The 57,671-nt window shown below is 41.2% G+C and carries 58 protein-coding genes, 1 tRNA gene and 1 other annotated feature (1 of these 60 running past the window's edge); of the genes, 7 read left to right on the forward strand and 52 right to left on the reverse strand.

Annotation, left to right across the window (positions count from 1 at the left end; genetic code table 11):
- Positions 1–276: 276 nt before the first annotated feature.
- The 3 genes from ESZ50_RS08450 to ESZ50_RS08460 all read right to left on the reverse strand — a co-directional run bounded on the left by ESZ50_RS08450 (position 277) and on the right by ESZ50_RS08460 (position 1,719).
- Positions 277–651 carry a hypothetical protein gene (locus ESZ50_RS08450; RefSeq protein WP_148623130.1) on the reverse strand — a complete coding sequence of 125 codons (375 nt, stop codon included), beginning with the start codon at positions 649–651 and terminating at the stop codon, positions 277–279.
- Between the two features lie 18 nt (positions 652–669).
- A complete protein-coding gene (locus ESZ50_RS08455) occupies positions 670–1,062 on the reverse strand; it encodes a CvfD/Ygs/GSP13 family RNA-binding post-transcriptional regulator (protein WP_148623131.1) in 393 nt (130 codons plus the stop codon).
- A 72-nt stretch (positions 1,063–1,134) separates the two neighbouring features.
- Positions 1,135–1,719, reverse strand: a complete 585-nt coding sequence (locus tag ESZ50_RS08460; RefSeq protein ID WP_148623132.1) for a peptidylprolyl isomerase — start codon at positions 1,717–1,719, stop codon at positions 1,135–1,137.
- A 147-nt stretch (positions 1,720–1,866) separates the two neighbouring features.
- Between ESZ50_RS08460 and ESZ50_RS08465 the strand changes: the two genes are divergently transcribed.
- The gene (locus ESZ50_RS08465; RefSeq protein WP_148623133.1) at positions 1,867–2,529 is read left to right on the forward strand and encodes a VTT domain-containing protein; all 663 of its coding nucleotides are present in this window, start codon (positions 1,867–1,869) and stop codon (positions 2,527–2,529) included.
- Between the two features lie 160 nt (positions 2,530–2,689).
- Here ESZ50_RS08465 and rpoZ read toward each other — a convergent pair whose 3' ends face one another.
- The 17 genes from rpoZ to ESZ50_RS08550 form a co-directional block, all read right to left on the reverse strand.
- Positions 2,690–2,905 (reverse strand): DNA-directed RNA polymerase subunit omega, encoded by a 216-nt coding sequence (gene rpoZ / locus ESZ50_RS08470; protein WP_148623134.1) that lies wholly within the window; start codon positions 2,903–2,905, stop codon positions 2,690–2,692.
- Positions 2,902–3,519 (reverse strand): guanylate kinase, encoded by a 618-nt coding sequence (gene gmk / locus ESZ50_RS08475; RefSeq protein WP_148623135.1) that lies wholly within the window; start codon positions 3,517–3,519, stop codon positions 2,902–2,904. The genes rpoZ and gmk overlap by 4 nt, the downstream gene beginning before the upstream one ends.
- A 34-nt stretch (positions 3,520–3,553) precedes the next feature.
- A complete protein-coding gene (locus ESZ50_RS08480) occupies positions 3,554–5,116 on the reverse strand; it encodes a patatin-like phospholipase family protein (RefSeq protein ID WP_148623136.1) in 1,563 nt (520 codons plus the stop codon).
- A 63-nt stretch (positions 5,117–5,179) separates the two neighbouring features.
- A complete protein-coding gene (gene recN, locus ESZ50_RS08485) occupies positions 5,180–6,868 on the reverse strand; it encodes a DNA repair protein RecN (protein WP_148623137.1) in 1,689 nt (562 codons plus the stop codon).
- A gap of 21 nt (positions 6,869–6,889) precedes the next feature.
- Positions 6,890–7,339, reverse strand: coding sequence for an arginine repressor (locus tag ESZ50_RS08490; protein WP_148623138.1), 450 nt, complete (start codon positions 7,337–7,339; stop codon positions 6,890–6,892).
- A complete protein-coding gene (locus ESZ50_RS08495) occupies positions 7,326–8,174 on the reverse strand; it encodes a TlyA family RNA methyltransferase (protein WP_148623139.1) in 849 nt (282 codons plus the stop codon). The genes ESZ50_RS08490 and ESZ50_RS08495 overlap by 14 nt, the downstream gene beginning before the upstream one ends.
- The gene (locus tag ESZ50_RS08500) at positions 8,174–9,031 is read right to left on the reverse strand and encodes a polyprenyl synthetase family protein (protein ID WP_148623140.1); all 858 of its coding nucleotides are present in this window, start codon (positions 9,029–9,031) and stop codon (positions 8,174–8,176) included. The genes ESZ50_RS08495 and ESZ50_RS08500 overlap by 1 nt, the downstream gene beginning before the upstream one ends.
- A gap of 2 nt (positions 9,032–9,033) precedes the next feature.
- The gene (locus ESZ50_RS08505; RefSeq protein WP_148623141.1) at positions 9,034–9,252 is read right to left on the reverse strand and encodes an exodeoxyribonuclease VII small subunit; all 219 of its coding nucleotides are present in this window, start codon (positions 9,250–9,252) and stop codon (positions 9,034–9,036) included.
- Positions 9,252–10,514 (reverse strand): exodeoxyribonuclease VII large subunit, encoded by a 1,263-nt coding sequence (gene xseA / locus ESZ50_RS08510; RefSeq protein WP_148623142.1) that lies wholly within the window; start codon positions 10,512–10,514, stop codon positions 9,252–9,254. The genes ESZ50_RS08505 and xseA overlap by 1 nt, the downstream gene beginning before the upstream one ends.
- Positions 10,499–11,389 (reverse strand): bifunctional 5,10-methylenetetrahydrofolate dehydrogenase/5,10-methenyltetrahydrofolate cyclohydrolase, encoded by an 891-nt coding sequence (locus ESZ50_RS08515; RefSeq protein ID WP_148623143.1) that lies wholly within the window; start codon positions 11,387–11,389, stop codon positions 10,499–10,501. The genes xseA and ESZ50_RS08515 overlap by 16 nt, the downstream gene beginning before the upstream one ends.
- A gap of 167 nt (positions 11,390–11,556) precedes the next feature.
- Positions 11,557–12,087, reverse strand: a complete 531-nt coding sequence (locus tag ESZ50_RS08520; RefSeq protein WP_148623144.1) for an ECF-type riboflavin transporter substrate-binding protein — start codon at positions 12,085–12,087, stop codon at positions 11,557–11,559.
- A 21-nt stretch (positions 12,088–12,108) separates the two neighbouring features.
- On the reverse strand, positions 12,109–12,582 hold the full coding sequence (locus ESZ50_RS08525; protein WP_148623145.1) for a hypothetical protein: 474 nt from the start codon (positions 12,580–12,582) through the stop codon (positions 12,109–12,111).
- A 106-nt stretch (positions 12,583–12,688) separates the two neighbouring features.
- The gene (locus tag ESZ50_RS08530) at positions 12,689–13,666 is read right to left on the reverse strand and encodes an ROK family glucokinase (protein ID WP_148623146.1); all 978 of its coding nucleotides are present in this window, start codon (positions 13,664–13,666) and stop codon (positions 12,689–12,691) included.
- 111 nt (positions 13,667–13,777) lie between these two features.
- Complete coding sequence (locus ESZ50_RS08535) at positions 13,778–13,987, reverse strand: YqgQ family protein (RefSeq protein WP_148623231.1); 210 nt, start codon at positions 13,985–13,987, stop codon at positions 13,778–13,780.
- Entirely contained in the window at positions 13,971–14,684 is a 714-nt protein-coding gene (locus ESZ50_RS08540) for a rhomboid family intramembrane serine protease (RefSeq protein ID WP_148623147.1), read from the reverse strand. The genes ESZ50_RS08535 and ESZ50_RS08540 overlap by 17 nt, the downstream gene beginning before the upstream one ends.
- A gap of 4 nt (positions 14,685–14,688) precedes the next feature.
- The gene (locus tag ESZ50_RS08545) at positions 14,689–15,240 is read right to left on the reverse strand and encodes a 5-formyltetrahydrofolate cyclo-ligase (protein ID WP_148623148.1); all 552 of its coding nucleotides are present in this window, start codon (positions 15,238–15,240) and stop codon (positions 14,689–14,691) included.
- Between the two features lie 145 nt (positions 15,241–15,385).
- Positions 15,386–17,446: a peptidoglycan D,D-transpeptidase FtsI family protein gene (locus ESZ50_RS08550; protein ID WP_148623149.1), complete on the reverse strand. Its 2,061-nt coding sequence runs from the start codon at positions 17,444–17,446 to the stop codon at positions 15,386–15,388.
- A gap of 107 nt (positions 17,447–17,553) precedes the next feature.
- On the opposite strand from ESZ50_RS08550, the gene ESZ50_RS08555 reads away from it, so the two are divergent.
- On the forward strand, positions 17,554–20,199 hold the full coding sequence (locus tag ESZ50_RS08555; protein ID WP_148623150.1) for a YfhO family protein: 2,646 nt from the start codon (positions 17,554–17,556) through the stop codon (positions 20,197–20,199).
- 121 nt (positions 20,200–20,320) lie between these two features.
- Positions 20,321–20,806: a transcription elongation factor GreA gene (greA, locus tag ESZ50_RS08560; RefSeq protein WP_148623151.1), complete on the forward strand. Its 486-nt coding sequence runs from the start codon at positions 20,321–20,323 to the stop codon at positions 20,804–20,806.
- Between the two features lie 122 nt (positions 20,807–20,928).
- On the opposite strand, the gene mltG is transcribed toward greA, so the two are convergent.
- The 25 genes from mltG to ESZ50_RS08685 all read right to left on the reverse strand — a co-directional run bounded on the left by mltG (position 20,929) and on the right by ESZ50_RS08685 (position 48,960).
- Positions 20,929–22,101 (reverse strand): endolytic transglycosylase MltG, encoded by a 1,173-nt coding sequence (gene mltG / locus ESZ50_RS08565; RefSeq protein ID WP_246111535.1) that lies wholly within the window; start codon positions 22,099–22,101, stop codon positions 20,929–20,931.
- Between the two features lie 109 nt (positions 22,102–22,210).
- Complete coding sequence (gene pheT, locus ESZ50_RS08570; RefSeq protein WP_148623152.1) at positions 22,211–24,631, reverse strand: phenylalanine--tRNA ligase subunit beta; 2,421 nt, start codon at positions 24,629–24,631, stop codon at positions 22,211–22,213.
- A gap of 8 nt (positions 24,632–24,639) precedes the next feature.
- Positions 24,640–25,680 carry a phenylalanine--tRNA ligase subunit alpha gene (pheS, locus tag ESZ50_RS08575; RefSeq protein ID WP_148623153.1) on the reverse strand — a complete coding sequence of 347 codons (1,041 nt, stop codon included), beginning with the start codon at positions 25,678–25,680 and terminating at the stop codon, positions 24,640–24,642.
- Positions 25,681–25,729: 49 nt separating this feature from the next.
- Positions 25,730–25,939 (reverse strand) — a binding site (T-box leader).
- A 38-nt stretch (positions 25,940–25,977) separates the two neighbouring features.
- Positions 25,978–26,337: a DUF1304 domain-containing protein gene (locus ESZ50_RS08580; RefSeq protein ID WP_148623154.1), complete on the reverse strand. Its 360-nt coding sequence runs from the start codon at positions 26,335–26,337 to the stop codon at positions 25,978–25,980.
- A gap of 122 nt (positions 26,338–26,459) precedes the next feature.
- Positions 26,460–26,804 carry a winged helix-turn-helix transcriptional regulator gene (locus tag ESZ50_RS08585; RefSeq protein ID WP_425473116.1) on the reverse strand — a complete coding sequence of 115 codons (345 nt, stop codon included), beginning with the start codon at positions 26,802–26,804 and terminating at the stop codon, positions 26,460–26,462.
- A gap of 119 nt (positions 26,805–26,923) precedes the next feature.
- Entirely contained in the window at positions 26,924–27,409 is a 486-nt protein-coding gene (locus ESZ50_RS08590) for an HD domain-containing protein (RefSeq protein WP_148623156.1), read from the reverse strand.
- A gap of 38 nt (positions 27,410–27,447) precedes the next feature.
- On the reverse strand, positions 27,448–28,218 hold the full coding sequence (locus ESZ50_RS08595; RefSeq protein WP_148623157.1) for a TrmH family RNA methyltransferase: 771 nt from the start codon (positions 28,216–28,218) through the stop codon (positions 27,448–27,450).
- A gap of 90 nt (positions 28,219–28,308) precedes the next feature.
- Positions 28,309–28,398: transfer RNA gene (locus ESZ50_RS08600), tRNA-Ser, on the reverse strand.
- Positions 28,399–28,514: 116 nt separating this feature from the next.
- The gene (gene femX, locus ESZ50_RS08605; protein WP_148623158.1) at positions 28,515–29,534 is read right to left on the reverse strand and encodes a UDP-N-acetylmuramoylpentapeptide-lysine N(6)-alanyltransferase; all 1,020 of its coding nucleotides are present in this window, start codon (positions 29,532–29,534) and stop codon (positions 28,515–28,517) included.
- Between the two features lie 216 nt (positions 29,535–29,750).
- Positions 29,751–30,713, reverse strand: a complete 963-nt coding sequence (locus ESZ50_RS08610; protein WP_148623159.1) for a GRP family sugar transporter — start codon at positions 30,711–30,713, stop codon at positions 29,751–29,753.
- Positions 30,714–30,993: 280 nt separating this feature from the next.
- Positions 30,994–32,109: a peptide chain release factor 2 gene (gene prfB / locus ESZ50_RS08615; protein ID WP_148623160.1), complete on the reverse strand. Its 1,116-nt coding sequence runs from the start codon at positions 32,107–32,109 to the stop codon at positions 30,994–30,996.
- A 155-nt stretch (positions 32,110–32,264) separates the two neighbouring features.
- Positions 32,265–34,628, reverse strand: coding sequence for a preprotein translocase subunit SecA (gene secA / locus ESZ50_RS08620; RefSeq protein ID WP_148623161.1), 2,364 nt, complete (start codon positions 34,626–34,628; stop codon positions 32,265–32,267).
- A gap of 163 nt (positions 34,629–34,791) precedes the next feature.
- On the reverse strand, positions 34,792–36,282 hold the full coding sequence (gene gltX, locus ESZ50_RS08625; protein ID WP_148623162.1) for a glutamate--tRNA ligase: 1,491 nt from the start codon (positions 36,280–36,282) through the stop codon (positions 34,792–34,794).
- An 80-nt stretch (positions 36,283–36,362) separates the two neighbouring features.
- Positions 36,363–37,469 carry a PIN/TRAM domain-containing protein gene (locus tag ESZ50_RS08630; RefSeq protein ID WP_148623163.1) on the reverse strand — a complete coding sequence of 369 codons (1,107 nt, stop codon included), beginning with the start codon at positions 37,467–37,469 and terminating at the stop codon, positions 36,363–36,365.
- Between the two features lie 15 nt (positions 37,470–37,484).
- Positions 37,485–38,852 carry a DNA repair protein RadA gene (gene radA / locus ESZ50_RS08635; protein ID WP_148623164.1) on the reverse strand — a complete coding sequence of 456 codons (1,368 nt, stop codon included), beginning with the start codon at positions 38,850–38,852 and terminating at the stop codon, positions 37,485–37,487.
- Positions 38,853–38,866: 14 nt separating this feature from the next.
- Positions 38,867–39,406 carry a dCTP deaminase/dUTPase family protein gene (locus ESZ50_RS08640; protein ID WP_148623165.1) on the reverse strand — a complete coding sequence of 180 codons (540 nt, stop codon included), beginning with the start codon at positions 39,404–39,406 and terminating at the stop codon, positions 38,867–38,869.
- Positions 39,407–39,612: 206 nt separating this feature from the next.
- Entirely contained in the window at positions 39,613–39,891 is a 279-nt protein-coding gene (locus ESZ50_RS08645) for a GNAT family N-acetyltransferase (RefSeq protein ID WP_148623166.1), read from the reverse strand.
- Between the two features lie 21 nt (positions 39,892–39,912).
- Positions 39,913–40,443 (reverse strand): NlpC/P60 family protein, encoded by a 531-nt coding sequence (locus ESZ50_RS08650; protein WP_148623167.1) that lies wholly within the window; start codon positions 40,441–40,443, stop codon positions 39,913–39,915.
- Positions 40,444–40,503: 60 nt separating this feature from the next.
- Positions 40,504–41,346: a LysM peptidoglycan-binding domain-containing protein gene (locus ESZ50_RS08655; RefSeq protein WP_148623168.1), complete on the reverse strand. Its 843-nt coding sequence runs from the start codon at positions 41,344–41,346 to the stop codon at positions 40,504–40,506.
- A gap of 442 nt (positions 41,347–41,788) precedes the next feature.
- Positions 41,789–43,888, reverse strand: coding sequence for an ATP-dependent Clp protease ATP-binding subunit (locus ESZ50_RS08660; protein WP_148623169.1), 2,100 nt, complete (start codon positions 43,886–43,888; stop codon positions 41,789–41,791).
- Between the two features lie 175 nt (positions 43,889–44,063).
- The gene (locus ESZ50_RS08665; RefSeq protein WP_148623170.1) at positions 44,064–44,960 is read right to left on the reverse strand and encodes a DUF975 family protein; all 897 of its coding nucleotides are present in this window, start codon (positions 44,958–44,960) and stop codon (positions 44,064–44,066) included.
- Positions 44,961–45,023: 63 nt separating this feature from the next.
- Entirely contained in the window at positions 45,024–46,043 is a 1,020-nt protein-coding gene (locus ESZ50_RS08670; RefSeq protein WP_246111536.1) for a zinc-binding alcohol dehydrogenase family protein, read from the reverse strand.
- A 3-nt stretch (positions 46,044–46,046) separates the two neighbouring features.
- Complete coding sequence (gene budA / locus ESZ50_RS08675; protein ID WP_148623171.1) at positions 46,047–46,754, reverse strand: acetolactate decarboxylase; 708 nt, start codon at positions 46,752–46,754, stop codon at positions 46,047–46,049.
- Positions 46,755–46,842: 88 nt separating this feature from the next.
- Positions 46,843–48,528, reverse strand: coding sequence for an acetolactate synthase AlsS (gene alsS / locus ESZ50_RS08680; RefSeq protein ID WP_148623172.1), 1,686 nt, complete (start codon positions 48,526–48,528; stop codon positions 46,843–46,845).
- A 231-nt stretch (positions 48,529–48,759) separates the two neighbouring features.
- Complete coding sequence (locus tag ESZ50_RS08685) at positions 48,760–48,960, reverse strand: cold-shock protein (RefSeq protein WP_027699367.1); 201 nt, start codon at positions 48,958–48,960, stop codon at positions 48,760–48,762.
- Between the two features lie 222 nt (positions 48,961–49,182).
- Here ESZ50_RS08685 and ESZ50_RS08690 point away from each other — a divergent pair, with 222 nt between their 5' ends.
- Together ESZ50_RS08690 and ESZ50_RS08695 are read left to right on the forward strand one after the other, a co-directional pair.
- Positions 49,183–51,258, forward strand: coding sequence for a glycosyltransferase family protein (locus ESZ50_RS08690; protein ID WP_148623173.1), 2,076 nt, complete (start codon positions 49,183–49,185; stop codon positions 51,256–51,258).
- 74 nt (positions 51,259–51,332) lie between these two features.
- On the forward strand, positions 51,333–51,689 hold the full coding sequence (locus ESZ50_RS08695) for a zinc ribbon domain-containing protein (RefSeq protein ID WP_342781908.1): 357 nt from the start codon (positions 51,333–51,335) through the stop codon (positions 51,687–51,689).
- A gap of 45 nt (positions 51,690–51,734) precedes the next feature.
- Here ESZ50_RS08695 and ESZ50_RS08700 read toward each other — a convergent pair whose 3' ends face one another.
- Complete coding sequence (locus tag ESZ50_RS08700; protein ID WP_148623174.1) at positions 51,735–51,965, reverse strand: hypothetical protein; 231 nt, start codon at positions 51,963–51,965, stop codon at positions 51,735–51,737.
- Between the two features lie 163 nt (positions 51,966–52,128).
- Positions 52,129–52,773: a FusB/FusC family EF-G-binding protein gene (locus ESZ50_RS08705; protein WP_148623175.1), complete on the reverse strand. Its 645-nt coding sequence runs from the start codon at positions 52,771–52,773 to the stop codon at positions 52,129–52,131.
- Positions 52,774–53,088: 315 nt separating this feature from the next.
- On the opposite strand from ESZ50_RS08705, the gene ESZ50_RS08710 reads away from it, so the two are divergent.
- Together ESZ50_RS08710 and ESZ50_RS08715 are read left to right on the forward strand one after the other, a co-directional pair.
- Positions 53,089–53,685: a TMEM175 family protein gene (locus tag ESZ50_RS08710; protein WP_148623176.1), complete on the forward strand. Its 597-nt coding sequence runs from the start codon at positions 53,089–53,091 to the stop codon at positions 53,683–53,685.
- 165 nt (positions 53,686–53,850) lie between these two features.
- The gene (locus ESZ50_RS08715; protein WP_148623177.1) at positions 53,851–54,603 is read left to right on the forward strand and encodes a potassium channel family protein; all 753 of its coding nucleotides are present in this window, start codon (positions 53,851–53,853) and stop codon (positions 54,601–54,603) included.
- Positions 54,604–54,645: 42 nt separating this feature from the next.
- Here ESZ50_RS08715 and ESZ50_RS08720 read toward each other — a convergent pair whose 3' ends face one another.
- From ESZ50_RS08720 to ESZ50_RS08740, 5 genes are all read right to left on the reverse strand, one after another.
- A complete protein-coding gene (locus tag ESZ50_RS08720) occupies positions 54,646–55,206 on the reverse strand; it encodes a TMEM175 family protein (protein WP_148623178.1) in 561 nt (186 codons plus the stop codon).
- Between the two features lie 310 nt (positions 55,207–55,516).
- On the reverse strand, positions 55,517–56,293 hold the full coding sequence (locus ESZ50_RS08725; protein ID WP_187387599.1) for a CPBP family glutamic-type intramembrane protease: 777 nt from the start codon (positions 56,291–56,293) through the stop codon (positions 55,517–55,519).
- Positions 56,294–56,569: 276 nt separating this feature from the next.
- Positions 56,570–57,091, reverse strand: coding sequence for a hypothetical protein (locus tag ESZ50_RS08730; RefSeq protein WP_148623180.1), 522 nt, complete (start codon positions 57,089–57,091; stop codon positions 56,570–56,572).
- A 99-nt stretch (positions 57,092–57,190) separates the two neighbouring features.
- Positions 57,191–57,631, reverse strand: coding sequence for a hypothetical protein (locus tag ESZ50_RS08735; protein ID WP_187387600.1), 441 nt, complete (start codon positions 57,629–57,631; stop codon positions 57,191–57,193).
- Positions 57,632–57,649: 18 nt separating this feature from the next.
- Positions 57,650–57,671: the 3' end of a hypothetical protein gene (locus ESZ50_RS08740; RefSeq protein ID WP_148623182.1), read on the reverse strand. 287 nt of this gene lie beyond the right edge of the window; the window shows 22 of its 309 coding nt (coding positions 288–309); the start codon falls outside the window, past its right edge — the gene reads right to left on this strand; its stop codon occupies positions 57,650–57,652.

Raw genomic sequence — 57,671 nt, forward strand, 5'->3', positions numbered from 1 at the left:
ACGTTATTCAGTTTTCAATGACCTACGTTGCTTTAGACAACTTTTATATAATATCTCAATCAAAATACATTGTCAACAACGTATTTAACTTGATAATAAATAACTTTCAAATCGTTGTCAGCGTTTGCAACAACGTTAATTATATTACTTAATTGATCATTAAATGTCAAGCATTAAATTAATCAATTTATCATATAAAGATTTATATTGCCTCGCAAAACAACTTTTATAGATTATAAAAAATTAGGCCTTCCTGCAAGCCCGCTTAACCTTTTCTTAATCTAATCTGACCGCAGCCATCATATCGACGTCCAAAAGTAATTCAGCTGCATCACGTGCGCTAACGAAATGCACACCCACTAAATCCAATCTCGTTAAATCGAAGGCCGTAGAATCGACAGCATCGAGCGTATATAAAGAGATAACCTCGTTACCATCCATCCGCCAACCGGCGATTTCACCCAAACGTAGATTATTAGGATCGATTCCTAAGTCCGTCTTCAATCCCGTTAATAATGATCCCAAAGCTGTATCGCCTTCATGTCGATGCATCTTGACAGTATAAAACTGCTGCTTAGGCAATGTATCTGCAACTAAAAAATAACTTTGATCATCCCGTGTAAAAATAATCGTTCCTGCAACTAAAGACATACCTTCTCCTCCATTCATTTACTTAAGACGCCTAAGCGCCTCATTAACCATTTGCGATTTATTGCCAGCAATCGTCATAAAACCGATTGACATATGTGGGCTCGTCCAATAATGATGATACTTAGATCGGCCAGATTCTTCGGTTGGCTTCACGACATTCCTTGAACCATCGATAACCGCCCGCCGCGATAGTGAGATTTTCTGACTATAGTAATCAATATCTAGAATGACGACCTTCAATTCCTGCCCAACCACGAGCTCATCCCCAACATGCTGAATGAACGCCGAACGACATTCCGAAATATGAATCAATCCTTGTGTTTCACGATCAAGTTGTACAAATGCGCCATATGGTTGGATACCTGTCACACGCCCACGTACAGTTTGCCCAATACGAAAATCTTTTAACATTATAATTAACCTCCTTTCATTATTTTTTCATACTATGTATCCGAAAGTTGTAGTCTTTCGGCCTATTTACTTTTATTCCTCAATTGAAGCCTTGATAATTTTTACATCATCAACTGGCTTATCTGCATAATCAACCTTCACCTTTGAAATTGCGTCAATAACGTCCATTCCTTCGATGATATGACCAAAAACAGTGTGGCGCTGATCCAACCAAGGTGTTCCACCATTTTGGGCATATGATTCAACAACTTCGTTATCATAAGCCCCTTTTAGTTGTCGCAACATATCTTTTGGAACACGTGTGGCTTGAACGATGAAAAACTGTGATCCGTTTGTATTTGGACCTGCATTGGCCATCGAAAGGGCTCCTCGTAGATTAAACAATTCCTTCGAAAACTCATCATCAAACTTCTTACCGAAAATAGATTCTCCACCCATCCCCGTTCCAGTGGGATCTCCACCTTGGATCATAAAGTCTTTAATAACTCGATGAAAGATAATTCCATCATAATAACCTTGATTGATTAATCCCTTGAAATTCTCAACCGTCTTAGGTGCTTGTTCCTCAAACAACTTTATCCGAAGAGTTCCCTTTGTTGTTTCTATTACTGCCACTGGGCCAACTGCCTGTGCTAAATCAAGTTGTGGAAATGTCATTCTTTGCCTCCAAAAGTAACGCTTAATTATTCTGTCCAATATTATAACATAGTCTATTTTCATGAAATAATCAGACTTGACTGTTGGACCTATGCTACACTTAATTGTACATAGTTTGATTTTAAAAGATTTGGAGAATTATTAAACATGGCCTTTGTCATTGATCTATTTTTACATCTCGATGTGCATCTAAACACCTTTGTTAATCAATATGGTGCACTATCTTATGCCCTGCTATTTTTAGTAATTTTCATTGAGACAGGGGCGGTAGTTCTTCCTTTCCTTCCTGGTGATTCTTTGCTATTCGCGGCCGGTGCCATTTCAGCAATCCAAGGAAACGTATTAAATCATTATGTTCTTATGATTATGTTTTGGATTGCTGCTTTTGCTGGTGATAATCTTAATTTCTTCATCGGAAGGACAATTGGTTATCGCTTGGTTCGTCATCCAATCCTAGGACGGTTTATTAAAGAAAAACAACTTGTCGAAGCTAAAGATTTCTATGAACGCCATGGTGCCATGGCCATTATCTTCGCTCGTTTCTTGCCAATCATTCGTACACTAGGACCTTTCACAGCTGCTGTCTCTGGATTCAGTTACAAGCGATTTGTTTCGTTAACAGCCATCGCGGCGACTGCCTGGGTGATTATCGGTGTCGAAGCTGGTTACTATTTCGGCCGAATTGAATTTATTCAACAACACTTCACATTAGTAATTCTTGGCATTTTACTTGTGACCGCTTTGCCAGCGATAATCGCTGCTATTCGTTCACGCATCATTAGTAAAAAGCAACAAAAAATGGCTAAATAACAAGCGAAAGAATTATTATTGAGTGACCAAGTTGACTTTGACTTGGTCGCCTTTTTATAAAAAAAGACTCCTGAAATTCAGAAGTCTTTTTTTATTTTGTACAATAAGTACAATCATCGTATTCTATTTTATTGTAGGCATTTCAAAACACGCCTTGAAACTATGCGTTTTGATCAATATTATCCGGATCAATCACAACATTACCGGCTTCAATCTCTTCAAAGGCTTGTCCGATTGGCTTAACAGAATCAAACTTAGCCAAAGTGGGTAGCGCACCTTGCTCAAGATTGTGTGCACGCTTAGCACCAAGGGCAATCAACTTATACCGAGAATCAACTCGCTCTAGCAACTTATCAACAGATGGATATAAAATCATTCTTCTAGCTCCTCAATCATTTCAACATATTCTGGCAAGACACGGTGAACTCGTAAACGTTCTACGTTAATAATATCTTTAATTCGTCGAACTGCCAACTCTACTTCATCATTAATTACGGCATAGTCATAATTTGCCATCATTCTAATTTCAGAAGCAGCCGTCATGACACGCTTTTCAATCACCGTCATATCCTCAGTACCACGCCCAATTAAGCGATCTTTCAAGGCCTGCAAATCTGGTGGCGTAAGGAAAATATATGCACCTTCTGGCATCTTTTCTTTTACTTGTAGGGCACCTTGAACTTCAATTTCCAGCAAGACATCTCGTCCTGCCGCTAAAGTCTGGTCAATAAAACGCTTGGGTGTACCATAATAGTTTCCCACATACTCCGCATATTCTAGCATACCACCATTAGCGATCTCTGTTTCGAATTCTTCCCGACTAACGAAGAAATAATCTTCGCCGTCAACTTCACCTGCCCTAGGTTGCCGGGTTGTCATTGAAATCGAATATTGAAAGTCAATATCCGGCTCCTCAAATAACGCCTTACGCACGGTACCTTTTCCAACCCCTGATGGTCCGGAAAGTACAATCAATACGCCACGTTTCATGCTTGCTACCCCATTTCATATAAATAGTAATAGTTTAAATTCTACCTTGTTTTGCGCTCTTCGACAACAAATATAATACCCCAGTTAAAACTACTGCCATATTGGCGGCCAAATATGGCCTAGATATGCGTCCCTTAGGCAAGGGTAATTGATTTCTCAAGTAACCATGTTCCACAATTTCATCAATAAAGCTCTGGAGGCTATACACCTTAGTTGGATCAACATCTAACAGCACTCCGAGACGTTCTATTGTTGCTAGTCCGATTGCCTGCCTATCACCTGCAAATTTCCCCACAGACTTCGATTCCAGCCATTGCATCCAGAGTAACCACATAGGTGCATTGTTCAACAAATCTGCAATTGGGGCTGTCACAGGATCCGTACTTAGCCAGCGAATCAACTGTACCCCGCCTAACCATTCAACATTAATTTGTTCATTAAACGCATAATAATACCCGCCGTATTGACCTAGTATCTGACGTGTTCTGAGTTGACCAAGTTGTTGATGTCTATGGCTCGCTTCCGGGATAAAATCCAACAGTGGTCCTAACTCCCATGGCGTTCTAATAAAATGTAAATTGACATCATCTGGAACATTCAGATTCATTAGCTTATTATCCATAATCGAAAAGGCAAAGATTTCCTTGGCTCCGTCTGCAGCTGCAAGATTGGCTGGCACATTATTTGAGTATCCACCATCAATATAACGTTTCCCAGCAATCTCAACCGGCGCGACCAGTGGGTAAAAGGCACTTGATGCCAAAATCCAGTCGGTAAGTTCTGTTACCGTCGTTTGCTCCGTTACACGATAGGCCGTCTCCTTCATCGTTGGAAATTCTGTTGCAATTAATGTGAAATCGGCTAATGCCGGCGTTGCCAACTCATGAGCAACTGCTGGCTCAATAACTCTTCTCAAAGAATCCTTATTATAGTAATGCCTAGTGATAAAGTTCTTAGTCAAGTTCTTAGTGAATTGTAAGCGGCTTAAACTGACTTCATCAACCTCATAAACCATCTCAGTAGTTAATTCCGCCCATGTTGCATTTGCGATCGTCGTGTCGAGATGCATTAATGACATGCCGGTAATTGCACCAACTGAAACACCATATAGCATCGAAGGAATAATTCCATTCTCTGCCAACGCTTCATAAGCCCCGGTCAGAAACGCGCCATGTGCACCACCGCCACCAAAAACAAACGCAACTGGATAAACAAATGTCCGCCTCATGGTATCATTCTCGCTATATTTAAACTCAAACTGCTCAAGCCACTTCTGGTCACTCGTAAACAATACCTGTAGTTCAACTGATTGCATCCGTAATTTACTAAAATATGTAATCAACTCCGCCATTACATTATTACGATTTACTCGACTTGCAATTAATGCTGAATGAATCTTAACCTGTCCATCCGTTTCCTTATACAGGACACCACCGATCACCTCTTCATTCTCTACGACGACCATTTTATGCATGTCCACAATACTCAAAGCATCTACATAAGACTCTCGAGCCGCTTTGGCATCTATAAACTGACCGAATAACTGTTGCAAATTTGTTCTTGCCGCATTATTCAAAACTCCCTCACTGAAAATCAAAAGCCCCCCCTTTATCTATAAAAAAGCTTAACGTCGGATAAAGCATCCACGCTAAGCTTAAATTTATCCCCGTCTACGTTGACTTGCGCGCTCCAGAAGGTCACGTGCATTGTCCTTAGCTGCTTCTGTTAATTCATCCCCTGATAACATCCGTGCTAATTCTTCAATCCTTCCCTGTTCGTCCAAACTAGTTAAGGTTGTTTCAGTGCGCTTACCAATAATTTGCTTCTTGATGTAGAAATGATGATCTGCAACGGCTGCTACTTGCGGTAAATGCGTAATCGTTAACACTTGTGACATTTGGCCAATCATCGCAATCTTCTCAGCAATCGCCTGGGCCACACGTCCCGATACTCCAGTATCTACCTCATCAAATATAATCGAGGTAATTCCTTGCTCACGCGCAAAAATAGTTTTCATTGCTAACATCATTCTAGATAATTCACCACCAGAGGCAACCTTAACTAGTGGTTTCGCACTTTCACCTGGATTTGTTTGAATATAAAACTCTACGTCATCTTGGCCAAATTCATTCAACTGGCTCCGCTTAGAAAACTTCGTTGAAAAAATTGCCTTATCCATATATAAGTCAGCCAATTGTTCATGAATTTTTTTATTCAGCTCCTGAGCAATCTTTACTCGTTCCTTATTCAATTTCTCAGCTAATTCCAGCGTTGCCTTTCGTACTAGAGCAACTTCATCGGCTAATTCAGCTGCGGTTCGTTCCTTACCACCCATCTGTGCCAATTCACGATCGACGCCATCTTGATGGGCTAACACATCCGCAATCGTTGTCCCATATTTCCGCTCTAGTGATCGAATCAAGTTCAAGCGCTCTTCAACTTCTTTTAAACGTTCCTCATCGAACTCCATATTATCACGCGTTGAAAGTAGTTCCGAAGCTGCTTCTTGCAATTCATAATATGCTCCCCGGACGGTTTCAGTTAATTCGCGATATTTTGGCGTTAACTCCTCGACCTCTTCCAACGAATTGACCGCCAAGGAAACTGTCTCTAGACCGTTTCCTTCCCAGTCTCCTTGAAGTGCTTCGTATGCTTTTGATAGTGATGTTAATACATCTTGGAAATTCGTTAGCTCTTGATATTCCGACTCAAGTTGCTCCTCCTCACCTTGCTGTAGATTAGCTTCACTTAATTCGCGACTTTGAAAGGTTAACATATCCAGGCGTTGAGCCCATTCTTGTTCATCATTTTGCCGTTTCTTCAAAGCACCTGCAAGACGCCGATACTCATTGAAGCTTGCTTGATACTGTTCTAGCAACTCACCAATTGACTTGCGACCAAATTCATCAAGCAATTTAATATGCCGATCAACATTCATTAACTCTTGATGTTCATTTTGTCCGTGAATATCAACAAGATGACTGCCAATTTCTTTCAGCCCCGCTGCATTCACTAATATGCCATTAACTCGGATCACATTACGACCATTACGATGTAACTCACGATGAATCAATAGTTGATTATCATCCGCCTCAATCCCGTATTTCTCAAGCATTTGCCAGATTGGCGTACCAGGTTCGATATCAATCAATCCTTGTAAAATTGCTTTATCAGCACCTTCACGGATAAAATCGACTGACCCGCGCCCTCCAGTTAATAAACCAACGGCGTCAATGATAATCGATTTACCTGCACCAGTCTCACCAGTCAATACTGTCATCCCTTGCTGAAAGCTCACGTTCAACTTAGGAATAATCGCAAAATTTTGAATTGATAATTCTTGTAACATTGCGCCACCTACCTTTTTAAGCTAGTGATGTACCATCAACATCTTTGTAAAATCTTGGGCATCGACCTTTTCTTTTAAAATAACCAGCACGCCAGCATCGTCACCAATCAAGCCAAAGACGTCATTTAAATTTGCTTCTTCCAATGCCATTTTCAGTGCTGGTCCCGTCCCCGGCGTAACTTTGATCATTACCATATTCTGTTGAGTTGTCACGGTTGTTGTGTCCTCACGCAAAATTAAGCTCAGTTGATTTAAATAATCAGTATCGGACATAACCGCATATGTGAAGCCACCCTCTTGATTAGGAATCTTCACTAACTGTAATTCAGCGATATCACGTGACACAGTCGCCTGGGTCACTTCCCACCCCTGTCCATTCAAATGCTTGACCAAATCCTCCTGCCTTTGAATGCGTTCGGTAAGAACCAACGTGCGAATCGCTTGCTGTCGTGCTTGCTTACTTCGTCGCATCATCTTCCTCCGTTCGGCGTGCATTTAATTGCGCATGGGCAGCCTTCACAACAGCTTCACGTTCAATATGATCCAAAGTTGTTGCGCCTCCATCAAGTTTCAAATGAGCAATGAACTCGATATTCCCTGAGCCACCCTTAATTGGTGAAAAATCCAAACCTACAATGCTAAAGCCACTGTTTTCTGCATACTCAGCAACTTTATCAATAACCGCCAAATGCGTAGTCGGATCCTTAATAATCCCATGCTTGCCAACAGCTTCACGTCCTGCTTCAAACTGTGGCTTAATCAGTGTAGCAACACTTCCATCTGGAGCAAGAATTTTACTTAGTGGTGGCAAGATTAAGTTCAGTGAAATAAATGATACATCAATGGTCGCCCTTGTTGGCTGACCTTGCGTAAAATGATCAAGCTCAGCATATCGGAAATTTGTATTTTCCATGACCACGACCCGTTCATCAGAACGTAACTTCCAAGCCAATTGGTTAGTCCCCACATCTAAAGCATAGACTAGCTTAGCTCCGTTCTGCAATGAGACATCTGTAAACCCTCCAGTTGATGAACCAATATCCAATACCACTTGGTCTTGCATCACAATGTCAAAGACCTGCAACATCTTCTCTAATTTAAACCCACCCCTGGAAACATACGGCATAGGGGCTCCTTTAAGATGTAGCTCTATCGTGACAGGAATCTTCTCGCCAGCCTTGTCCATCCGTTGCTCATTTTCACCCAATACTTCACCAGCCATAATGGCCCGTTTGGCTTGTTCGCGAGATTGAAATAATCCCTGTTGAACAGCCAAAATATCTACTCGTTCTTTTTCAACTGCCATTACTTCTCCACTTTATCAAAATAGTCTAAGAAACTTACCAATAATTCAATATCTGCTCTAGTTTGTTGCTGAATTTCAATTAACGCTGCGTGAGCCAATGCAACCTGCTCCGCCAACGCTTTTTTTGCACCAGTATATCCTAATATTGCCGGATAACTTTGCTTATCCTCATCACCATCTTGTTCAAGGTCATTCAAATCATCTTGAATCTGAAAGGCCAAGCCGTATGCTAAACCAAACCTTCTCAGTATTTCCACCACTGAAACGTCAACATCCGCTAAAATTCCACCGGCCTCTGCTGAATAAGCAATTAATGCCCCCGTTTTCAAATTATGAATCTTTATCACATCCACCAAGTCGATCTCTACAGCGTTAGTTGCCGCCATATCAAGAACTTGACCAGCCACCATCCCTTGCGGACCAGCCGCTTGTGCCAATTTTTGAACTAGTTGCACTTTTATCTGTGTCGAAACTGTGTCACCAACTGTCAACCATTCAAACGCTAAAGGTTGCAATGCATCACCCGCTAGAATCGCCAAGTCCTCACTATATTTGACGTGAGTCGTCGGTTGACCACGACGAACATCATCATTATCCATCGCAGGCAAATCATCATGGATTAACGAGTATGTGTGTATTAATTCCACCGCACCCGCATTCATCATTACGGTTTGCCTTTTTTGCCCGAAAGTCTCAGCGACTGCTAAGGTCAAAAGCGGTCTAATTCGCTTCCCACCATTGGTAACAGCATAGCGCATTGCGTCAATAAGCGATCCGTCACCCAAATCGTCAAAACTCGTCTGAAACATTTGTTCCAGTTCTGGTCGCACAAGTTCCGCATATCCAGCTAATCGCATGATTAATCCTCTATTTCAAAATCGGATGTACTACCATCTTCGTTTACAATCTTTGCTAGACTTTGTTCAGCATCCTGTAAAGTTTTTTGCAAAGTCTTGGTTAACTTGACTCCCACTTCGAATTGTTCCAATGCCTCTTCTAAGGGTACATCGCCCTTTTCTAGTTGTGAAACAATCTGCTCCAACTTGCCCAAATCGTCTTCAAAAGTTGTCTTTGCCATTATTGCTCTTCTTTCTGTGTGATAGTCGCATTAACATGCCCATCGCTCAATCTTATGTCAATCGTTTCGTTAATTTCTACATCATTTATCGATCGAATTAGTCCATCTTCTTTTGTCACCAAACTATACCCACGCCCAAGAATTGCTAATGGACTGACCAAATCTAATGCCTTAGCTGCTCGAATAAATTGTTGTTGCGCTCGCTCAACATATCGTTGCACCAACGGATCCAACTTTGGTACAACGATCTCATAGCGATGACGTCGTTCCTGAACAGTCTTTTGCATCACCTGATACAATCGCTGCTGAACTTGATCCACGCGTTGTAAATGGCCTTCATAAAGTCGCTCGGGTTGTGTAAGCACATAACTTTGCATCAATCGTGTTAATCGCTGCTCCTGCTGGGTGATTTGAACTTGCATTCGTTGTGTTAATCGAGTTTGCAATTGTTGCAAATTATTCCATAAATCAAGTAATTGAATAGGAGTTGCTAATTCAGCGGCAGCCGTTGGTGTAGCAGCGCGCTGATCGGCTATATAATCTGCAATCGTTGTATCCGTCTCATGCCCAACAGACGAGATGACCGGTATCGGCATTGTTAAAATTTCCTGAGCTAGTGTCTCATCATTAAAAGCCCATAAATCCTCGATTGAGCCTCCGCCACGACCGATGATTAATGTATCAATTCCCGCAACTTCTTTCACAGCCTTTAATTGTTTCAAGAGTGAAGGAACTGCGCCTGCCCCTTGAACAACCGCCGGAAATAAAATTACTTCTGCAATTGGATAACGTCGCTGAACAGTCGTCAAGATGTCTCGAATTACCGCACCGCTCGGTGAAGTAATTACCGCGATTTTCTTTGGAAACTTTTGAATCGGTCGTTGCAAGATACCGAAGGCACCAGCCTGTGACAACTTCGCCTTTAACTGTTCCAGTGCTTGGTAAAGCGCACCCACACCATCAGGCTCAATCTTACTAACAATCAAGCTATATGATCCATTTGGTGCATACAAATCGACGTGGCCAACAACATTGACTTTCATCCCTGCTTCAAGCTTAAAGGCCAATTTATCAAATAACCCCTTAAACATTGTTGCATTAATAACTGCCCCGTCATCTTTTAGCGAGAAATACTGATGTCCCGGGCGTTGCCGATAATTCGATACCTCAGCTGTTAAGTACACCTCTTTTAAATATGGATCTCCTGTAAATTTACGTTTTAGATACTTAGTTAAAGCACTAACTGTTAAATATTCTGCCATGCTTGCTCCAATTCGATCTGATGGTGCTGTGCAGCTAACTCAACCGTTGTTTGTAGCAAGGTCGCAATCGTCATTGGACCAACACCACCGGGTACAGGTGTAATTGCTGCGGCAACTTCCTGAGCGGAGGCAAAATCAACATCACCAGTCAGACTACCATCTGCAAGCCGGTTAATCCCTACGTCAATCACCACCGCACCATCTTTCAAAGATGTTCCCTGTATTAAGCCTGCCTGCCCAACCGCGACGATTACTACATCAGCATCTGCAAGCAAATGCATTAATGTATCGCTCGGTGTATAGCGGTGCGCTAAAGTCACGGTCGCATTTGCTTGTTGTAACAGTGCAAACATTGGTCGACCAACCAATATCGAGCGTCCAACAACCAAAGCATTTTTTCCTGCCAGATCAATCTGCTCATGCGCCAACATTGTCATAATACCTCTAGGAGTATTGGCAACTGGATAATATCCAGAACGGTTAGCATACAACCTTCCAATATTTTCGGGATGGAATCCGTCAACATCCTTACTAGGATCAATGGTCTCTTGAATTAGCTCTTCATTAATATGTGCCGGAACTGGACTTTGTACCAAAATTGCGTCAATTTTCGGATCCAGATTCAACTCCTTAATCTTCATCAATACGGTCACTTCGCTCACATCAGCCGTATATTTGATCGTCTGAGCATTCACTCCGGCCTTCTGAGCCGCACGTTCCTTATTTCGTACATAAATTTCACTGGCTGGATCATCACCAATTAGTATCACTGCCAAGCCAGGAATAATTCCTTTTGTTTCTAAGTTTGCGGCTTGCACAGCAACCGCATCACGTAATCGTTTTGCGATTGCCTTTCCGTCGATTATAACTGCCATGTGCCACCTCAATTTTTATTCATTTCTCTGCATAAATCTTACCATAATTTGCTCAATTCTGCTTCCCACAATTAATTATTAATCGACAATTGACCATCATTATTAGTTCTATACTTATTAAAAAACTTGGCATGATTTTCAAGTCATCCCAAGTTAGCTAAATATAACTATTCAATTTTTGATATTCGCTGATACACCATAATCATCAAAACGCCGATCGTCGCATTTGCGCCAATATTTAAACTCATATTGATCGCTCCTTGCATAAATACGAGCCGAGGAAACGAACCGTACACCCACATATCCCCCAAAGGCGCAATAATCAGCCAAACCAAAATATTGGCAATCACCTGCCATAAATTAAAAATCCAAAAACGTCTATTATTCAACTTGACGCTATCAAAAGCCATTCGATGTACTAATAAGCCTAGTAACAAGCCATAAATTCCATCTGCAATTACCCAAGTCCACCAAATCGTGTGTGATCCAACACCACTTAGAATCTGACCAAAAAATGCTACCAAGCCTGCGGCAATCGGGCCAAGTACTACTGCAATAAATGTTAGCCAGGCACTTGAGATCGATACCCCCATTCGATAGGTCGGCAGTGGCAAACCTAAGTAAGCGGAGAATACATAAAAAATTAGGACACCAATTAAAATACCAGCAAACCAGCTGCCAATGGATCTGTTATTCATTCCCTGCCTCCAATTTGGATGTTATTCTGACTCGGCATCATCTTCTGTGTCTGCTATTGTGGCGGCAGCTTGAATCGCCTGGATTTTTTCCGTAAAGAAATTGGTGATTTTGTGTTCCACCGACTCAACATCATCCAAATAAGCTGCAACCGAAGCCGCCAATTCAATTTTCAACCCTGATTTGCTAACTAAAGGATGTTCCACAATCATATAAAGGTTTACATCTTTACTAGGATCATTAATAACAATTTTGCTAATCGCATTTACATAACGCAACGGTAAATTAATCAGACTACTCTCTACACGCAGCGAAATTGGCTCATCCCCAGAGATTATCATCTCTGAACTAATAATCTGACCATCCTTCAATTCCTTTGTTGCGAAATTGAATAAGTCATCCAAGTTGATCTCCGCGGTATCTGCAGCTGTAAAACTCTTACTCTTGATTTGTTCGTTTTTAAGAATCTCAATAAATTCGTTTCCAGTCAATTCCATGTAAAACTCTTTTCCACAATATATTCGATACTTTCAGTTTAGCATACTAACAAAAAGAAGCCCGCGACACAAGTTCATGTCACCAGCTCCCAATCAAAATATCACTCTATGCCAAAGCGCGCTCTGAATTTTTTGCCAATGATGCAGCTCCATATACACCTGCATCATTTCCCAATTCAGCTAATTTGACTTGTGTAACATCACGGGTTGTCTTGAAAGCAAATTCCTTAAAGTTCTTTTCAACACGTTCCAATAAGAACTTACCGGCGGCTGAGACACCGCCACCAATTACGATTGATGACGGATTTAAGATATTTGCAAGATTTGCTGAAGCCAATCCTAGGTAATAAGCGACCTTATCAACAACTTCATTTGCCAAATAATCATTTTCCTTAGCTAAATCAAAGACAATCTTTGATGTCACTTCTTCACCGTTGTTAATCATCGCCTTCAACTTTGAATTACCAACATAGGCCTCTGCAAAGTCTTGTGCCAAATGGACGACGCCGGTTGCTGAAGCATATTGTTCCAAGCAGCCATAGTTACCACAAGTACATAGGTAGCCATGTGGTTCAACAATCATATGCCCAACTTCACCTGCCGCACCATTAGTACCATGAACCAGCTTACCATCATTGATCAAACCACCACCAACTCCAGTTCCCAAGGTAATAAATGATACTTCGGGGTCATTGTTTCCAGCTCCCCGCCATTGTTCACCAAGTGCAGCAGCATTTGCATCATTGTCTAAAGTCAATGGTAGGCCAGTCGCAGTCTCGATATCTTTGCGAACTGTTTGCAAGTCCTTCCAGTTCAGGTTGAAAGCACCTTGAACGGTTCCGTTTTCGATATCAACGGTTCCCGGTGTTCCCATTCCAATTCCGATAATTCGATCGCGATCCAATTGATAAAGATCAAGATGATGATTAATCGATTCCACAATATCCGGTACGATATGCGCACCCTCTTCTAAGATGTTTGTCCGAATCGACCATTTTTGTTGAATATCGCCATCAGCCGTTAAAATTGCAAATTTAATGGTCGTCCCGCCTAAATCGACACCGATTAATTTATCCTTAACCATTTTTAATTCTCCTTCACTATCAATCAATATTAATTAACACTCTAAGTCACTATAAAATAATACCAGAAATAATTTCTGATTTAAAGCAATTTATGAAAACGATTTCAGAAATTAATTATTTCCGTTACGTCGCTCTTCCAGTTCATGCTCATGGGTCAAGACCAATTTGATTTGTCCGTATTCCTTAATATCTAACAAACCTGCTTTATACATGTTGTCAATTTCTAGTGCTGCCAATTCAATATCCCAAAGTCGTTTTCCAACATGAATGTAAATGTCGTAACGCTTTAGTAAATCTAGCACATCAATAAAAGTTCGCATAACCATGATTAACCCCCAGGATGATCAAGGCGACCACCATTCCAATCGTTACTATAATACTTAGACTACGGACGAGTTCAGGCATTTTAAAACGATTTGCCAAAACACGATGACTTATCAAGATTGGTGTAAAGACAATCCCACCAAGTACACCACCAATGTGTGCCCACAAATCAATATTGCTTGCAAACAAACTTGTCGCCATCGATAGAATTACCAGTACTCCAATCGTTCGAGCCTGATCACCCCAAAATCCCTGCCAACGAGCTAGTACACCAAGTACGATAAACGTTCCAAACAGTCCATAAATCGCTCCACTAGCACCAGCAGAGATTACATTCACGCTACCAAAGGCCATCCCAAACAGATTACCAATTACATCTGTTACTAAAAATAAACCTAAATAACGCCATGAACCGATTGCCTGTTCTAGTAACCGACCAATCCAATACAAAATTACAAGGTTAAAAGTAATGTGCATCCAAGTGATATGCAAGAACCCAGCTGTTATCAAACGCCACCATTCATTATCCAATAAAATTGATGGTGTAAAACTTGCCCCAAATTGGAACAACACATGCGTTGAGATCGTCAATCCACCAGCCACATAAACTTCCGCTAAATAAATAATTACCATCAGAATGATCAAGATTAAGTTTATCGGTTGGACTTTAAATTCAGCTTTTATGTTTTTCATCTAATCATTCCTCTTCATCCAGAATCAAAACTCGATCCATCTTGATATCAGTTGGCTCAATCGGCCATAGCGGTTTATTCCAGTAATTTGCCTCAATTGTTGTGGCAACTTTTATACCCGAAGCTTGCTGCAACCAACGATCATAATACCCGCCACCAAAACCGACTCGATCGCCAGTTTCCGAGTAAGCCAATCCTGGTACTAGTACCACATCAAACTGATCCGCTTGAATTAACTGTGTACCTTTAGGTTCTAACATACCAAATTTATGCCGTGTGTATTCTGTCCGCTCCGATATCTCGACAAACTCCATTTGTCGACGTGGTAAAACTCGTGGCAGTCCAACGTGTTTGTTTTGCAGCAAGGCCGTCTGAATCAATAGCGTGGTTTGCAATTCAAAATCCTGTGCTAATGATAAAGCAACGGTGTCAGCCGCCTCCCATTCAGGCAAACTAGTTATTTGTTGTACGAGCTTTTGCATTAATTGGGTGTGCTCGGCAAGCGTTAGTGCCTTTAAATTCGCACTCGCCACTTGTCGGATCTCATCTTTATTCATTAGATACTTCCTAACTATCTATCTCTGTACAATTCCCTAATTCTACCACAGTCATATGAACTGAACGTTTACTTTTATTAAATACAAAAAAATCTACCAAATTTAGATTAAACATCTAAACCCCGTAGATTTTTATATTTTTGACTTATGAATTCGCGGACGCGTTCAAGGTGTCTTTATCTTCAACATCCTCGAGCACTTTCTCCCAGATTTCATACGTCGAATTAATATTTGGATTACTTTCGTTACCAGACGGTACATCAGGGAAGACAACCGCAACGGCTACATTTGAATTTGGCACAAATGAAATTGCTGTATTAGCAGTCGTCGATACGCCATTTGTAAATGTTTCAGCTGTTCCAGTCTTCATACTTACGTTAACTGGCAAAGTCTTGATCTTTGATCCACCAGTCACGTACGGACTACTTCCGTGCGATACCAGATTCATCCCATTCCAAATCACGTTTCTTTCGGCTTCGGTCCAACCAACGGTTCCTAAAATCCGCGTTGGAATTTGTTCCAACGTAGCCTTGGCCCCATTAACACCTGGTTGTTGAATTGCTTCAACTAAATGCGGTTGAACTCGGTAACCACCATTAGCAATGGTTGCTACATATTGTGCTAGTTGAATTGTTGTAAATGTATCATATTGTCCAAACGATTCATCAAGTGCCAACCCGATATCGCTGGCCGAAGTTGAACCCTTAAGTCCAGAAATCTCTCCCGGTAGGTCAATCCCAGTCTTGACCCCCATTCCAAAACGGGCCAAGCCGTTTCGCATGGTACTAAAGATACTTGTATCCAGACCTGACAAACTCATTCCGGATGAATAGTTCAACCCACCCATCTTCAGCATCAATTGCATAACATATGAATTTGATGAAACTTCCAAAGCTTCTGAAGCAGTTAGCGAAGTGTTGTGACTTCCATCTGTATTAAACCACGACGACTTAGATGCAGTTCCAGCAATTTTGATTGGTTGATCCGTTAACGTGTTATTAGATGGTGTAATAACACCTTGCATTAGCCCCGTCGTAATCATTGCTGGCTTAACAACGGATCCCATAACCTGAGCCTTATTAACGTTTGCAGCATCATTGTCCGTCAAATCACCCGTTGAGTTATCGCGGTCAACTCCAACCATTGCATAAATGCCACCAGTTTTCGGATTAAGCACAACTGCATAACCACCGGTTGCTGACCCGCTCGGAATATTATTCTTGATAATCGTCCGCACATCGTCTTGAAGTTTACTATTCAAACTCAAAATCAAATTTGAACCAGCTTTACCACTGTAAACTGTCTTAGATGTCGTTTCACCCGTCTTTGGATCTGTCGTAATCTGAACACGTTTTTTGGTTCCCTTTAGTTGAGCTTCGTATTGCTTCTCAAGGAAAGAAACACCAACCATGTCATCGCGACTATAGCCCTGACTTAGTAACTGATTGATTGAATCATCAGGCACCTTACCTTCTGTTCCAATCAAACTCTTAATATCATCACCAGCTGGATACGCCCGCGTATAGTACATTCCAACGTTGATACCCGGCATTGTCGATTGTCGCTCACCAATTGCGGCAATCTCTTCGTCTGTGACATCCGCCGTTTTAATCTGAACTGTAGATAACGCATAAGCATTTGTCATCTTTTGGAAGATCATTGCATTATTAACTTGTTTATTTGAAAGCGGGAACTCGCTCTTATGATCAACGACATATTTTTTAGCTTGCTTAACAAAAGTATCCGTCGTTGGTGCATACTGAATACCAGCTTTTTTAGCGACAGCCTTAGCTCGTCCAGCATCTAAAATGTAGTAGCCCGCATAATTACTATCTGATAGCTGTGTGGTCTCAATACTTACGAACTTACCAACATTATTGGCTACCTTATACATTTGTGCATCTGTGACACTCTGTGGCTTAGTATACTGAATTGAGTGGGTACCTGTGTTCGAAACAAGTAACTTTCCAGAGCTATCTACAATCTCACCACGACGAACATTTTCCTCTTGAATACTCGTGGTGTTGCTTGAAACTGCTGCCTTATATGTCGAATAGTTAGCGATCTGCAATGTGTACGCCTTAAATGCCAGCGCCCCTAACATTACAACGACGACGCCCATTAGAATATTTAGTCGCGCAGGAATTCGTGATAATGAGGTCATCCCCCCACGTTTCTTCTGGCGCCGCTTTTCTGGTGATTTCATGGTTTTAACCTTTTTTCTTCCTAATTTTCAACGCTTTTAATTGTATCACAAATCATTTGTGCTTTAATAAGAGTATTAGTTTTCAAATAACGAGGAAAGTCAAACCTATGCATAAACGTTTAAATCCATTTTCATGGCGTCCCAGCACAAGAATTTTGTGGGTCAGCTTCTTACTCCCAACCCTGATTATGTTGGGCTACTTTGCTTATCGCAAAATGGCTCCCTTTGGATCGAGTTCAATCCTAACCGTTGATCTTGGACAACAGTACATCGATTTCTTTGCCAGCTACAAAAATGCTCTCACCGGTAATTTTAGCAGTATTTTCTTTAATTTTGCTAAAGGATTGGGTGGCGAAACTTTTGGTGACTGGGCATATTACTTAATGAGCCCAACAAACCTACTCCTACTGCCATTTTCAAACGCTTTGCTTCCCGTTGGAATCTTATTCCTAACCGTGATCAAATATGGCTTAGCCAGCTGGAGTATGGCTTTTGCACTAAAGCGTATGCGCTGGCAAAATAATTGGTCGCTAGTCTTCTTTGGCCTCATTTATAGCATGTCCGGTTGGTTTGTTGCCAATGAGCTAAATCTATTATGGCTTGATGCCGCTATTTTACTCCCATTTATCGTTGTTGGCTTGGAAAAATACTTGAATGAACAATCAAAGTGGCAGTACATTCTACCCTTAACAGCCATGTTAGTGATTAATTACTACATGGCCTACATGGTTGGGCTCTTCATGATCCTATATTTTATCTGGCACTTATCTTGGTTACCATTTGGTTGGCGTGAACGTTTACGTATGCTACGTAAATTCGTCTTCGGTTCCTTAGTTTCGATCGGACTGTCTGCTGTCATCTGGTTGCCGACTGCATATACGCTGCTCAATTCAAAAGGGCAATATATGCTTGAGAATCTAAATTGGAACTTCGAATATAACCCCGCCGATTTTATTGGTAAATTCTTCTTAGGTACCTTCAACTTTGATCAAATGCCCACAGGACTACCAAATATCTTTGTCGGTTCATTGGTCTTAATCGCAATTTGGTTCTTCTTCACTAGCAACCAAATTCGTTGGCAAACACGCCTTTGGGCGGGTATCATTACAGCCTTTCTTGTTATCTCAATGATGTACGCACCGCTTGATTTAGCTTGGCATGCCTTCCAATTTCCGGTCTGGTATCCTTATCGCTTCTCATTTGTATTTAGTTTCTGGCTAATCTGGATAGCCGGATCAATTTGGACACCAAATCTTAAATTTGATTGGTGGCAGCTCGGTTTGTTACTTGCTCTCGTCGCTGGCAGTTTTATTTATCTTTATACACGCCTAGGCAAGCTCAACTTCCTAACGCAGAGTCAATTAATTATCGGTATTAGCATTTTTGCTTTAATGTTGATCTTACACATTCTTGCAAGTAACAATAACTGGTGGCTCTGGGCAATTGGTATTTTAACAATCGGTGAAATGGTCACCTCAACGATCTGGACATTAAATCAATTTACTTACTTAACAAACGACGAGTACACCACATACATCCGCGCTTTGGAAAAGGCCACCAACACTTTTAAAAAATCAAACCGTGATTTTTACCGTGTTGCTCAGTCCTTCCAACGGACTAAAGGTGATCCACTTCAAGGAAACTACTATGGTGCTTCGACCTTCTCATCAGCGCTTGAACATCAGCAGAGTTCATTCATGGCAGCAATTGGCCAACCAGAGGGCGATAATTATGTTTCGTACAGTAATGGTACTTTGCTAACAGATGATTTGCTCGGAATGCGCTATTTAATGCAACCAACCGGCAATGCTTCTGAAGACAAGGGCACTCCCAGCAATATGGCGACTTTCCCACGCTGGGATACTAATGGCATCTATACAATCGATAACAGCACAGACGATGTCGTGATTAGCGAGAATGCGAATGCTTTACCACTCATTTTTGCCGCTAGTCCAAATGCCCTGAATTTGCATTTCAAGACAGATGACCCGCTGACAAATCAAAACCGACTCTGGGCAACCTTAACCGGCTATGATAACAATGATGTTTTCACTAGCAAGAATTTCGATAGTACTTCGGTTGATAACTTGAACTCGAGTGAAACAATTACTGGCGCTTACTTTAAGAAGCTAGATACAACTAAGCCAGCTAGCATATCACTGACCTACACGCCACAAAGCGACGATCCCTATTATCTGACACTTGGTGGTGAACTTTCGGCCGACGATGTCTCAATTACCGTCAATGGAACACCATTAGCTGCAATTCCTAGTCATCGACATACAATCATTTTGCCATTACCTGCAAATGTATCTGGCCAACCACAGGTGATCACGCTGACGCTCAACAAAAACGATGTGTGGCTTCAAAATGTCTCTCTTTATGCCAGCAATCAAGCTGCTATCACGGCTGGAGCACAACAGTTACAACAATCGGCAATCACCGATTTGAAGTTTAGTGACACCCAAATTAGCGGCAATATTGATCTACCAGCTAATCAAAATCTCTTAATGACAACAATTCCATATGCCGAAGGCTGGAAAATTGAAGTCGATGGTAAACAAGTTGATTCGACCAAAATCGGTGGCTTCTTCCTCGGAGCGACAATCACCCCTGGTCAACATCGAATTAAACTAACATTCACGCCACCCTATCTCAAATGGGGCTTGATTATCACCAGCGGAACAGTTTTGTTCACACTTGGATTACTTTGGACCGATACATTTGGCCGCCGTGGTCATAAAAAATCTTAAATCACGGGCATAGATATCTTTACACAATACGCTTAGCATGGTATTTTACTTTGTAAGCCTGTCAAAGTCTATTTCATAGATTTGACTGATAAATTGATATAAATAATGATAGGAGGCCGTCATGGCTGAAGATAAGACATTTCCAATGACGCTCGAAGGAAAGACAAAAATAGAAGCTGAGCTCAACAAACTCATCACTGAAACTCGAGCAGAAATCACTAATCGTATTCAAATCGCTCGTAGTTTTGGTGATTTGTCAGAAAATTCAGAATATCAATCTGCAAAGGATGAGCAAGCCTTCGTTGAAGGTCGCATTAACACCTTGCAAAATATGCTTGATAACGCAGTAATGATCGATTCATCAGAAATTGCTGCTGACGAAGTTGCCATGGGTAAAGTCGTTACCTTCCAAGAACTACCTGATGAAGAGCCCGAGACATATGAAATTGTCGGTGCTGTCGAAGCAGATCCACTTGCAGGTAAGATTTCAAACGAGTCACCAATTGCTCAATCATTGATTGGAAAAAGCGTTGGCGACGCAGTTACAGTAAACTTGCCTAACAACGGTTCAATTGAAGTTAAGATTCTTTCTGTAAAGAACGCCTAACAAAGATATTGAACATCCTAAAAGCCCTGAAAGTTAATTGATCTTTCAGGGCTTTTTATTATATCAGTCAAAAAGAGGTTAGTCCGAGTCAAACTCGGACTAACCTCTTTTTGAACATTTATTTACTTTGAACTTGAACTAGCTGAGCCAACTGCATCATTATCTGCCTGCACGTTATCAGTATTCTTCAATTGTTCATCATAAGTCTTTGAATAATAGATTTCTCCGGTCTTCAAATTTGCAACGAAGAACAAATAACCCTTGTCTTGGTCTTGTGGGTTCAGAACCGCCTTAACAGAACTAACGGTTGGACTGTCAAACGGCCCAGGTCCATACCCAGCATTCGCATATAAGTTATATGGTGAGTCAACCTTAACATCTTTATTCGACAAATTAGCCTTATCGGTATTCAAAGCGTACTTCACTGCCACGTCAGATGCCAATGGCATATTAACCTTAATCCGATTCAAGAAGACCCCGGCAATGATATTCCGGTTTTCCTGACTAACGCCTTCACGTTCAATCAATGAAGCCAATGTCATGACCTGCTGAACATTCATGCCTGACTGCTTAATTTGATCAAAGTAAGGACTAAATTGTGTATAGTCATTTGCAACCATTTGATTAATGATCTCGCGCACATTTGTTGCGTCTTTGACATCATAAGTCGCTGGATATAAATATCCTTCCAACTTATAGCGTACATCAGTTGCATTAATTGCATCATCCAGTAAACCAGGATAAGCATCCTTCAATCGTCCTAGAAAGGCACTATCATTCAATGCCGCCAAGAACTCCTTTTTACTGAACTTTGTTTTATTAGCAACCTCTGTGGCAATTGCATCAGCATTCTCACCTTCGCGAACAGTCACTGTTCCCTCACCGTTCAATGGATATGATGAGCCACCTTGCGTCAACTTACTAGTTAACTCTTTAATCGTCATCGATGGACTTAACAAGTAATAGCCGGCCTTCAATTCCGCTACATTCTTCGTATCAACATAATGAACAAAGGCTTTATCTGAACGAATAACACCTTTATCCTTTAGTTCAGTCGCAATCACTTGTGCGCTTGAACCACTTTTAACTTCAATTTGTTTTTTTGTGGTTGCCTTAGGATTCAAAGCCGAATAATCTGTCACCTGTGCATGATGGTACACTCCAAAGCCAATTCCACCAATTAATAACACTAGGACAATTCCAGCAATTATCGTTAACCGACCAAAACCCTTTTTCTGTGGTTGCCCTTGTGGCATTATACCGCCTCGGCTCCCGCGTGAATCAAATTCTGTCATTATTTTTCTCCCAAATAAAAATCCGCATTACCGAAAGTATACCAGCTCACCAACGATAATGTGAATTTTTACTTGCTAAATTAAGAACTTTTTATTAAAAGCCACTTTCTTAACGGATTTCCGCATCAAAGGCTTGCTTCAACTGCTTAGTAATTCGATCGACAGCAGCATTCACTTCATCGTCAACCAAGGTTGCTGCTGGATTCACAAAATGCAAAGTATATGCTAATGACTTTTTATCGTCAGCAACATTTGCTCCTGTGTAAAGGTCGAACAAAACTACGTCATGTAGATAATTTCCACCAGCCGCCTCGATTTTAGCAATTAATTCGGCCGCCGTAATATCTTGGTCAACTAGAATTGCCAAATCACGTGTAATCGCTGGGTAACGCGAGATTGCCTCATACTTAGCAGAACGCTTCTTAATTGCCATAATTGCATCAAGATCTAGCTCAAAGGCATAAGTTTCACCGACCTTATATGCTTTCGCGGTCTTAGGGTGAACCTGCCCCATAATCCCAATTACTCGTTGACCAACTCGTAGCTCAGCTGTTCGTCCTGGGTGCATTTCTGGATATGCCGCACTCGCTTCAAAGCTCACCCGATCAGCTAGTGCAAAATTATCTAATAGCGCCATGACGATCCCTTTGAGCACAAAGAAGTCACTAACTTGGGCCGGTTGTGTCCAAGTCCGCTCAGTCCATTCACCAGTAATCACACCTGCCAAATGCTCAATCTCACTTGGCAACGTAGCTTCATCATCCGAGACAAATACACGCCCTTGCTCATAAAGCGCCACATTTTTTTGCTTGCGAGCAACATTATAGGCCACATCATCTAGTAACCCAGTCAATAAGCTACTCCGAGTTTGTGAACGATCTTGACTCATTGGATAATCTAGGACAATTGGACTTCCTTGGTGTAATTTGAAATCCTGGGCTTTTTGAGGCGTCGTCAAAACATAAGAAATCGCTTGATCCAAGCCTAAACCTTCTAATGCTCGGCGGCTAGCACGGATCAACATCTGCTTGGCGGTCAAAATTCCTGGCGTTGTCGCACCAGTTGGCAAAGTTGCCGGCAATTTATCATAACCATATAGTCGCGCAACTTCTTCAATCAGATCGGCTGGCAAGCTAATGTCCCAACGTCGTGACGGAATTGTCACGATGAATTCAGCATCATTTACAGTATAAGTGAACTGCAATTGGTCAAAAATCTTTGCAATCGCTTCTTGAGTAATTTCAGTACCAAGCACTTTGTTAACTTGTGCGACAGTCACTGATACCACTGGCGCTTGATATGCATAATCTTGTGCAACCACACGTCCTTTGGTGACGCTTCCACCAGCTAACGTTGCGATGAGAGCCGCTGCATGGTCCAACGCAACAAATGTTGCCTCAACGTCAACACCACGTTCAAAACGTTGTGAAGCCTCTGAATGTAAGTTTTGCTTTTGGGCAGTCTTACGAATAGCAGTCGCTTCAAACACGGCCCCTTCTAAGACAATATTAGTCGTCTGACCAGTTACCTCGGTAGATTCACCACCCATCACACCGGCAAACATCAATCCTTGATCACCCGCTGCAATAATGATATCCTCTGGTGCCGCCTCGCGCTCAACACCATCAAGCGTTTTAATCTGCTCATGTGCTTGTGCCCGTCGCACATTCAAATCACGCGTTGGTAGTTGATCTAAGTCAAAGGCATGCAATGGCTGCCCATACATCAATAACATATAATTTGTCACGTCGACAACATTATTGATTGGTCGAACGCCCATGTTCCAAAGCCGACGTTGCAACCATAGTGGTGAGTCTTGAATTGTTACATTTTCAACTACGCGAACGGCATACTTACTAGCTAATTCAGCTGGCGCAGTTGCTGTAATCAAACTAGCGGTCTCTTTATCAGATTCCACCAATTCAAAATCAGGTAACGTTACTTTTTGATCAAGAATTGCAGCGACTTCCCACGCTGTACCATTCATTGAAAGCATGTCAGCTCGATTCGGCGTAATTCCAGTTTCCAAAATATGGTCGTTCAAACCTAATGCTGCTAGTGCATCTGCACCTGCTACCAAGTCTGCTGCATCCACATCGTTGAAAACCCAAATACCGTCCTCAAAATCCTTTGGCGCAACCTTGTCATCAAAGCCAAGTTCCTGTAACGCCGCCAACATACCATTTGACGCAACCCCACGTAACTTACCTTTTTTAATTTTCTGACCACCACCAATGACTGAGCCATGCTTGGCAAGAATCACTGTTTGTCCGACCGCAACATTTGGTGCACCGGTCACGATTTGAACTGGCTCAGCTTCTCCAGCATCAATTTGGGTTATGACCATATGATCGGAATCGGGATGCTCTTCCACAGACAAAACCTTAGCAATCACCACATTTTTCATATTACCTTGTGGTTGACTCTGACCCTCGATTTCAACGGCCGTTCGTGAGATTTTCTCTGCCAATTCATTGACTGGCAAATCTAAATCAACATAATCACTTAACCAGTTTATTGAAACTTTCATAATGCGCTTTATCCTCTCTGCTTAAATTGTTCTAAGAAACGGACATCGTTTAGATAGAAGTTACGAATATCTTCAACGCCGTACTTCAACATTGCGAAACGATCTGGTCCAAGGCCAAAGGCAAAACCACCATAAACCGTTGAATCAATTCCAGCCATTTCCAAAACGTTCGGGTGAACCATTCCAGCACCCAAAACCTCAATCCATTCAATATCTTCGGGCTTGGTATCAGCTGTCACTGCACCCCAAGATACATCAACCTCAACTGAAGGCTCCGTAAAAGGAAAATAAGATGGACGTAGGCGAATATCGTGATCCGCACCAAAGAGCTTGTGTGCAACTGCTAACAACGTCCCCTTCAAATCCCCCATTGTAATCTGCTTGTCAATTACTAAACCTTCAACTTGGTGGAATTGGTGCGAATGAGTTGCATCATCAGTATCACGCCGATAAACACGTCCAGGAGAGATCATCTTCAAAGGTCCCTTTGTAAAGTCATGATCAACCATTGCACGAGCTTGCATTGGTGATGTCTGCGTTCGCATTAGAATCTCTGGTGTAATGTAGAAAGTATCCTGCATATCACGAGCTGGATGGTCCTTTGGTAAGTTCATCATCTCAAAATTATATTGATCAGTTTCAACTTCTGGTCCTTCCAAAACCTGATATCCCATTCCCATGAATTGATCCTCAAGATCAGTGATAATCTGTTGTAGCACGTGTGCTTGACCCTGCTTAATTGCTTTTCCAGGTAATGTCACATCAAGCTTTTCAGCTTGCAATTGAGCCTCAAGTGCAGCAGTCTCAAGTTGCGTTTGTTGCTCGGTGATTGCTAGCGTCAGACTGTCGCGGACATCATTTGCGACCGCGCCAATCACTGGACGTTCTTCGGGTGTTAGATTTTTCATCCCCCGCAACACTTCAGTTAGTGGTCCCTTCTTACCTAACCAAGTAATTCTGACCTGATTAAGTACCTTCAAATCAGTAGTTGCTTTGATTTCACTTAACGCTTTACTTTGTAAAGCTTGTAACTCATCAGCTAAACTCATTTTATTTCTCCTTTTTCAAATAAAAAAAGTCCCTTCGGTAATTGCTCACCAAAGGGACGTCTTATAAACGTGGTACCACCCAAATTTGACAGTCATCAAGAGACTATCCTTAGGAGCCCGTTAACGGGGGCGAATCGGGATCGCCTTATCAGCCATCCAACTCCTGACTGAAATTCGGTTTGTAGTCTTCCGCGGCTCACATCGTTCCCACGGTTGCTGAAAAGATCATCAAACTTACTAGGTCATTCATCGTATAATACGTCCATTTTACGCAAAATTAATTGATCTGTCGAGCGCTTAAATAAAAAGTAGTGCTAATAAAGCTAACAAGGCAGGTAGCCCTTGCACAAGCATGATACGCTTGTTAACTGTCACACCACCATAAATCGCCACAATTACAACATAAGCCATTAACATGGCAAGGAAATAAACGCCGTTGCCTTGTGGGAACAAAAATAACACTAAGATGATCAATAAGCCCAGTGCGCCATTATAAATCCCTTGATTTCCCAGCAACTTGCGTACCTCAGTCACCTTTAAGACCTCCGGAGCTAGTCCAAATACAGTTGCTTGGCGTTCTGCCGGCATAAACATCTCTAAGACCATGATATATAAGGCCTCAAGTGCTACCAATCCTGCTAAAATTAATCCAATCATTCCCCAACACCCACTTATAATATATTTTTATAAGTCTAGTCTATGGTTTTGACCGAGTAAATACAAGCAATAATATAAAAAGGTTAGCTGACATAATAGTCAGCTAACCTTTTATCTATTAATTAAGCATTCCACTTATCTGACCATGTATGAATTGCTTCCATCATTGGTCGCATTGATTCGCCACGCTCAGTTAATGCGTATTCAATCAATGATGATGCTTCATAAGTCCGGCGTTCAATCAACTCAGCTTCTTCAAGCTCTTTCAATCGCTCTACCATCACGCGGTCAGAACAATTAACAACTGCTCGTGACAAATCTTTAAAACGGCTTGGTCCCTCATTCAATAGAACTTCCAAAATCAAACCGTTCCACTTACGACCTAAAATATTAAAAGTCGTCGCGAACTTATCACAAATTGCAAAATCAGCACAGTTCTCGTCATTTACTTTTTGTTCAGTTGCCATTACCATAACTTGTTCTCCTTACATATATTACTAACAATTATTCAGTAACTATATTCTAGCGCTAAAATCATCACAATGCACGCCTTTTGCTTGATTCTTTTGTCATAAAAATGTGAATTTCATTTTTTATCAAAATGGCGACGAAATTTACGCCATTTTGGTGCAAAGAAATCAGCAATTGCAATCCAGTCGTCCACCAAATCTAACAAAAGACTTTCCTTAAAGTGTGGTCGTGCGGTGGTTGCACCCCACATATGTTTGAGAATGATATCCTTTTCCATTGGTGTTAAGGCCGTAATTTTTTCAGCGTTTCGGATTGCTACCCGCGGATGAATAAATGCGTGTGAACCTAACTCAAACTTTGTGACACGCCAATCATAGAAAAAGAGGTCATGCAAAATACCAGCTCGTGCGACAGCGGTTGCATTTAAACCGTAACGCAAAGCTAACCGATAACTTAAATACGAGACATCAATCGAATGTTGTAACCGATCCGAATAGTGATGTTGAACATAATTTTTCAGTAATTGAACCTGGGGATGTGCTAGCAAATCTCCCACGATCTCCAGATAAACTGGATCTTTCTGCCAATCTTGTTCTTGCATTAAAGCATCTCCTCATCATCCACGCTGATGTTGTTACTCTACCGTGTTTTCAAAGCGAACATTGCAACACCAGCCGCAACTGCTACATTTAATGATTCTGCTTGCCCAGTCAAAGGAATATATAGATTTTGAGTTGTCATAGTTGCTAATTCAGGCTGCATCCCCTGACCCTCATTTCCCATAATCAAAGCAAACTGGCTTTGAGCTGGAACTGTAAATAGGTCAGCAGCTGACTTATCCAATTGTGTACCATAAACGTTCATATCATTTTGTGTGAACGCCGCAGTCCACTCTTTCAAGTCACCAACTGTCAGCGTCAAATGGAATTGGCTTCCTTGCATTGCGCGCAACGCCTTAGGTGAATATGGGTCAACCGTTCCATGTCCGAACACAACCCCCGCATAACCGGCGGCATCAGCTGTCCGAACCATCGTTCCAATATTTCCAGGATCTTGAATTCCATCTAAGAACAACCATGCGCCATCATGAATAAACTGTGGTGCACGAGTTGCAACAGGCAAGGTTACCTCAGCAAAAATCCCTTGTGGGGTTACCAAATCAGACAACTTCTTAGCGATCTCAATGTTAATCTCAAATACTGGTACACCCAAAGGCAATTCTTCACTATGTTGCGCCAATTGCTCAGTTGTTGCCATAATTGCGCGTAACTTACCACCATGATTGATTGCTTCTTGAACTAAATGCCAACCATCCAATAGATAAGTTTGACTGGCTTGACGGCCCTTTTTACTTTGTAATTTTTGCCAAGCTTTTACTCGGCTGCTTTGTACTGAACTAATCTTTTCCATAAGTAAATTATACCTTTTTCCTTATTAAACGAGTATTAAAATGATCTCTTGCACAAAAAAACCGCATCCAAGCGGACGCGGTTTCTCGAAAGGAGATAGAGGGATTCGAACCCACGCGCCGGTTTCCCGACCTGACGGTTTTCAAGACCGTTCCCTTCAGCCAGACTTGGGTATATCTCCATTTGTTTCTCTCACAAGAACAAATACCAATATAAGCTATTTTGCGAGCACTGTCAAGAAAAAACTAGCAGGCGAATAATGTTTCCATTAGACTCCTACTAGCTTTTATTTTGAAACTATTTATTTGGCACAACTGCGTCGTAAGTTGCCTGATCCAAGACAAGATCAATTTCGCCAATGTATTCTTGAGCACCGTCACGGACGAAATTCCGTTTGAACTGCCAAAGACTATCTTCGACGTCTTCTTCTTCGATTCCACCTAAATCATACAAAGGCATTTTTGCATCAATGGCCCATTGGATCATTTCAACCTGGATTGCGTAAGCTGCCCCATAGACTGGTGCATCGTCAATTGTTCCGGCATACATATACCAAACCTTAGACCCAATTTTAAAAGCAATTCCAGTTCCAATTACGGCACCTTCATAGCTAGCCCGATAGATTCGCATCAAGTCCGTTCCTTGATAGGCCTCCAACATACGCTGGAAGTAATCTTTAGGACGGTAAGTGATTTCATGGCGTTGGCTCATAATCTCATAAGTCATAAAGAAATCATCGAGGTAACTTTGATCAAGGCCAAAGTCCACAACGATTCCATCACGGAATGGTCGACGCAACTTATTTTTAGTCTTTGAAGGCACAAAGTCAAAAGTCGTTTCGGCTTCTGGCTTTGCTGCAAGATTCATCACCATATTCAATCGTGGCTGAATCGTGGCATGCATGCCACCACTTAGGTTTCGATTACGAGTTACATAACCGCGCGCTTGTAAGGCTTCATTTAAAGCATCTGTATAAGCAATTTCTGGATCAACTCGTAAGACATAGACATTATCATTAGCTAGCAAATCCTTGGCCGTCTGCATTAGTTGATCAAACAAATCCAAGTCTGTCATATCCATTACAGGCCCCTTTGAGGCATAAGCAAACATCTTTCCATTTGCTTGTTGGATCATCAGAATTGAAAGAGCTGCAATAATGTTATTATCAGCATCTTCCAAATAAACATACCGGGGAGTCCAGTTTTCTTTTACTTGCGCCCAAGCCATATCTTGCGTGATTTGTGCAAATGGTGACTGACGGACAAAATCATTGTAACGGGCAACCGCGGCTGCATCGTTCATATCTAAAAGAGGCATGTAATATCACTCCTATCGGTTTCTTTATTTAATTCATTTTAGTGGGAACGCCCTCTGATATAATAATATACCACAAGTTTTCATCAATATAAAAAGTGCCACAGTATCTCTGGAGAATCCCGGGTATTTTGAAGTAACTTAGTAGATATAGTCATTAAATATAAAAGCCAAACCAATGATTTTAAAATCAAAGGTTTGGCATAGTTTTTAATTAAATTATAGTGACGCAAGTTTTGAGATCATGATACCACCAAGTGCGACTAGAATAACTCCAATCACGATGAAGACCATTTGACGCCTTGACTTACGCTCGCCCAGAATCCAGATACTTCCAAACGTACCAACAATAATTCCCATTTGTGAGAGTGTTGCGGCAGTCGCTTGACCAATATTTGGATTAGCAGCAGAGATAAACATAAAGACATTTCCAATTGCCCATACCACACCGGTAATCATATTACGCCAAGTTGCCTTAGCAAATAGCTCCTTCTCCTTCATAAAGAAGATCACAATGATTAGGGCTCCAACAACCTGACCGATTGACTGCGGTCCGACAATTGAAGTCATGTAGTATAGTCCGTCAGCTGAGCCACTTGGTCCAGCCTTTAGGCTCGCAGAAATGTAGCCGATCTTAGCTAATAAATTAGGAAAGACGAAGTACATCATATAACCTAAGGTTGAAATGAACATTGCCAAAAGTCCCGCCGACCAGCTAAACTCTGCATTCATCTTCTTAGGCGCATTTGCATCAGGGATTGATGTGAAATAAGCCCCTAAGACAACCATTGCGATTGCAATTAAACCGAATATCCACATTCTTGAAGTCTTCCAGTCTCCTAGGACCGCAGCAGCCATAATCGCATTGAAGATGATCTGACCAGCCGTTGAGATTGGGTTTCCAATTGATACTCCCAGCTTTTTGAAACCAATGAACTGACCAGCAGTTCCAACAGCCCAAAATAGCCCTGAAACACCCCCAACAATCCAAATGCGTGGGTTAAATGCATAATCACTACCCGCAGCTGGCAATACATAAATGAACATGGTTCCCAAACCAAAAACGAGGGCTCCCAATGTCATTCCTAATGTTCCTTGGGCAGCCGAACCACCCATTTTTGTAGTAACAATTCCTACTGATCCCCAAGCAATTGCTGGAATCAGTGCAATTAAAATTGACATATTTAAAACCTTTCACTAAACAATTAATAGTAACAACGGAGTTTATAATACAATAAATAAAACGCTTTCACAAGCTTTCCAATTGAATTTTTTCCTTTATTTAGGTATTTATCAATAACCATCAAAAACATTATCGGGCAAAAACCATTGTTTATATATACATTTAACTAAAGTCTTTATAAATCCTTTTGGGTTATCACTTACCATTTTTAATCAACTCTACTCATAAAAAAACAATGCCACTATCCAGTAGCATCGTTTTATAGAGTTAAACTTCTAGTTATTCCGGATTTTGACCAGCTAATTTCCAGCGTAAGTAGCCATTAATAAACGGATCCAAATCACCATCCATCACTGCTTGTGGGTTTCCCGATTCCTGACCAGAACGGTGATCTTTTACCATCCGATATGGTTGGAAGACGTAAGAGCGGATCTGTGACCCCCAGCCGTTCTCCATCTGATCGCCTGAGATGGCCGCCCGCTCTGCTTCTTTTCGATCAACCTCAAGTTGATAAAGCTTGGCTTTCAACATTCCATACGCTGTATCTTTATTTTGAAACTGTGATCGCTGTTGCTGTGAGGCAACAACGATTCCCGTTGGAATGTGCGTCAGGCGTACCGCTGAAGAAGTCTTATTGATGTGCTGTCCTCCAGCACCAGAGGCCCGATATACATCCATTTTCACATCTGCTGGATTAATATCAATTTCAACTGAGTCATCCAATTCCGGCATCACGTCGATTGAGACGAAGGAAGTGTGCCGCCGACCTGCTGAATCGAATGGCGAGATTCTAACAAAGCGATGCACTCCCCGTTCCGAACGTAAATAACCGTAAGCGTTATGTCCGCTAATCATCAAGGTTGCTGAATCAATCCCCGCAACATCCCCAGGATGATAATCCATTAGTTCCACCTTGAAGCCGTGCTTCTCGGCCCAACGTGTATACATTCGTTGTAGATTAGCGCCCCAATCAGCGGACTCAGTCCCACCCGACCCTGGATGAATCTCAAGAATGGCATTATTGGCGTCATAGGGCTCATTCAACAGTTGCGCCAAGCGATAACTCTCTAAATCAGCCGTGAGTTGGGCTAATTCTGTCTCCATCTCTGACTGCATTTCCTCATCAGGTAATTCAGCCAACAGTTCTAAGGCAGTCGTAACATTATCAACGCCATTAATTAAGTTCAAATAGTCATCTCGGCGCCCCTTCAAAAGATTGTTTGCATCAATTACCTTTTGGGCTGCTACATTATCATTCCAAAAATTTCCTTCGGCCATTTGATTCTCATTAGCCGCAATCTCATCATTTAACGCATCTAAGTCCAGAGATTCGCCGAATTTGACAATTTCGTCGTTCATTTCATTTAATTGGTGCCGTGCTTCTGAAAGCTCCATTATGGACCTCCTCTATCTTTTATGTATCGGGGTGCCTAACACCCACTCTATTACTAAGCCTAAAAGGCGAATGACTCCTAATTCGTTTAGGTAATCACTCGCCCTTCAGCTTTAAACATCCTGCTAAACATTTTAATTCAGCGTTATATTATTTTTTACCGTAGATTTTGACGAATTTCTGCCTTCATGAACAAGCGTGTGACATCATATTCAATCCCAGCAATCATTTCCTCAAACATCCGGAAACCTTCATTTTGATATTCGATCAATGGGTTCAATTGACCATAACCACGTAGTTGAATAGCATCTCGCAACTCATTCATTGCTTCCATATGATCAGTCCATTGCGCATCAGAAACTCGCAAGATTACCACACGTGCGAATTGCAAAAGTTGAGCAGGATCTGACAATTGCTTTTCCTTAGCTGCATAGACACCCTTGGCAATTGCATACAAGTAATCTTCAATTTCCTTTTGTGTCTTGTTCTGTAAGTCTTCAACTGTTACTGTACCTTCAACTGTCAAAATCGCACCCGCAAAATCAACAATTGGTCCCAATTCCCATTCTTCAGGCTTGCCGATTGTATGTGAATCAACCACTCGATTGATTGTCCGCTCGACCATTGGCATCAAGACATCGACTAATGTATCTTCTTCCTCGATTACTTGGTTACGGTTATCGTAGAAGGTGTTTCGTTGTTGCGACATAACATCATCGTACTGCAAAACGTTTTTACGTGAATCATAATTATTACCTTCAACACGTCGTTGAGCAGATTCCACTGAGCGTGTGATCAAACGATTGCGAATCACTGAGTCAGACTCATCCAAATTCATACGTTCCATCATTAAGCGAATTCGCTCACCACCAAAACGGATCATCAAGTCGTCTTCCAAAGATAGGAAGAATTGTGAATAACCATTATCACCTTGACGGCCGGCACGACCACGAAGCTGATTATCAATTCGTCGTGACTCATGGCGTTCAGTACCAATAACGGCCAGGCCGCCCAATTGAGCGACGCCAGGGCCAAGCTTAATATCAGTTCCACGTCCGGCCATGTTGGTAGCGATTGTAACAGCACCACGTTGTCCGGCGTTTGCGATGATTTCAGCTTCACGCGCGTGGTTCTTGGCATTCAAAACGTTATGCGCCACACCAGCTTGATCCAACATCTGTGACAGCATTTCTGACGTCTCAACCGCCACTGTACCAATCAACATTGGTTGCCCGTTATCATGCAACTTCTTGATTAACTCAACGACAGCCCCAAACTTTGCCCGCAATGAAGGGTACAACAAATCTTGTTCATCATGCCGTCGAACAGGTCGATTAGTTGGGATCGTGATAATTTCCATATTGTAAATCTCACGGAATTCCTCAGCTTCAGTTTTGGCTGTACCGGTCATACCGGATAGCTTCTTATAGCGTCGGAACAAATTTTGATAAGTAATCGACGCCATAGCACGATTATCTTCTTGTAGTTGAACCTGCTCTTTGGCCTCCAACGCTTGGTGCAAACCATCTGAGAACCGACGTCCCTCTTGAATTCGACCTGAGAAAGAGTCAACTAACACAACTTCACCATCACGAATAACATAATCTTTATTGTTATCCATCGTGTAATTGGCACGTAAGGCTTGATCAATGTGGTGCGTCAATGCCGTATTTGAAGCCCCATACAGGTTATCCAAATTAAAGTAACGTTCAGCCTTTGCGATCCCTTCATCTTGTAGCAGAACTGTCTTTGCTTCCAAATCAACCTTGAAATCAACTTCATCGGTCAATGACTTAACAAAACGATCAGCACGGATGTATAGCTGGGTATTCTCTTGTTCTGGCGCACCCGAAATGATCAATGGTGTTCGTGCTTCATCAATCAAAATTGAATCAGTTTCATCAACCAAGGCAAAATTCAAAGGACGTTGGACACGTTCTTCTTTCGTTGCCACCATGTTATCACGCAAATAATCAAATCCAATTTCTGAGTTAGTTGAATAAGTAATATCAGCATGATATGCTTCGCGCTTCTCAGCCGCTGATTTCTCAGATGTGTTGATTCCGACTGTTAATCCTAGCCATTGATACAACTCACCCATTTCCTCACCATCACGAGCAGCCAAATATTCATTAACTGTAACAACGTGAACTCCTTCGGCTGGTAGGGCATTCAAATAAACCGCCATTGTGGCCGTCAATGTCTTTCCTTCACCAGTTCGCATTTCAGAAATGTTTCCACCATGTAAGACCGCTGAACCCATAATTTGAACTCGGAATGGGAACAATCCCAAGACACGCTTTGCACCTTCCCGTACAACCGCAAATGCCTCTGGTAGGATGTCATCCAATGACTTACCCTCTGCTAATAGTTGACGGAAATATGGTGTCTTTGCTTGTAACTCTGCATCACTCAACGATGCCATATCATCTTGAAATGCCTCAACTTGATCGGCTAACCGATTCAAACGGAGCATCTCCTTTTTATCATTCTCTATAATATTACGTAATGGATTTGCCATTCTTTTTTCCCTCTGTCAGTTGGTCAGGTTTGACCAGTATAGTCTATTAAATTTTAACATAAATTAGCCCTAGACTACAAAGATACATATTTGACACGATAAAAAACCAAATCACTATATCCTCAATGGAAAAGTAATTTGGTTTTATTTTTTATATCGGAAATTAAAAGAACTCTTGGATGTTCGCAATCGCTTGTTCACGTCCCAGCAATTCAATCAAGTCACCCAGGTTAGGGCCATCCTCTTGACGGGTCGTTGCAATTCGCAGTGGATTCCACAACGCACGTCCCTTAATACCCAATTCGTTTTGAACAGCTCGAATCGCTTGCAAAATATCGACCGATAAGAAGACTGGCATCTCAGCCAACTTCTTAGCAAACAACTCTAGAGCTGGCTTGGCAGTTTCAGCTTCCATCCACTCTTTTGCAGATGCAGGAATCGCATCTGCCGCTGGCATCTCGAAGAAGACTGGTTTAACTAATTCAACAATTTCAGATGTATATGAAACACCGTCTTTGTAGATATTGATTACTGAGCGTAGCCACTGCATCCGTTCAGTCGTCAACTCTTCAGCAGTTATTACACCTGCTGTGATCAAATTTTCAACCATTTGTGCAAATACACGTGGCTCATCAGCTTTTTTAATCCACTGATTATTAACCCATGCTAATTTCTTACTATCGAATTTGGCCGGTGATTTTGACAAACGTTGCTCGTCAAAAATCTTCACCAATTGTTGCTTAGTAAAGATTTCGTCTGTCCCAACTGGCGCCCATCCTAGCATAACAATGAAGTTCAACATTGCCTCAGGCAAGTATCCCAAATTACGGTACTGCTCAATAAATTGCAAAATTGTCTCATCGCGCTTAGATAGCTTCTTACCTGTTTCAGAATTAACAATCAAAGTCATGTGGCCAAAGACCGGTGCCTCCCATTCAAAGGCGTCATAGATCATTAATTGCTTAGGTGTATTAGACACGTGATCATCACCACGCAAAACGTGTGAGATTTCCATCAGATGATCATCGACAACTACGGCAAAGTTATAGGTCGGCATTCCATCAGCCTTTTGAATAACCCAGTCCCCACCAATTTGGTTAGCCCCAATTTCAATGTGTCCTTTAACGATATCTTCCCAAGCATATGTCTTTTCCATGGGAACACGGAAACGAACAACCGGCTTCAAACCTTTTGCCTCAGCCTCGGCTTGCATGGTACTAATTTCAGCCTCTGACATATTTGCATATTCGTAAACATAATGTGGTGCTTGCTTGGCTGCGATTTGCGCCTCGCGTTCAGCCGTAAGTTCTTCAGAGGTCTTATATGACTTATAAGCCAAACCCTTATCCAACAATTCTTGAACAAGTGGCTTATAAATCTCCAACCGTTCTGATTGACGGTACGGACCATACGCACCTGGGTTAGCTGGTGACTCATCCCAATCTAGACCAAGCCAAGCTAAATTATCCAGTTGAGATTGTTCACCATCGGCAACATTCCGCGCTGTATCTGTATCTTCAATTCGAATAATAAACTCACCCTTATTATGCCGAGCATATAACCAATTGAATAATGCTGTCCGGGCATTTCCGATATGCAAATGTCCGGTTGGTGATGGTGCATAACGCACACGTACTTTTTTCTTGTCAGCCATGAAATCGCTCCTCATTGACAATGTCTTTTTTATAACTATTTTCTAATATAGCACAATCTAGCCGTTTCCGGCTGGTTACTTTACTTTTGAACCAAATTACCGAAGATCATCCGTCCAGCGTCCGTCTGCAACGATGACGTTACTTCAACAGTCACGTTTTCTTGCAAATGATCTCGTCCATCTTCAACCACAATCATTGTCCCATCATCAAGATAACCAACTGCTTGTTTACGCTCAGTTCCATTTCGAACCAATTGAACTCGCATTTTATCGCCCACAACAACCCGCGGACGTAGGGCGCCCGCCAGTTCATTGATATTCAGCACATCAACATTTTGGAAGGTGACTACCTTGTTCAGATTATAATCATTTGTCACTAAAATTCCGTTAACGTCTTTTGCCAAGCGGATTAATTTCTCATCGACCTCTTTAATATCATCATAGTCGCCTTCCCACATCTCCAAAGGCATTGCATCCGTCTCACGGAGTTCATTTAAAATATCCAACCCCCGTCGTCCACGAACCCGCTTAATTGATTCGCCAGCATCAGCGATATACTGCAGTTCATAGAGCACAAAGTTTGGTACTAACAGCGTTCCTTCAATGAAGCCAGTCCGAACTAAATCAGCAATTCGTCCGTCAATCAAGATGTTTGTATCTAGGATCTTATAATGATGATAATTAGTTTCTTCATCCGTCAGCAGGTCACTACTATTATCTGACTTCCGTGGACGAACCCGAGTACGTTTTGTTAACGTCGGAATCAAACTCCGCCACTCTTCAATGCGTGTTGAGCCCAGTCTGAAACCTAAATAACCGAATAATACCAACAAAATAACTGGAATAACTGCACTTAAAAAGAAATTATTCGTTCGCGTTAATGGTGTTGAGATCAACACAGCAAAAGCTAGTCCGATGATCGTCGTAACTGATGAAACCAACAACGTAATTGGCGATTGCTTATTCAAAAACACCTCGATTTGATGAACACCACGATCAACAAGTTTCCAACTATATATGCCAATCACAAAAAAGATTGCCGCACCAATTACAAAGTTACTGATTGGATTATTCAACCATAGTAAAGGTTGAATATTAAAAATCCGCCATAAAATTGGCAGGATTGAAATCGCCAAGCCACCACCAACTAAGGCGTAGCCACCTAAAATTAATCGTTTCCTTAACATAGCTGCTCCACTCTTTTAAATGACAAGTTTTAAGGCATCTGCTAATGTCTCAACCGGTACAATTTGAATTGATGTCTTACCTGCCAAGTCACTGGCAACACTCTTTGGTACGAATACGCGTTGGAAGCCCATTTTCTCTGCTTCCGTGATTCGTTCAAGCATCCGCGGAACACGCCTAATCTCACCAGTCAAACCAATTTCACCGATAAAAGCATCCGTTGATTTAGTCCCCAAATCTTTATACGAAGACGCAATCGCGACCGCAATTGCTAGATCGATCGCTGGCTCGTCAAGTCGAACGCCCCCAGCTGCTCGAATATATGCGTCTTGATTTTGTAACAACAAACTAGCCCGCTTCTCAAGTACTGCCATTAAAACAGATACGCGATTACGATCAATTCCCGCCGCAGTTCGCTGTGCATTACCAAAGACAGTCGGGGTTATCAACGCTTGAACCTCCACCATAATTGGTCGAGTCCCCTCCATCGCCACAACAACTGCTGATCCACTTGCAGATTCAAGCCGTTCTTCTAAGAAAACATCTGAAGGATTTGCTACTTCAACTAACCCCTCTTGATTCATCTCAAAAATACCTAATTCATTTGTCGATCCGAAACGATTTTTTACTGCTCGCAACAACCGATATGCTCGTTGATTATCACCTTCAAAATAAAGCACTGTATCAACCATATGTTCCAAAATCTTTGGACCAGCGATGGCGCCTTCCTTTGTCACGTGACCAACAATGAAAATAGTTATTCCATTTGTCTTTGCAATTTGTAACAGCTCGGCAGTCGTTTCACGTATCTGAGCAACTGATCCAACTGCTGACTGTACGTCCGGTTGCTGCATAGTCTGGATGGAGTCAATGATTACATAGTCCGGCTTTGTTTCATCAATTGCCTTTCGAATTCTGCTCATATCCGTTTCTGGAAAGAGATAAAAATCAGCCTCCGGTTGCACCCCTAGACGTTCGGCACGCAATTTAATTTGACTGGCACTCTCCTCACCCGAAACGTACAGCACCGTTCCAGCCTGTGCCAATTGTCCTGACACTTGTAGGAGCAAGGTCGATTTTCCAATTCCAGGATCGCCACCAATTAATACCATAGAGCCCGGTACAACACCACCACCAAGCACACGATTAAATTCTTGTAAATCTGTTAACACACGCGGGGTTTCTTCAACATTAACTTCTGTCAGTTTCTGAACCTGGGCAATTTCTCCTGCAAGGTTCACTCGTGACTTTCGATCTGCCTTTTCGGGTTGAATTACTTCTTCAACCAAAGTTCCCCAAGCTCCACAACTTGGACAACGTCCCATGTAACGTTGTGAAACATAACCGCAATTCGAGCAAACAAATTGCGTTTTTTGTTTTGCCATTTTTAAATCCTCATTTATTTTCCTGAACTACCAAAGCCACCGGTGCGTTCATCCTTTATGTCAATATCGTCATTATCGGTCAACAAATACGGCATAAAGATTCCTTGAGCAATCCGTTCACCTTTTTTGATATGCACATCTTTTAACCCAAAGTTCATCATCTGCACAAAAATTTCGCCCTCATTTTTAGGATTATCAACATAATCTGCGTCAATGACACCAACCCCATTTGGTAAGACCAAAGACCGTTTCAACGGATTTGATGACCGGTTAGCTAAAATCAAAACTTCATCGCGATTCATATATGCCTTTATCCCCGTAGGTACCAAATATGGTTTCAATACCGCCTGTCCTGAGGATATAGCTTCATCTGTTAAGTGTTTTTGTTGCCAAATCGTAACCAAAATTTTTATAAAATTCAAATGCCAAATTGAGGGCAAAGTAAAATCAGTTGCTGCGGCCAAATCATAGCCAGCTGCGCTCTTTGTAGCGCGTGTCGGTAACGTTAAATCAGCTTCGCTAAAGCGTTCAACAATTGCAAATCCACGTGTCATAATTAACTCCCTCAACTTTTTGATATTTATGACTAGTATAACTTAAATTCTTTGTAAATAACGTAAGCTGGTCCCAAGGTTATACAATTTTATAAAATATACCAATCGCTATAATTGTCAATATCAATAGCCCTCCGTTGCCTTCAAATCTATTTACAATTCAAAAGGTCGGACGATTGTAAAATCATCCGACCTTGATTTGAAATTTAATCTTTATACTGGAGTGCTTGATAGTTCGAATTTTTAAAAAATTGCATTCGTGCGTAAGAACAGACCGGTTTCAATGTTACCCCCGCTGCTTTAGCACGTTCAACCACCTCAGCAAGCATCTGCCCAGCAATTCCTTGGCCTCTCAAATCTGGATCTACCCGAGTTTCATCAATTGACCAGGTTTTCCCGTCATTAATTGCTGGGAAGCGAATCTCAGCATCAATTTTGCCTGCCGTTTCATGCCACAATCTACCTGGCTCATATTGAAAATCCATTGTAACCCCCAAATTCATCCATCAACGCAAAGTTCTCGCGAAATCTGGTTGATTATAGCGTTTGATTACTTCTTCTACAATTGTACCATTCTCTGCAGATACAGTCATAACCTTCCCACCACCTAGATAAACCGCAACTTGATTCGGTTCTTCAAGCGAACCCCAAAAGACAGCATCGCCAGGGATTAATACATCAATATTGACCGGCATCATTTGATTGGCCATACCAACCATAGTATCTGGTAAATCGACCCCAAAAACTTCGCCGTAAAGTCCCTGCATGAATCCCATCACATCATAGATGCCCTCTTGATTCAAAAACTGACGACCATGATAACTATCGATCCATGTCCATAATTGTGATTTCAAATACTCCATCATCCCGATCATTAATTGACGTTCAATGCCGTCGATTTGCAGGTCAGGGGCTTTTCTTAGCTCAACAACTTCAAAACCCTTACCAGTTTTAGATCGTTCATAATATAGCTCTGCGCTTACACCACCACGATCATCATCTAGCCAAATATGTCCAAATTCATAATGTAACTGCATCTCATCTCCTATTACAAAAAACCGGCTCAGAATAAATATCCTAAGCCGGTCAATCAAATATTATTTTTGAATGAACAACACACCAGAAGTTGAGATTGTACGTGTGTGGTAAATCAAACCAAGGTAGTTTGCTTCAGAAATATTTACAGTTCCGTTAGCGTTAACAGAATCAACTACAGCAACGTGACCGTAAGTTGAGTCAGCACCTTGAACACCAGGGGCAAAGTAAGCAACTGCTCCAACAGTTGGAGTTGCACTTACAGAGTGACCAGCTGCACGGGCTGAAGAAGTCCAGTCAGCAGCATTACCCCACCAGTTACCAACCCATGAAAGTTGTGACTTTACATACCAAGTGCATTGTCCATATGGGTATGTGTTAGTGCTGTCAACAACAGTGTTGTTTTGGTTGTTATTAGTGTTTGTGTTTGCTGATGAATTAGTATCAGTAGTTGAACCAGTTGCACTACCATTACCAGTAGAACTAAGTTGCAAAACTTGTCCTGGGTAGATGATTTGTGATGCATCTAAGTTGTTTAGTTGTACCAAGCTTGCCAAAGTCATACCGTTCTTAGTAGCAATACCATACAAAGTATCACCACTTACAACAGTGTATGAACCAGAAGCAGTGTTGCTAGTGTTTGAAGAAGTGTTTGAATCTGTAGTAGCTGATGAATCAGCACCAGGAATATTCAAGCTTTGTCCAGTAAGGATCAAGTTAGCATTTGAAAGACCATTAGCCTTAACAATTGCATCAACTGATGAACTGTGAGTGTTTGCGATACTGTAAAGAGTATCACCTGACTTTACTGAATAAGTAGTATCAGCAGAAGCAACACTTTGTGTAGCTGCGATAGTTGCAACGGCCCCAGCTGCAACCAATAATGAACCTTTAAGTGAATTCATAACTTTTAATTTCTCCTATTACTGTGTGATTTTCACTGCTTTTAACAGTGCTAACGTAAATTTCTTAACTTTATAAGTACAAGAATTATTGTACCCGTACTTTGTTACATCAACAGGTGATTATTATTTAATTCTCTTTACTTTGATTACAAAAATATTACAAAACCTTAAACAAATTCAAGTACCCTCTCCAGAAAGGCACACACTTAGATCTTTCTCTGTAAATATATATCCACAAGCCTTGTATTTATTGCTATTCTTAGGCCCTTTTTACCACTATTTTATTGAGAATCAATATCTTTTAACTGACATAATCACAAATAATCTTGGAATAACCCCTTTAAAAAAACTTAACATATTACAATCTCAAGTCAGCAAAAAGAAGCATCAGATAACCACAAATGAGCACGACTCACTTTGATTATTCGATGCCTCATGATAATTATTTCACAGCTGTCGTTGCCACTTCAACTGCACTAATTTTGATTTTCCCGTCATCCAAATCTGCTTTTAATTGCGTAGCCGTTGGATGCTCAAGATAGAAATCTGCGACTTGATCCTCAATCTGTTCTTGTAAAATTCTTCTCAGTGGCCGCGCACCCATTGCAGGGTCATATCCTTTTTCAACTAGATCTTCCAAAGCAGCCTGAGTCACGTCAATCTGCAAACCATGATCAGCAATTGTCTGATTCATTTCTGTAATCATCAAATTCAAAATTTGTAGTAGTTCTGCTTTATTCAGTTCGTTGAATTCAATGATTCCGTCAAACCGATTTAAGAACTCTGGCCTGAAATAGTTTGTCAGTCGGCTGATCAAAGCTGTCTTACTTTCACCTGTCAGTTTATTCTCATCGTTGCTTTCAAAGCCAACTTTAGGACTTTGAGTGCCCGTGCCGGCATTCGATGTCATGATAATAATCGTATCCTTAAAGGAAACGGTTCGTCCTTGTGCGTCTGTTAAGCGACCATCGTCCAAAATCTGCAAAAACATGTTCATCACATCCGGATGGGCCTTTTCAACCTCATCCAACAAGATTAAGGAATACGGATGTCTACGAACAGCCTCGGTTAGTTGCCCGGCCTCTTCATAGCCGATATAACCAGCCGGCGCACCAATCAACTTGGAAACTGAATGTTTCTCCATATATTCAGACATATCAAAACGTACCATGTTTTCAGATGTACCAAACAACTCATTAGCTAACTGTTTAGCTGTCTCAGTCTTACCAACACCTGTCGGACCTACGAACAAAAATGAACCAATTGGTCGTCCGTGTTTATTAAATCCAACTCGATTACGCCGAATTGCACGCGCAACCTTCTCAGTCGCTTCGCGCTGCCCAATCACATGCGTTGCCAAGTTTGTCGCCAGATTTTGCAGTTGACTTTGTTCAGACGCCTGTAAATCACCGACTGGAATTCCGGTCTTCTCCTCAACGATTTTCTGGATGTCATCTACCGAAACAGTCGCATTGGTTGTGCTTGTTGTTGCTTGTTGCTTCATTGCTTCAAGTTGTAATTCAAGCCGACTAACTTCATCACGCATTGCAGAAGCCTGTTCAAAATTCTCCGCTTCAACTGCCTGTTGCTTACGTAATTCGGCATCCTTAATTTGTTGTGTTAACTGCACCGGATCGCTAACCTTTAAGGCCAAATTCTTACGCGAACCGGCCTCATCGATCAAATCAATTGCTTTGTCAGGTAAGAAGCGTTCCTGAATGTAACGATTAGAGAGGCTTACGGCCGCCTTCAGTGCATCCTCATCATATTTCACTTGGTGATAATTTTCATAACGGCCAGCAATTCCTTGCAAAATCGCTAACGCTTCTTCAGTTGTTGGCTCATTAACTTGAACTGTTTGGAAGCGTCGTGCAATTGCCGCATCCTTTTCGATTTGCCGATATTCATTAAGTGTCGTTGCGCCAATTAATTGAAATTCGCCACGTGCCAAAGCTGGCTTTAAAATATTTCCAGCATCCATTGAGCCTTCGCCAGCAGTTCCAGCACCCATGATTTCATGGATCTCATCAATGAATAGAATTACCTCTTCGCGCTTTGTGACTTCATCCATCAACTGTTGCATACGCTCTTCAAATTGACCACGAACACCAGTCCCCTGAACTAAGGAGACCACATCTAGACGAATAATCTCCTTATTCAATAATTTACTGGGGACTTTTTGATCTACGATTGCCTGTGCCAAGCCTTCAACAACAGCAGTCTTACCAACTCCTGCCTCACCAATCAAGACCGGATTATTCTTACTACGTCGGTTGAGTACCTCAATAACTCGCTTGATTTCTTGAGCTCGCCCAATCACAGGATCGAACTTACCTTCACGAGCCAATTGCGTTAGATTAATACCAAACTCATCTAACAAACCACCTGCGCCATTTTCCTTTGCTGGCTTAGTGGTGACACTTTTTGCACGTTGCGCTTGCATCATTTGTTGCTCTTGTGCCCGCTGCATACGAGCTGTGTCATCGTTCATCATCCGAAAAATATCATCAAAATTTGAAAATCCAAATGGATCTTGTGCCATAGTAGTATCCTCCTGTTAGGTTTTTTATTTTTTTATTCAATAATTCAAGGTCAGTTTTTCGTTTGACCAATACTGACCTTTCTACAATTATTATATTAGCACTCTCCTTGTCAGAGTGCAAATTTTTTTATAACAAAAAAAGATTCGGCCCAACCAAATGAGTCGAATCTTTTATTTATACTTCTGCCTTTTTTACGCGCAAAGCCTCGTAGTAGCCTGCCCACGTTAAATTAAGATAACTTCCAATATAAAGCCACATTAACATGAAGCCAATTACCGCAACATAGTCATTCACGTAGACGAATAAAATCCACTCGACAATCACCACCAAGAAATACCACCAGAAGAATGATAGGAGCATTGTCAAAATCTCAAATCGATGTCCTTTGACCATACTCAAGCCCATCTTTAGCATGGTTGGACCACCCAGTTGACGGTCACGTTGATCCGCATCAAACATTAGATAAGGACCAAAGGCATATCCAAGCATTTTATAAATTAGAAGCGCCAATGTCACCCAGGATACTACATGCAACAGCATGGCCCAACCAATCAAGCCTGAACTATCTGCACCCATGCTGCCAGTAATAACTGCCAAACCTGATAACACACCAACACCATAGTTAGTCACATAGGGGATAATGCCCCATAAAATGACAAACAATCCCGTAAAGAAACTTACAACCAGTGTCCGTTTCAGCCAATTTCGATTTAAAAATTGCTTGAAATATCCCCGAAATGGGCGAGCCTTCTCATCAGACTCTCTAACTTGAACCAATCCGCGATATTGCATTACTTGAATTCCATAATTAACCCAAAGACTGATAACAAACAGACCAATTAAAAATAGAATTACGACGCCGACTAATCCGGCAATTGTTTTAACGGAGCCGATCCCGCCAATAATCACCCCTAGAATGAACAGCCCCAAACCAAAGGTGACAAATGGCATCACCAAGAGTCCTAAATTACCTAGCCAATCATGCTTAATAATTTGTCGTGCTTGGGCTTTGATGTCCTCACGTCGAATTCGATTCTTTTCAATATTTGCTTGTAGTTCTTTCCAGGACATACATTTCTCCCAACTTTTTCTGAATAACCAACATTCTAATAATCATAACTTAAATAATGCTTGTTAATCAAAAATTGCCACAAGTTTTCCCATTACTTTACCACTCGCAACCCGATCCTGAGCCTCCCGGATAGTCTCAGCATCTAATCCATGTACACGTTCTGTGAGCGTCGTAGTAATTTGAGCACTATCGATTAATTGTTGCAACAAGGCCAAAGCCTTTCCTTGACTAGCTACCTCAAAATCAGCATTTGTCTTAGCAAACATGAATTCCCAATCCAACGAAGCCGCCTTATTCTTCATTTTGCGAACCTCTAAGGGTGCCGCCGGTTCGACAATTGCTCCAATATGTCCGAATGGCGCAATCAATTCGGCGGCCGCTTCAATATGTGGTTCAGGTGTATGTAAAATCGCCAAATAATCGACCGGTGCTAATCCCATTGACTTAACCAATGGAACATAATCATCGCGATGATTAATCACATGATCTGCTCCCATCTGCTCAACCCATGCGACCGTCTCAGGTCGTGATGCTGATGCAATCACTTCCATCCCCAGCCATTTAGCCAGTTGGATCATTACCGAACCAACGCCGCCAGCTCCATTAATAATTAGCAACCGCTTTCCTCTAGCAGCCCGAGCTTCCATTTTAATATTAAAATGATCATGTAATAGTTCATAGGCCGTTAGAAAAGTCAGTGGCATCGCTGCTGCAGCTTCTACGCTGACAGTTTCCGGTGCACGCGCCGCAATCCGTGCGTCAACCAACTGATACTCTGCATTCGATCCTGTCCGACTTAATTGCCCCGCGTAAAACACCCGATCGCCAAGGTTAAAATCAGCAACCTTTTCACCCAAACCAACAACTTCACCAACACCGTCAAATCCCAAGACACGGGTGGCGCCTGCTGCAACGGCCATCGACCGTTGCTTAGCATCGACAGGATTCACCCCTGATGCCATCACCTTAACTAATAAGTCATGCTCGCCTAGCTCAGGTAACGGAATCTGAATTAACTCTAGTGGCTGAGCTTCATTAGTTGTTGTAACTAAAGCATTAATATGTTTAATAATTGTTTCCATAGTTTAGTTTCCTTCTGCTTGCGCAATGTCTGCGGATAAAGTTGCCATATCAAGTTCATGCTTTCTAAAAGAAGCGTTCTCAATTGGCAAGTGTAATTCAAAATTCTCAAACAGTGTAAACGTCCCCGTTAAATCCTTTGCAGAGAAATCAAGGACATGTCCCGCAAAATCATGCTGATCACTAATAAAATGGACATGCCAACCCGAAGCCGCCATCCCATCATAAAGCGCCGGTGTGTAGTAACCTAGCAACGTTCCAGTTACCTGATCCGCCTCAAATGTCGGTTGCTCCTTCGCTAAAGCTAGCAGTGATGGATACGGCTTCTCTGCTTTCGGCGCGACCCGTACTTGTACATGCTCAAATACACCATGTAATTGAATACTCGTAAAGCCGTTTTTCAGAGTATGCTGTTCTACTAGCTCATTCATCGTAGCAAACGTTGCCGTTGTCAAATTACATTCAACTGAATCTTGATCCTCATGGACAGTCGCAAAAGGAACTCCCTTTTTTAAATCTGTAATGTGATGCACTTTTCCATCAGAAGTTGCTTGATAGACTTCACCTGCTAGAATGATTACCTCGCCATCGACGCCATCGAGAGTACCAATCCCTGTGTCGCCATGGTTTAATAGCTGTTCTAGCGATAGGGTTGCATCCAACAGCCCCGCCATCAAAGCAGCTAAAGTACTATGTTGATAAACTGTTGCCATTTAACTTATCCTGCCTTTCAAAAAAAGGTCGCCATCACTGACTCCCTTTTATTTTACCGCGCCCTAATTCAATTAGCTTATTTTGTGATTAAAGTTCCGAGTCGATCAATTGCGACATTAGTTCCGCGTTATGTGAATAATCTACTGGAATTTCAACAACTACCGGACCAGTTGCTGCAAACGCCTCGTCCATTACACGATCTAGTTGACTAGGATTATCTACTCGTAACCCCTTGGCCCCAGCCGCTTCAGCAAACTTCACAATATCAAGCGGGGCAAGTTGCACACCAGCATCTTGACCATACTTCAACTCTTCTTGAAATTTGACCATGTTGTAATGATGCTGATCTTGCCACACTAGGTGGACCGTGTTCAACTTCATTTGGACAGCCGTTGCCAATTCAACACCTGAAAAGAAGAAGCCACCATCACCCGATACTGATACTGATTTAGCATTTGGTCGAACCATCGCAGCTGCCATGGCCCATGGTAAACCGACACCTAAGGTCTGCATTCCATTAGAAATCAAGAAATGCCTTGGAACATACGACTTGAAATGGCGTCCAAGCCAAAGATAATGCGAACCAATATCCGATGACAAAGTCATTTCGTCAGTCATATGCGCTTGCAACGACTTAATGATGTTCAATGGATGGTTTAAATTCGACTGTGCTGGTGAATACTTCGGCGTATCTGCATCATGCAGCGCCTCTTTATAAGCCATGAGCTTATCCTGACTAGCGTTCGGCAACTTATAATCATTAATCTGGTCACGCAAGAGCGTCAATGTAGCACCTAGATCACCTATTAACTGACGTTCTGGTGTGAAATGATTGTCAATCTGTACCTGAACAGTGTCCAACGCAACAATCCTAAGATCAGCATGCCGATTCCAGTTCCTTGGTTCATATTCAATTGCATCATAACCGACCGTAATCACTAAGTCAGACTCAGCTAGGAGCTGATCCCCAACTTGATTACGGAAGAAACCAATCCGCCCAAAGAAGCTCTGCTCTTCAAGATCACGCGAAATCACGCCAGCGCCTTGATAGGTCTCAACAACCGGCAAAGTTACTCGTTCTAATAGACTGTGCAGTGCCGATGCAGTTTGGTCATCTGATCCTCGAGCTCCAACTAGCAACACCGGTAGCTTAGCTTTTTCAATTTGTTCAGCAAGCCAATCAATATCAGCAAGCGATGCTGCTCCAAAACGAGCAGGCTGAACCTTTGGTAGAGCGCTTGTCGTTACAATCGCATCATCAATATCTTGTGGCAATGAAACAAAGGCCGCTCCTGGTTTGGGACCATTAGCCGCCGCAATCGCATTCGAGATCAGTTCTGAGATATTATTTTCGTCCTGGATCTCCACTGAATAATTTGTAATCGGCTCAAACAAGGTTGCCGATGCCGTGCTTTGATGCGTCAAACGATACAAATCACGACGTGGAACTTGTCCACCAATCGCCAAAACCGGATCGTTCTCAGCATTCGCGGTCATCATCCCCGATACCAAATTACCCACGCCAGGACCCGATGTTGCTACAACCACTCCTGTCTTACCCGTAATTCTGGCAAACGCTTGCGCCATAAACACTGCGTTTTGCTCATGACGCGTTACCACCAAACGTGGTGTTTTTTTATGATCAACAGGGTTTTCTAATTCATTAAAAAGGCGATCAATCTTCGCCCCCGGAATTCCAAAAACTAAATCTAGGTCATGATTATTTAAAGTGTCGATTACAATATCCGCACCATACTTATTTTCAGTACTCATGATAACTCCCTCTTTTCATTCCTTTATATAAGAAGATTATCGCACTTTCAAAATGAAAGTACAGCTATCATTATGCTTGTGAACTATTCCTTTTTTGCATACCAGTAGTTCTAATGAACTAAGGCGACATTTCAGATTGTTTGTGAAATTGGATATTTGGTCGTTGAATATTATTTGTAATTCTGCACAAAAAAAGCCAGTTCCGAAGAACTGGCTTTCATCGATCTAAAATTAGATCTTGTTAACGTTTACAGCTTGCAAACCACGGTTACCTTCTTCAACGTCAAAAGAAACCTTTTGTCCGTCTTCCAAAGCCTTGAATCCGTCAGTTTGGATTGCTGAGAAGTGTACGAATACATCGTCACCTGATTCGCGGGCGATAAATCCGAAGCCCTTTTCTGAGTTAAACCACTTTACTGTTCCTTGTTCCATGTCTAATATCTCCTGACACACAAAAATTATAATTCAAAGGTAATGCCAGATATTTTGAAAAAACATAAAACATATCTTAAAACTATATTTGTTATTATACGCCCCTTTTTTATTTTTTACTAGTCCGTATTTTTAAATATAAAATTCTGATAAAAATTCATGACATGAGCACTGTTTTTGCCTTATTATTGCCTGTGGAAATAAATATTTAGGGGTTAGAACATGGCCGTTTTCAACAAAATTATTCGTTGGGCCTTGTTAGTTCTATTCGCTGGGGCTTTCCTATCGATGGCATTAGCAAGTCACACTGATACGACAATTATCAGTTCAACTAGTATCCTAGCGATGATGATCATTCTTTTTTCAATCATCAAGTGGCTTTATAAAAAGATTTCACGACTCAGCGACCGTATCAAAGGATACCTGCTATGGGTCACTTGGCTAGCAATGCTAGTTATTCAGATCGTGGTCGTCTTTACGATTAATGTCGGCGTTTTTGGCGACCCAATTAAAATGCTACAAATGGCAACCCATCTAGCTAATCATCATTATGATTGGTTCGAGTGGATCCGCCAATACCCAAACCTGGTTCCGCTAACTGCGCTATATACAGGCTTCTTTCATCTTAGTACCTGGACCGGCATCCCTTTCCTCGCCTTTTTTTATGGCTTTAATGTGCTAGTCACAAGTGCTATCGTCGCCCTCATCTTCTATTTGATTTGGCGACGCAATCGGACAATGGCCGTGATTGCTGGCTTTTTAAGCCTAATCACACCGTTTTTCTACACCTTTTTACTAAATGTTGGTTATTCTGATGGGCCAGCAATTTTGACCTCGCTTGGCTTGATTCTAATTTATGAGATCGCTGAACAGCGTAAGAACTTCCGCTGGGGGTTGGGAATCTTCACCGTTCTTTTGTTCAGCATTGCCTACCTAATGCGACCAAATATTGTCATTCTTTTGGCAGCGTTCTTGTTAATGATGCTACTTAGCTTTAAGCAACGCAAAACAAACTTCACCTTTCAACTAAATCTAAGAATGTTTGCAAGTAGTATTGTAGGGGTTCTTCTAGCTAGTCAAGTTAGTAAGTTACTCTTCAAAATCTTCCATTATAATAAAAATAATAGCGACGTTTTCCCTACTTTACATTGGCTATATATGGGATTAAATCCAACTTCCGGTGGAAAATATACCGTTGCTGATCGTTTCTATACCTTGCATCATTATGGATTCCAAACAGCTAGTCAAGCCGATTGGGCTGGCATCATGCGCCGTTTGAGCGCCTATAATCCCTTGACACTATCAATTCATTGGCTTGCAAAGTTCTTCACCCTCTGGTCTTCTGGTACCTTCCAGACCAGCACTGATTATCAAGTCCGTTGGCAATTAGCTCCGAAGTTCCTAATTGATCATATGATCACTGTTGATGTATTAAACGAGACTTATACGAAAGCGATCATCGCCTTACTGTTGTTAGCAATTGTTATTTATATCTGGCGCAATCGTCATTTTAAATTAAGTAGCTTAACCTTGATTCTCTTCTTCATTATTGGAATCTCACTGTTCCACGCACTCTTATGGGAAGTTAAAATTCGCTACCAGTTCATGACGATTGGCGCACTTCTTTTCATAGGCTATACCGAGCTTGGCGCTTGGATCGAAGAACCATTAACAATGCCTAAAGCACTCCAAGGCCATAAATTTGCTTTGATTACTTTACCAATTTTGGGAGTCGCCTCAATTCTTACAATGAACCTAATCCCTAATGATAAATTGTTGTCACCTGTTTCAAGCTATCGTTGGGCACAATCGTCGGTCCAGAAATCCGGCGACCATACTACGATTGCACAAGGCCAGCAAATATCGCAAGTTGTTCAACTCGGTTCCTCTTCGTCTAACTTACAGCTGATTACCGAATACTCCCAACCTTTGGATCTGTATATCGACCAATGGCAAGGTGGACAATGGCAACCTATCATCACAACAAAGGTCAAAGCACACACGCTATCGCAAAATATTAAGCATCCTTTTACTAGTGGTAAGTATCGGATTACGCTTCAAAATAACACGCTATATCCGGCTGAGTTAGCTTCAGCACAGAAATTATACACAACACCCGATCGTTTATTAGCAAATGATCCTAAAAACGATAACAGCACCTTAGTCTTTACCTTCTGGCGCAGTTCAAGTCAAAAGACCATTTATTCACCAACGGTGATTAATGGCTTTACTCTGCTATTAATAGCAACCTGGTCGACCTTACTATATTCTGAGCTTAAAAATAAGCGAGAATATTAAAAATCATGAAAACCTAGTCATCTGATTTATCTTCATGTTATAATAATATTGAAAATCTTAAAAGAAAGACTTTCATGTTTGGGGCGTTGATCTATGATCGACGTCTTTTTTTATCAAAAACAGCTTATTTACAAATTAAACGGAAATTGGAAGGAAATAATCTCATGGAAAAGTTTTGTCAAAGTTGTGCTATGCCACTCAACACAAAGAATCTAGGCTCTGAACAAGATGGTTCCGCAAGTATGATGTACTGTGAGTTATGCTATCAAAATGGCGTATTCACTAATCCCGAAATTAGCTTTACAGAAATGCTTGCAGTCGGTAAAGCTGGAATTGATCAATCATCCAGTAATTTCATCACCAAATTTATGCTCAAAGCGCTTTACCCAGCGAGCCTAAAACGCACCACCCGCTTCAAAAATGCCCATTAACAAAAAAATCTTCAGTACATTGTACTGAAGATTTTTGTTTTGCATCTAATTTAAACAATATGGTACTAAAATACGGAAAGCCATAATTACAACCACGGCAATTGCAACAATCCAATAAACGATTTCACTATCTCGAATTGCCAAAAAGGTCGCCAAGATTAAGATTAGTAAGTAAACCCAATCAAACAAATAGTCGTAATTGCCAAACAAATTAATAATCATTACGATTAGAAATAACAGCACTACAAATACATCAATAAGCATTCTCTTCTTCATAATTATTAAACTTTATCATAAAGCAATATTGATATAAATATACAGCTTGCCCAGCGCTGTTCAATGTTTAATTTACAACAAGCCAGCTAGATTTGTATAACCTAAATAAAAAACTGACATCCTTAAACGGACGCCAGTCACGACAAATCGAACCTTTAATAGCTTATTGCACCAATGTCGTCTCAATAAATCGATCAAGATACTCCAACTCACTCAATTGAGCATTACAGCTAAAGCTATCCCGACAAATTAAATTTCCACGTTTCGTGTAATTGCCATCTGCACCACGTGCCTTGACCTTTGACAGAAACATTGAAACCGTCCCAAGTTGATGACAAATTGCACATAGCCCATTTAGTGGCTTTGAATCAAATTCGCCGTATACACCAACTAACTTTCCAGCATGTGGCGCGACAAGGTATTTTCGCTGACTACCGTGATCATCCCAGCCCAGATAACTACTCTCATAACGATCAATCATATCCCAATTTGGTTCTGGTAGTTTTTTGACCTTTTTAAATAATTTAGCCAGTTGAGCTGACGACACCATTGGAAATGGTGTCACATATTCCCGTAACCTGGCAAGCTCCCGTTCTGCTTGAGCCTTCGTCAATGTCGGTGCTTGAATAACTGCCAGAAAATGCTCTGTGTCGTCATTTTCTGGTAATAACTCCCTAACCTTAGCAACAACATCCGCCACTACAACATTTCTAACACTCCGGTCATTGACCGACGTGTAGGTACGATTTAGAATTGCGACTTGTTTTTTTAAAGCGACAAAGTCATGCGCTTCAATTGTTTTTTCCATGATTGTATACTCCTATGTTTCGGGCATACCGCACGGAATTTTCTATACCGAGCGATTTGCTTTTATTTAACAATAAAAACCAATCGGCCAGCAGATAATGATCCAAAGTTTGGCATCGTTATCATCCCCCAACGTTCATTAATATCCACCTAGTATACGCTAAATTTATGTTTTGGCAAAAGTCACGCTTGTTTTACTCGCAATCAAAGATACCAATGAGCAATATTTGGCCAGCTCTGAAAATTATTTGCTATAATGTGCAACTAAAGATATCCAGCAAGTTTTGTCACAATGTACATGACGGAGGTATCCGAGATGAATAAACACCGCGTTGAAACCTTTACTGATGCAATCATCGCAATCATTACGACGATTATGATTTTGGAATTCAAAGTACCTGATACCTTCAAGCTACACGCGATCATTGAAGAGTTGCCCGCTCTATTTGCATACGGTTCGAGTTTCTTCTTTATCCTTGTTGCCTGGTACAATCACCACTATCTCTTTAGCTTAGCTAACCGAATTAGTAAAAGAATCTATTGGATCAACAATCTGTGGATCTTCACCATGTCCTTGCTCCCAGTTGCAACTGCTTGGGTCGGTCGTTATATTAATAAACCCGCACCTGAATTATTTTACTTCTTTATCTTCTTTATTTGGTCAATCACCTTTTTACTGTTAGCAAAAGCAATCGCCAATGAATTAAGTAAGGTCGATCTGAATGCAGCTCAAAAAATTATTGCTATGCCTGCTGTCAGTTTTCTCAACAGTAAATTGCTAACCGTTCTAACCTTCTGTACCCTCGTAATCACCTCATTCTTCCCCTTATTTCTAATCATCATGACCGTCGGCGAGCTGATTTATATGGCAGTCAGAACACCCGCTGATGGCGATCAGCTTGATAGGCAATAAACACTCTTCAAATGCTGAAGGGTGTTTTTTGTTCTACCCCATCGATCATAAGTACCCCCAATGCTTCAATCATGCTAATGAAATATATTTCTTGCCTTAATCTATGTTAAAATTCAAAAAGACATTCCATTCTATTTTCAAACTAGTAAAAAGAGCTAATAAACCATGAACATTCATATCAAAAGATTCTACTACGCATTAACATTAATTCTCTCGATTGCTTCAATCATGATCGCAATTATTGAAATTGCCAATTTCGCTTCAATAACGCAATCCCCAATTAATTATATTGATAAAGGTATTCTAGCTTTCTTCTGGCTTGACTATGCCGTTAGATTTTATCGTTCCCCAAATAAAAAAATCTTCTTTAGACACAATATTTTTGATTTACTGGCAATCCTGCCATTTGATTCACTCTTCTATTTCTTCCGTGTGGCACGTGTATTGCGTGTGCTCCGACTACTAAAACTCATTCGAATTGTTGGTTTTACTGGTAAGATTCAAAAGAACATCAAAAAGTTCGTAAATACCAACGGCTTTATCTATTTATTGATTACAAGTGTGGTCTTGATTTTCCTAGCGGCCGAAATCTACTCCGTTGCAGAGAATGTCGATTACGGTAATTCCCTCTGGTGGGCGATTGCCACAACCACGACAGTCGGATATGGTGACATCTCACCCCACACTGAAATTGGGCGTTTTACAGCTGTTATCCTTATGCTGTTGGGAATTGGCCTGATCGGTAGTTTAACCAGTACCCTGACAACCTACTTTGTCAAAGGCGATCACGCATCCGATGATGCTGACCTGGCGGTTGAAGTTAAGAACCTGCGCAAAGAAGTCAAAGAATTGGCAATGTTGAAGAATGAACTCGCACAATTACGCGAAGAAATCCAAAAGTACAACCAAAATCATTAAAATTAAAAGAACGTCATGTTTTTAAACACATGACGTTCTTTTTTAGTTTTTCATTTTTCGATTGGCTCTGATCGGTTGAACCGCCCATAATGCCACATCAAGTAATAAGCTAAAAAATACAAATGGTGGCCAAATAAATACAATTACTAAGGCCAGCGCGTTAATCATCACTGAGATCACTTCCAACTTCATTTTATGGGTTAATGTTTCTTGCGTTTTAACGACTTCATTTCTCAAAGCTGAGAAAGCAAAATTATAGATAATAACATTAAGTGCATACAACAATGCTGGAATCCGTGCATTTATATCTGATCCAAACCAGGCAGTCGTAGCTGGAAGCAACGTCGCCCAGAATAACAAGAAGATATTTGTAAAGATCATGCGATGATTGATTTCTTTTACTCGCAAAAATAAGTAATGATGATTAACCCACATCACCGAGATGATGATGAATGAAACAACGTACGCCAAAAATTCGGGTAAGACCTCAACAATCGCACTCAGCGAATGATTTCCCTGATCCAAATGAATTTCTAAAACTAAAATTGTTAAAATTATTGCCAATACCGCATCTGTAAATGCTTCAAATCTTTCTTTTCCCATCAATTGCTACTCCCCTAAAATAGACTTATTTCCCAATGAATAAGCCTAGTACAGGTGTCGATGTTTAGCATACTGAATTGTTAGAATTTAAGGTATTCTTTACGTTCTATGTGCATATTAGCCCCACTGCTCTATACTTCATTTTAATTTTATTTTCGAGCGAGATATTGATAGATAACCAATGCCCCCAAGAGCAAAAGGGAAAACCAAATCGTACTCCAATTATTTGGTTAATACCGAACGTGTATAAATACAAAGAGGCCTGCAAGCAACCAGGTCAACATATTGGCTTTGAATTTAATGTTAAGGCTCATGATTTCAGCAAAACTGGTACAACCGCTATAATGAAGATCAACTCGTCATAAATATAGTGACAGACAAATGAAATAACGATATTCTTCGAGCGAGTGAACGAAAAGTTAAACACCAATCGTAGTGAACCAATGATTAATAGAATTTGCGGTATGTTACCGTTATACGCATCATAATGCAACATGCCGAAAATAACCGCCGACACTAACATCCCAATCCATAAGCTAACATTTCTTGAGGTCTTGAAGATATTTCTGATCAAAATTGTTGAACCTATAAACGAAGTTAATCCAATGATTTCTTCGTTAAATAAAGATAGTAAATTACTAATTGAAATATAGCCTAGCGAATGCAAACTAAAATCCTTTACTGCCGCATTACTTTCAACCGGAATGTGCAACACCTTAAATGCGATTGACATCACGCCACTGACCAAGAAGCCTAACAACACGATACCAACAATCAGCTTCCAATTCTTTTTAAGGCTACCAGAAAAAAAGCCCTTTAACTCCTTACCAAATATTAACCCTAGGCTAATTGTCATTAACAGAAAAGGAATTAATACCCATAGGGTAAACTTCACTAAATCACCTAGAAACAAACTCTCAAATGAATTTACAACACCTGCCGAATATTGGTGGCCAGTGTTTACCGTAATTGTCATTATAATCACCGGTATCAAAATCATCAGCAAAGCTTTAATGCTCGAAATCCCCTGTGTATCATCAACAAACGGCATCGGAATCCGTGAATCCTTGCGCTCCATAATCCCCATATACATGTCCCCCTCGAAAAAGTACTCCACGACTTCTTTGAGCGTCAATCAACTCCGCTTTTCCAAGTCGTGTTTTGAAATTCCACTATGCCTCATCCAGCAATAAAACTACTTTAATCATATCAATCGATTAATTGCTTATCTGTTAATATTGCTTGAATAAAAACCGAAAGTTCATTGCCAAACAAAAAATCACCTAATCAGGTGTAGATGCTAATATTGACAACGTTAATGGTTACTTACACATGGACAACTCATCTTCAAGGCAATCAAAGATCATTTACTCGGTTTCTTCAAACTTCCGGTAATAATCAGCCAAATTAAGTAACTTACCACAACTATGATGTTGAATATAAGATATCCAGCTTGGCCAAATTGTCGTTTTATATCTGACAAAAACGGATTATAAAATATCAATCCCATAAACAAAAATGTCACTGACAATTCAACAAGAAATCCCAATGTTTCACTTAGTGGACCTTTTCCAACCAGTGCATCATCTATCCTCGCCCAACCAGAAGTGCGACCAAAACCTCGATATACTAAATTAGGATCACCATACTTTTTTATCAAGTCATCTGATAAACGTTTGATATTACCTGTTAACTCAATTCCGTGGCTTTCCAGTTTTAAAAATCTTAAATTCATTTTGCGAACCGTCAGTGCAAAATCTGTCCCCGCTTGAATTGATCTCAGCGCACTTGAAAGATACTGATTTTCCACAGCACTAATCGTTTTACTATCTGTGCTAATCTCTTTCATTCGATTGAGTGTCTCATTGTTTTTTGTTGACAACATACCTTAATCTCTTCTTATCTATAATCCAATACTTGTCAGGAACTCAAAATCTGCAATTGCGCAATCTGATTTAAAAATTATTATGAATGCGACGTGATACTACCGATCACCAATTCCGGTAATCTGTTCCGCAATTTTAGTTATGTTTAGATCAATTAAATAAACATCAGAATTGAAGATTTGGATCACTAATTTTTTGTCTGGTAGCAATGCTTGTCGCAACGCAAACTTTTCCATCCAGTTGCTTACATATTCATACGCATCATCTTCAAAGAAAGTATTATCGGTTAGTTTCATTGACACATTGGAGAGAACCTGCCTTGTAGTATCCGATAATTCTCCTGTATTTAATAACAATGTTATTACTTCTTGAAAATATACCTTGATCTGAGTCCTCACACTAACCAGATTCCGTTCAAGCGGTAATGCCCCGATTCCTCCAGATAGCACAGATCCATTTTTGATGGTGTATTTAGCTAGATTGAATATCAAGCTATGATCACGATTTTCTGCATCGCCCATTTTAAATTTCTCCATCATTTTTTAACCCATGCCTTATTAAAAACCGCCAATATATGGA

It is taken from the genome of Weissella muntiaci (assembly GCF_008107635.1).
GTDB classification, from domain to species: domain Bacteria; phylum Bacillota; class Bacilli; order Lactobacillales; family Lactobacillaceae; genus Weissella; species Weissella muntiaci.

What these genes read in the sequence shown, in the direction of transcription:
- recN (WP_148623137.1), bottom strand. Translation starts at nt 6,868, where the DNA reads ATGTTACAAGAATTATCAATTCAAAATTTTGCGATTATTCCTAAGTTG.
- ESZ50_RS08490 (WP_148623138.1), bottom strand. Translation starts at nt 7,339, where the DNA reads ATGCGACGAAGTAAGCAAGCACGACAGCAAGCGATTCGCACGTTGGTT.
- ESZ50_RS08630 (WP_148623163.1), bottom strand. Translation starts at nt 37,469, where the DNA reads ATGTTAAGGAAACGATTAATTTTAGGTGGCTACGCCTTAGTTGGTGGT.
- ESZ50_RS08705 (WP_148623175.1), bottom strand. Translation starts at nt 52,773, where the DNA reads ATGGAAAAAACAATTGAAGCGCATGACTTTGTCGCTTTAAAAAAACAA.
- ESZ50_RS08690 (WP_148623173.1), top strand. Translation starts at nt 49,183, where the DNA reads ATGGCCGTTTTCAACAAAATTATTCGTTGGGCCTTGTTAGTTCTATTC.
- ESZ50_RS08495 (WP_148623139.1), bottom strand. Translation starts at nt 8,174, where the DNA reads ATGGCAGTTGAAAAAGAACGAGTAGATATTTTGGCTGTTCAACAGGGA.
- pheS (WP_148623153.1), bottom strand. Translation starts at nt 25,680, where the DNA reads ATGAGTTTAGCTGATGAGTTACAAGCTTTACAAAGTAAAGCGTTAAGT.
- ESZ50_RS08700 (WP_148623174.1), bottom strand. Translation starts at nt 51,965, where the DNA reads ATGAAGAAGAGAATGCTTATTGATGTATTTGTAGTGCTGTTATTTCTA.
- ESZ50_RS08610 (WP_148623159.1), bottom strand. Translation starts at nt 30,713, where the DNA reads ATGTCAATTTTAATTGCACTGATTCCAGCAATTGCTTGGGGATCAGTA.
- ESZ50_RS08505 (WP_148623141.1), bottom strand. Translation starts at nt 9,252, where the DNA reads ATGGCAAAGACAACTTTTGAAGACGATTTGGGCAAGTTGGAGCAGATT.
- ESZ50_RS08660 (WP_148623169.1), bottom strand. Translation starts at nt 43,888, where the DNA reads ATGGCACAAGATCCATTTGGATTTTCAAATTTTGATGATATTTTTCGG.
- ESZ50_RS08695 (WP_342781908.1), top strand. Translation starts at nt 51,333, where the DNA reads ATGTTTGGGGCGTTGATCTATGATCGACGTCTTTTTTTATCAAAAACA.
- ESZ50_RS08715 (WP_148623177.1), top strand. Translation starts at nt 53,851, where the DNA reads ATGAACATTCATATCAAAAGATTCTACTACGCATTAACATTAATTCTC.
- ESZ50_RS08530 (WP_148623146.1), bottom strand. Translation starts at nt 13,666, where the DNA reads ATGGTTAAGGATAAATTAATCGGTGTCGATTTAGGCGGGACGACCATT.
- ESZ50_RS08540 (WP_148623147.1), bottom strand. Translation starts at nt 14,684, where the DNA reads ATGAAAAACATAAAAGCTGAATTTAAAGTCCAACCGATAAACTTAATC.
- ESZ50_RS08520 (WP_148623144.1), bottom strand. Translation starts at nt 12,087, where the DNA reads ATGAATAACAGATCCATTGGCAGCTGGTTTGCTGGTATTTTAATTGGT.
- ESZ50_RS08710 (WP_148623176.1), top strand. Translation starts at nt 53,089, where the DNA reads ATGAATAAACACCGCGTTGAAACCTTTACTGATGCAATCATCGCAATC.
- ESZ50_RS08460 (WP_148623132.1), bottom strand. Translation starts at nt 1,719, where the DNA reads ATGACATTTCCACAACTTGATTTAGCACAGGCAGTTGGCCCAGTGGCA.
- ESZ50_RS08720 (WP_148623178.1), bottom strand. Translation starts at nt 55,206, where the DNA reads ATGGGAAAAGAAAGATTTGAAGCATTTACAGATGCGGTATTGGCAATA.
- secA (WP_148623161.1), bottom strand. Translation starts at nt 34,628, where the DNA reads ATGGCAAATCCATTACGTAATATTATAGAGAATGATAAAAAGGAGATG.
- alsS (WP_148623172.1), bottom strand. Translation starts at nt 48,528, where the DNA reads ATGAGTACTGAAAATAAGTATGGTGCGGATATTGTAATCGACACTTTA.
- mltG (WP_246111535.1), bottom strand. Translation starts at nt 22,101, where the DNA reads ATGACAGAATTTGATTCACGCGGGAGCCGAGGCGGTATAATGCCACAA.
- greA (WP_148623151.1), top strand. Translation starts at nt 20,321, where the DNA reads ATGGCTGAAGATAAGACATTTCCAATGACGCTCGAAGGAAAGACAAAA.
- gmk (WP_148623135.1), bottom strand. Translation starts at nt 3,519, where the DNA reads ATGAAACGTGGCGTATTGATTGTACTTTCCGGACCATCAGGGGTTGGA.
- gltX (WP_148623162.1), bottom strand. Translation starts at nt 36,282, where the DNA reads ATGGCTGACAAGAAAAAAGTACGTGTGCGTTATGCACCATCACCAACC.
- radA (WP_148623164.1), bottom strand. Translation starts at nt 38,852, where the DNA reads ATGGCAAAACAAAAAACGCAATTTGTTTGCTCGAATTGCGGTTATGTT.
- ESZ50_RS08535 (WP_148623231.1), bottom strand. Translation starts at nt 13,987, where the DNA reads ATGCGAACTTTTATTGATGTGCTAGATTTACTAAAGCGTTACGACATT.
- budA (WP_148623171.1), bottom strand. Translation starts at nt 46,754, where the DNA reads ATGGCAACAGTTTATCAACATAGTACTTTAGCTGCTTTGATGGCGGGG.
- ESZ50_RS08555 (WP_148623150.1), top strand. Translation starts at nt 17,554, where the DNA reads ATGCATAAACGTTTAAATCCATTTTCATGGCGTCCCAGCACAAGAATT.
- xseA (WP_148623142.1), bottom strand. Translation starts at nt 10,514, where the DNA reads ATGGCAGAATATTTAACAGTTAGTGCTTTAACTAAGTATCTAAAACGT.
- ESZ50_RS08650 (WP_148623167.1), bottom strand. Translation starts at nt 40,443, where the DNA reads ATGCAGTTACATTATGAATTTGGACATATTTGGCTAGATGATGATCGT.
- ESZ50_RS08580 (WP_148623154.1), bottom strand. Translation starts at nt 26,337, where the DNA reads ATGATTGGATTAATTTTAGCAGGATTGGTAGCACTTGAGGCCTTATAT.
- ESZ50_RS08590 (WP_148623156.1), bottom strand. Translation starts at nt 27,409, where the DNA reads ATGCAAGAACAAGATTGGCAGAAAGATCCAGTTTATCTGGAGATCGTG.
- ESZ50_RS08665 (WP_148623170.1), bottom strand. Translation starts at nt 44,960, where the DNA reads ATGTCCTGGAAAGAACTACAAGCAAATATTGAAAAGAATCGAATTCGA.
- pheT (WP_148623152.1), bottom strand. Translation starts at nt 24,631, where the DNA reads ATGAAAGTTTCAATAAACTGGTTAAGTGATTATGTTGATTTAGATTTG.
- femX (WP_148623158.1), bottom strand. Translation starts at nt 29,534, where the DNA reads ATGCCTCTTTTAGATATGAACGATGCAGCCGCGGTTGCCCGTTACAAT.
- ESZ50_RS08545 (WP_148623148.1), bottom strand. Translation starts at nt 15,240, where the DNA reads ATGAATAAAGATGAGATCCGACAAGTGGCGAGTGCGAATTTAAAGGCA.
- rpoZ (WP_148623134.1), bottom strand. Translation starts at nt 2,905, where the DNA reads ATGATTTTATATCCATCTGTTGATAAGTTGCTAGAGCGAGTTGATTCT.
- ESZ50_RS08465 (WP_148623133.1), top strand. Translation starts at nt 1,867, where the DNA reads ATGGCCTTTGTCATTGATCTATTTTTACATCTCGATGTGCATCTAAAC.
- ESZ50_RS08525 (WP_148623145.1), bottom strand. Translation starts at nt 12,582, where the DNA reads ATGGAATTGACTGGAAACGAATTTATTGAGATTCTTAAAAACGAACAA.
- ESZ50_RS08515 (WP_148623143.1), bottom strand. Translation starts at nt 11,389, where the DNA reads ATGGCAGTTATAATCGACGGAAAGGCAATCGCAAAACGATTACGTGAT.
- ESZ50_RS08655 (WP_148623168.1), bottom strand. Translation starts at nt 41,346, where the DNA reads ATGAATTCACTTAAAGGTTCATTATTGGTTGCAGCTGGGGCCGTTGCA.
- ESZ50_RS08640 (WP_148623165.1), bottom strand. Translation starts at nt 39,406, where the DNA reads ATGACACGTGGATTTGCAATTGTTGAACGCTTTAGCGAAGCTGATTTA.
- ESZ50_RS08730 (WP_148623180.1), bottom strand. Translation starts at nt 57,091, where the DNA reads ATGTTGTCAACAAAAAACAATGAGACACTCAATCGAATGAAAGAGATT.
- ESZ50_RS08735 (WP_187387600.1), bottom strand. Translation starts at nt 57,631, where the DNA reads ATGATGGAGAAATTTAAAATGGGCGATGCAGAAAATCGTGATCATAGC.
- ESZ50_RS08500 (WP_148623140.1), bottom strand. Translation starts at nt 9,031, where the DNA reads ATGCGATTAGCTGGATATGCGGAACTTGTGCGACCAGAACTGGAACAA.
- ESZ50_RS08455 (WP_148623131.1), bottom strand. Translation starts at nt 1,062, where the DNA reads ATGTTAAAAGATTTTCGTATTGGGCAAACTGTACGTGGGCGTGTGACA.
- ESZ50_RS08685 (WP_027699367.1), bottom strand. Translation starts at nt 48,960, where the DNA reads ATGGAACAAGGAACAGTAAAGTGGTTTAACTCAGAAAAGGGCTTCGGA.
- ESZ50_RS08595 (WP_148623157.1), bottom strand. Translation starts at nt 28,218, where the DNA reads ATGGAAAAGATTAGTTCAGTACAAAGCAGCCGAGTAAAAGCTTGGCAA.
- ESZ50_RS08550 (WP_148623149.1), bottom strand. Translation starts at nt 17,446, where the DNA reads ATGAAATCACCAGAAAAGCGGCGCCAGAAGAAACGTGGGGGGATGACC.
- ESZ50_RS08645 (WP_148623166.1), bottom strand. Translation starts at nt 39,891, where the DNA reads ATGGATTTTCAATATGAGCCAGGTAGATTGTGGCATGAAACGGCAGGC.
- ESZ50_RS08450 (WP_148623130.1), bottom strand. Translation starts at nt 651, where the DNA reads ATGTCTTTAGTTGCAGGAACGATTATTTTTACACGGGATGATCAAAGT.
- ESZ50_RS08670 (WP_246111536.1), bottom strand. Translation starts at nt 46,043, where the DNA reads ATGGAAACAATTATTAAACATATTAATGCTTTAGTTACAACAACTAAT.
- prfB (WP_148623160.1), bottom strand. Translation starts at nt 32,109, where the DNA reads ATGGAGCTTTCAGAAGCACGGCACCAATTAAATGAAATGAACGACGAA.
- ESZ50_RS08725 (WP_187387599.1), bottom strand. Translation starts at nt 56,293, where the DNA reads ATGGGGATTATGGAGCGCAAGGATTCACGGATTCCGATGCCGTTTGTT.
- ESZ50_RS08585 (WP_425473116.1), bottom strand. Translation starts at nt 26,804, where the DNA reads ATGGCAACTGAACAAAAAGTAAATGACGAGAACTGTGCTGATTTTGCA.